The organism is Streptomyces sp. NPDC053541, from assembly GCF_044544705.1.
GTDB lineage: Bacteria > Actinomycetota > Actinomycetes > Streptomycetales > Streptomycetaceae > Streptomyces.
Window position 1 is genome coordinate 674,675 of sequence record NZ_JBITXM010000002.1, and the last position, 48,457, is coordinate 723,131.

Annotated in this window: 38 protein-coding genes and 1 rRNA gene; 21 read left to right on the forward strand and 18 right to left on the reverse strand. The window is 72.0% G+C overall.

Features of this window, described 5'->3' with window-relative positions; translation table 11 throughout:
- Nucleotides 1-184 precede the first annotated feature (184 nt).
- A complete protein-coding gene (locus tag ACIGW2_RS07120; protein WP_391656837.1) occupies nucleotides 185-3,256 on the forward strand; it encodes a trypsin-like peptidase domain-containing protein in 3,072 nt (1,023 codons plus the stop codon).
- 58 nt (nucleotides 3,257-3,314) lie between these two features.
- Nucleotides 3,315-4,280 carry a bifunctional riboflavin kinase/FAD synthetase gene (locus ACIGW2_RS07125; RefSeq protein ID WP_399841626.1) on the forward strand — a complete coding sequence of 322 codons (966 nt, stop codon included), beginning with the start codon at nucleotides 3,315-3,317 and terminating at the stop codon, nucleotides 4,278-4,280.
- 33 nt (nucleotides 4,281-4,313) lie between these two features.
- Here the strand turns inward: ACIGW2_RS07125 and ACIGW2_RS07130 are convergent, their stop codons facing one another.
- Nucleotides 4,314-5,531, reverse strand: coding sequence for a cytochrome P450 (locus tag ACIGW2_RS07130; RefSeq protein ID WP_391656839.1), 1,218 nt, complete (start codon nucleotides 5,529-5,531; stop codon nucleotides 4,314-4,316).
- 147 nt (nucleotides 5,532-5,678) lie between these two features.
- On the opposite strand from ACIGW2_RS07130, the gene ACIGW2_RS07135 reads away from it, so the two are divergent.
- Together ACIGW2_RS07135 and ACIGW2_RS07140 are read left to right on the forward strand one after the other, a co-directional pair.
- On the forward strand, nucleotides 5,679-6,854 hold the full coding sequence (locus ACIGW2_RS07135) for a type III polyketide synthase (protein ID WP_391656840.1): 1,176 nt from the start codon (nucleotides 5,679-5,681) through the stop codon (nucleotides 6,852-6,854).
- Between the two features lie 40 nt (nucleotides 6,855-6,894).
- Complete coding sequence (locus ACIGW2_RS07140) at nucleotides 6,895-7,992, forward strand: hypothetical protein (protein WP_399841629.1); 1,098 nt, start codon at nucleotides 6,895-6,897, stop codon at nucleotides 7,990-7,992.
- Between the two features lie 60 nt (nucleotides 7,993-8,052).
- Here the strand turns inward: ACIGW2_RS07140 and ACIGW2_RS07145 are convergent, their stop codons facing one another.
- The 8 genes from ACIGW2_RS07145 to eccE form a co-directional block, all read right to left on the reverse strand.
- Complete coding sequence (locus ACIGW2_RS07145) at nucleotides 8,053-9,039, reverse strand: ABC transporter ATP-binding protein (protein ID WP_399841631.1); 987 nt, start codon at nucleotides 9,037-9,039, stop codon at nucleotides 8,053-8,055.
- Entirely contained in the window at nucleotides 9,036-10,010 is a 975-nt protein-coding gene (locus tag ACIGW2_RS07150; protein WP_399841634.1) for an ABC transporter ATP-binding protein, read from the reverse strand. The genes ACIGW2_RS07145 and ACIGW2_RS07150 overlap by 4 nt, the downstream gene beginning before the upstream one ends.
- A complete protein-coding gene (locus ACIGW2_RS07155) occupies nucleotides 10,007-10,891 on the reverse strand; it encodes an ABC transporter permease (protein WP_399841636.1) in 885 nt (294 codons plus the stop codon). The genes ACIGW2_RS07150 and ACIGW2_RS07155 overlap by 4 nt, the downstream gene beginning before the upstream one ends.
- The gene (locus ACIGW2_RS07160) at nucleotides 10,888-11,961 is read right to left on the reverse strand and encodes an ABC transporter permease (protein ID WP_399841638.1); all 1,074 of its coding nucleotides are present in this window, start codon (nucleotides 11,959-11,961) and stop codon (nucleotides 10,888-10,890) included. The genes ACIGW2_RS07155 and ACIGW2_RS07160 overlap by 4 nt, the downstream gene beginning before the upstream one ends.
- A 3-nt stretch (nucleotides 11,962-11,964) precedes the next feature.
- Complete coding sequence (locus ACIGW2_RS07165) at nucleotides 11,965-13,809, reverse strand: ABC transporter substrate-binding protein (RefSeq protein ID WP_399841722.1); 1,845 nt, start codon at nucleotides 13,807-13,809, stop codon at nucleotides 11,965-11,967.
- A gap of 206 nt (nucleotides 13,810-14,015) precedes the next feature.
- Nucleotides 14,016-16,883 (reverse strand): SCO5717 family growth-regulating ATPase, encoded by a 2,868-nt coding sequence (locus ACIGW2_RS07170; RefSeq protein WP_399841640.1) that lies wholly within the window; start codon nucleotides 16,881-16,883, stop codon nucleotides 14,016-14,018.
- 226 nt (nucleotides 16,884-17,109) lie between these two features.
- On the reverse strand, nucleotides 17,110-17,802 hold the full coding sequence (locus ACIGW2_RS07175) for a hypothetical protein (protein WP_361586376.1): 693 nt from the start codon (nucleotides 17,800-17,802) through the stop codon (nucleotides 17,110-17,112).
- A gap of 482 nt (nucleotides 17,803-18,284) precedes the next feature.
- Nucleotides 18,285-19,610 carry a type VII secretion protein EccE gene (eccE, locus tag ACIGW2_RS07180; RefSeq protein WP_361586057.1) on the reverse strand — a complete coding sequence of 442 codons (1,326 nt, stop codon included), beginning with the start codon at nucleotides 19,608-19,610 and terminating at the stop codon, nucleotides 18,285-18,287.
- A gap of 191 nt (nucleotides 19,611-19,801) precedes the next feature.
- Here eccE and eccB point away from each other — a divergent pair, with 191 nt between their 5' ends.
- From eccB to ACIGW2_RS07215, 7 genes are all read left to right on the forward strand, one after another.
- Nucleotides 19,802-21,343, forward strand: a complete 1,542-nt coding sequence (gene eccB, locus ACIGW2_RS07185) for a type VII secretion protein EccB (RefSeq protein WP_399841642.1) — start codon at nucleotides 19,802-19,804, stop codon at nucleotides 21,341-21,343.
- 13 nt (nucleotides 21,344-21,356) lie between these two features.
- Nucleotides 21,357-22,619, forward strand: a complete 1,263-nt coding sequence (gene mycP / locus ACIGW2_RS07190) for a type VII secretion-associated serine protease mycosin (RefSeq protein WP_399841645.1) — start codon at nucleotides 21,357-21,359, stop codon at nucleotides 22,617-22,619.
- A gap of 167 nt (nucleotides 22,620-22,786) precedes the next feature.
- Nucleotides 22,787-23,197, forward strand: a complete 411-nt coding sequence (locus ACIGW2_RS07195; RefSeq protein WP_399841647.1) for a hypothetical protein — start codon at nucleotides 22,787-22,789, stop codon at nucleotides 23,195-23,197.
- Between the two features lie 18 nt (nucleotides 23,198-23,215).
- Entirely contained in the window at nucleotides 23,216-24,610 is a 1,395-nt protein-coding gene (locus tag ACIGW2_RS07200) for a hypothetical protein (RefSeq protein WP_399841650.1), read from the forward strand.
- 13 nt (nucleotides 24,611-24,623) lie between these two features.
- Nucleotides 24,624-25,853 (forward strand): S8 family serine peptidase, encoded by a 1,230-nt coding sequence (locus ACIGW2_RS07205; protein ID WP_391656851.1) that lies wholly within the window; start codon nucleotides 24,624-24,626, stop codon nucleotides 25,851-25,853.
- Between the two features lie 34 nt (nucleotides 25,854-25,887).
- The gene (locus ACIGW2_RS07210) at nucleotides 25,888-26,217 is read left to right on the forward strand and encodes a hypothetical protein (RefSeq protein WP_356072888.1); all 330 of its coding nucleotides are present in this window, start codon (nucleotides 25,888-25,890) and stop codon (nucleotides 26,215-26,217) included.
- Nucleotides 26,218-26,235: 18 nt separating this feature from the next.
- The gene (locus ACIGW2_RS07215) at nucleotides 26,236-26,544 is read left to right on the forward strand and encodes a WXG100 family type VII secretion target (RefSeq protein ID WP_356072885.1); all 309 of its coding nucleotides are present in this window, start codon (nucleotides 26,236-26,238) and stop codon (nucleotides 26,542-26,544) included.
- Between the two features lie 75 nt (nucleotides 26,545-26,619).
- On the opposite strand, the gene ACIGW2_RS07220 is transcribed toward ACIGW2_RS07215, so the two are convergent.
- From ACIGW2_RS07220 to eccCa, 7 genes are all read right to left on the reverse strand, one after another.
- Entirely contained in the window at nucleotides 26,620-26,853 is a 234-nt protein-coding gene (locus tag ACIGW2_RS07220) for a DUF397 domain-containing protein (RefSeq protein ID WP_356072882.1), read from the reverse strand.
- A 185-nt stretch (nucleotides 26,854-27,038) separates the two neighbouring features.
- A complete protein-coding gene (locus tag ACIGW2_RS07225) occupies nucleotides 27,039-27,551 on the reverse strand; it encodes a hypothetical protein (RefSeq protein WP_399841655.1) in 513 nt (170 codons plus the stop codon).
- A gap of 58 nt (nucleotides 27,552-27,609) precedes the next feature.
- Nucleotides 27,610-28,311, reverse strand: coding sequence for a hypothetical protein (locus ACIGW2_RS07230; protein WP_399841656.1), 702 nt, complete (start codon nucleotides 28,309-28,311; stop codon nucleotides 27,610-27,612).
- Nucleotides 28,308-28,916: a hypothetical protein gene (locus ACIGW2_RS07235; RefSeq protein WP_399841659.1), complete on the reverse strand. Its 609-nt coding sequence runs from the start codon at nucleotides 28,914-28,916 to the stop codon at nucleotides 28,308-28,310. The genes ACIGW2_RS07230 and ACIGW2_RS07235 overlap by 4 nt, the downstream gene beginning before the upstream one ends.
- Nucleotides 28,917-28,965: 49 nt before the next feature.
- Nucleotides 28,966-31,137, reverse strand: a complete 2,172-nt coding sequence (locus ACIGW2_RS07240; RefSeq protein ID WP_391656855.1) for a hypothetical protein — start codon at nucleotides 31,135-31,137, stop codon at nucleotides 28,966-28,968.
- A 9-nt stretch (nucleotides 31,138-31,146) separates the two neighbouring features.
- A complete protein-coding gene (locus ACIGW2_RS07245) occupies nucleotides 31,147-31,566 on the reverse strand; it encodes a hypothetical protein (RefSeq protein WP_391656856.1) in 420 nt (139 codons plus the stop codon).
- A gap of 72 nt (nucleotides 31,567-31,638) precedes the next feature.
- Complete coding sequence (gene eccCa / locus ACIGW2_RS07250) at nucleotides 31,639-35,589, reverse strand: type VII secretion protein EccCa (protein ID WP_399841662.1); 3,951 nt, start codon at nucleotides 35,587-35,589, stop codon at nucleotides 31,639-31,641.
- 182 nt (nucleotides 35,590-35,771) lie between these two features.
- Here eccCa and eccD point away from each other — a divergent pair, with 182 nt between their 5' ends.
- The 6 genes from eccD (at nucleotide 35,772) to ACIGW2_RS07280 (ending at nucleotide 42,869) form a co-directional block, all read left to right on the forward strand.
- Nucleotides 35,772-37,247, forward strand: coding sequence for a type VII secretion integral membrane protein EccD (gene eccD, locus ACIGW2_RS07255; protein ID WP_399841666.1), 1,476 nt, complete (start codon nucleotides 35,772-35,774; stop codon nucleotides 37,245-37,247).
- A 208-nt stretch (nucleotides 37,248-37,455) separates the two neighbouring features.
- Entirely contained in the window at nucleotides 37,456-37,743 is a 288-nt protein-coding gene (gene rpsO / locus ACIGW2_RS07260; RefSeq protein ID WP_356072860.1) for a 30S ribosomal protein S15, read from the forward strand.
- Nucleotides 37,744-38,014: 271 nt separating this feature from the next.
- On the forward strand, nucleotides 38,015-40,231 hold the full coding sequence (locus ACIGW2_RS07265; RefSeq protein ID WP_356072857.1) for a polyribonucleotide nucleotidyltransferase: 2,217 nt from the start codon (nucleotides 38,015-38,017) through the stop codon (nucleotides 40,229-40,231).
- Complete coding sequence (locus tag ACIGW2_RS07270) at nucleotides 40,228-41,607, forward strand: M16 family metallopeptidase (protein WP_391656859.1); 1,380 nt, start codon at nucleotides 40,228-40,230, stop codon at nucleotides 41,605-41,607. Before ACIGW2_RS07265 ends, ACIGW2_RS07270 begins: the two co-directional genes overlap by 4 nt.
- A gap of 51 nt (nucleotides 41,608-41,658) precedes the next feature.
- Complete coding sequence (dapB, locus tag ACIGW2_RS07275) at nucleotides 41,659-42,411, forward strand: 4-hydroxy-tetrahydrodipicolinate reductase (protein WP_356072852.1); 753 nt, start codon at nucleotides 41,659-41,661, stop codon at nucleotides 42,409-42,411.
- A 5-nt stretch (nucleotides 42,412-42,416) separates the two neighbouring features.
- The gene (locus ACIGW2_RS07280) at nucleotides 42,417-42,869 is read left to right on the forward strand and encodes a hypothetical protein (RefSeq protein WP_356072849.1); all 453 of its coding nucleotides are present in this window, start codon (nucleotides 42,417-42,419) and stop codon (nucleotides 42,867-42,869) included.
- Between the two features lie 290 nt (nucleotides 42,870-43,159).
- Here ACIGW2_RS07280 and ACIGW2_RS07285 read toward each other — a convergent pair whose 3' ends face one another.
- Nucleotides 43,160-43,708, reverse strand: coding sequence for a hypothetical protein (locus ACIGW2_RS07285; RefSeq protein WP_391656860.1), 549 nt, complete (start codon nucleotides 43,706-43,708; stop codon nucleotides 43,160-43,162).
- Nucleotides 43,709-43,760: 52 nt separating this feature from the next.
- Nucleotides 43,761-44,000, reverse strand: a complete 240-nt coding sequence (locus ACIGW2_RS07290) for a hypothetical protein (protein WP_361586019.1) — start codon at nucleotides 43,998-44,000, stop codon at nucleotides 43,761-43,763.
- Nucleotides 44,001-44,174: 174 nt separating this feature from the next.
- Between ACIGW2_RS07290 and thyX the strand changes: the two genes are divergently transcribed.
- The 4 genes from thyX to ACIGW2_RS07310 all read left to right on the forward strand — a co-directional run.
- Nucleotides 44,175-44,918 (forward strand): FAD-dependent thymidylate synthase, encoded by a 744-nt coding sequence (gene thyX / locus ACIGW2_RS07295; RefSeq protein WP_356072842.1) that lies wholly within the window; start codon nucleotides 44,175-44,177, stop codon nucleotides 44,916-44,918.
- Between the two features lie 217 nt (nucleotides 44,919-45,135).
- On the forward strand, nucleotides 45,136-46,035 hold the full coding sequence (gene dapA / locus ACIGW2_RS07300; protein WP_399841671.1) for a 4-hydroxy-tetrahydrodipicolinate synthase: 900 nt from the start codon (nucleotides 45,136-45,138) through the stop codon (nucleotides 46,033-46,035).
- 153 nt (nucleotides 46,036-46,188) lie between these two features.
- Nucleotides 46,189-47,874: a ribonuclease J gene (locus ACIGW2_RS07305; protein ID WP_356072836.1), complete on the forward strand. Its 1,686-nt coding sequence runs from the start codon at nucleotides 46,189-46,191 to the stop codon at nucleotides 47,872-47,874.
- Nucleotides 47,875-48,387: 513 nt separating this feature from the next.
- Nucleotides 48,388-48,457, forward strand: a 16S ribosomal RNA gene (locus ACIGW2_RS07310); the annotation flags it as partial.

A 48,457-nucleotide genomic window follows, 5' to 3' on the forward strand; every position in this document is an offset into this window, starting at 1 on the left:
CACGCGCGGGCCGGTATCGGGGTGCCCCGCCGTTAACGCGGGGGGGGGGGGGCCCCCGGGGGGCCCCCCCCACCGCCGTTTTTCACCCCATCGGGGAAGCGCTCGAAGCGAACCGGGGAGTGCGAGGGGGCGCGTTCCCCGGACGCGCTTCACCCGGGGATCACCGCCGCCCTACCGTCTCCCCATGGGGAGCGGGGACCTGGGGACACTGGTGCGGATCGAGGATCCGGCCGGGCGGCCCCTCGGCACCGGATTCCTCGCCGACCACCGCGGCACCCTGCTCACCGGCCACGAGGTCGTCGCCGGCCACCGCGCCCTCGTGCTGCGCGCCCCCACCGGACCGCCCAGGCCCGTCACCGACGCCGACGTCACCCCGCTGCCCGCGCACGGACTCGCCCTGGTGCGCTGCCCCGGCATCGCCGTCCGCCCGCTGCCGCTGGCCGCCCTGCCCGACCTGGAGCCCGGCCGGTACGTGCGGATCTGCGCGCACGGCTGGCGCGAGGCCCGGGTGCTCGGCGCCACCGCGGGACCCGCCCGGGAACTCGCCATCGGCACCGAGGGCGCCGAGGCCCTCCTCGACGGCGGCCCCGCCGCCGGCGGACCCGTCCTCGACCCCGCCACCGGCGCCGTCCTCGCCGTGCTCGGCACCGCCGCCCACGGTGACCGGCGCGCCGCCGGCCACGCCCTGCCCGTACCGCCCGAGGGGCCGCTCGCCGCCCTGCTCCGCCGCAACGCCACGACCGTCCCCTGCTACGGCCGCCACCTCAACCTCGGCGCCGTCCTCGAACTCACCGCCACCACCACAGGCGCCCCCGAGGACCTGCCCGAGCCCCGGGTCCGCGACGAACCCGGCACCCCCGTGCGCGCCGTCGTCGGCCTGCCCGGCACCGGCCGCAGCACCGCCCTCGCGGGCCTCGCCGCCGCCCGCGCCCGCGGCCCCGAGCCCGCGCCCACCGTCGGGCTGCGCGGCGCCGACCTGCACGCCGACGACCCCTCGCTCGCCGCCGCCGTCGGGCGCGCGCTGCGCCGGGCCGGCCGGGTCGCCGCCGCCTCCGGCACCCCCGGCGCACCGGACACCGTCACGCCCGAACAGGCCGCCGCGCTCGCCCGCGACGCCGGCCGGCCGCTGCTCGTGCTGCTCGACGGGCCCGAGGAGATGCCACCGCTGCTCGCCCACCGGCTCGGGCCCTGGACCGCCGCCACCGAGGAGTGGCTGGCCGCGCACGGGGCCCGGCTGGTCCTCGCCTGCCGCCCCGAGCACTGGGAGCAGGCCCGCGCCCACTGGACCGCCCCGCCCGACGTCGTCCTGCTCGGTGACCTCACCGAGGCCGAGGCCGTCGCGGCCCGCCGCCGGCACGGGGTGCCCGAGGACGCCGTCGCCGAGGCCGACGCCCGGCACCCGCTCACCCTGCGGCTGCTCGGCGAGGTCCGGGAGGCCGCCCGCGGCGACCTGCCCGGCCGGCCCGGAAGGGACCAGATCTTCGCCGCCCACCTGGACCTGATGTGCCTCAAGGTCGCCGTGCGGATCGCCGCCGCCGCACGCCCGGTGCTGCGCGGCACCGCCGTGCGCCGGCTCGCCGCCCGGGTCGGCGGCCGGGTCCACGAGGCCGCCCGCCGCTGCCTCGGCCCCGGCCAGGGCGAACTGGACCGGGAGTCCTTCGAAGAGCTGTTCCCCTGGGCCGGCGGCTGGGCCTCCGCCGTGCTCACCGAGGCCCTGCTGGTCCCCGCCGGCGGCGGCTACCGCTTCGCCCACGAGGAGCTCGCCGACTGGCTCCAGGGCACCCACCTCGACATCGACCGGGCCCTGGACGCCCTGGTCCACCGGCCGGCGCCGGTGCCCGTCCCGCGCCACCGGATCGGCCCCGTCCTGCAGTCCCTGCACCACCTCGACCGCGAGCACGGGCCCGAGGGGCTGATCCCCCGGCTCACCCCCCTCGTCGACGCCCTCGCCCGGCCCCCGGCCGACCCCGCCGCCGAACCCGCAGTCGACGCCGCGCACGGACCGGCGGTGGGGGAGGACGAGGAGGGACACTGGTGGGCCGCCCGGCTGCTGCGCGGGGCGCTCGACCAGCTCCCCGACCTCCGCCCGTACCTCCCCGTGCTCCGCGCGCTCGCCGACCTCATCGGCGAGCGCGGAGTGCTGCCCGGCTTCGGCGCCGGCTACTGGCGCGACCTGCCCGTCGCCGAGGACGAGCGGCTCGACCTGCTGCGCCGGCTCGTCGCCGCCGACCCCGCCCCCGAGGGCCGCTTCCTCGACCTCGCGGCCGCCCGGCTCGCCGCCGACCCGCGCGGGGTGCAACCGCTGCTGTGCCGCTGGTTCGGCGACGAGCGGCAGCTCTCCGGGGCGCCCGGCGCCACCGTCGGAGCCGCCGCCCAGGCGCTGCTGCACACCCGGCGCGGGCTCGCCGTCGACGACCTGTGCGAGGCCCTGGTCGCCACCGCCCACCCGCTCGCCGAGGGCCTGCTCGCCTCGCTCGCCGAGGACGAACCGGCCGCGCTGTGCCGGGCCGTCGACCGCTGGGCGCACGACGACGGACGCCCCGAACGGCGGGCGGCAGCCGCCGCGTACGGACAGCTCGCCGCCCGGCACGCCACCGACCCCGCCGACCGGAGCACCCTGCGCTACGCGGCCCTCGCGCTGCTCGCCCGGCCCGGCGACCGGGCCCTGCACGGCGCCGCCCTCGGACTGCTGCTGCGCGACCCGGAGACCCGCGAGCGCTTCCTGCCGCGCGCCCTCGCCGACCCCGGGGTCCCCGCCGACGCCCTGACCGCCGCCCTGCCCAGCCACCCCGAGCCCGTCCTCGACGCGCTGCGCGCCCGGCTCCTCGGCGGCGGGGCCGGCACCGGCGCCGCCGCCGTGCTCCGCGCCCTCGCCGCCGTCGACACGCCCCGGCTCGCCCGCCGGGCCGCCGCCCTCGTCGCCGCGTACGCCCGCGCCTGCCCCGAGGGCGCCCCGCTCGTCGCCGGCTTCGTCGACCGGCGCCTGGAGCGCGGCCCCGAGGTGCGCTGCGTCCTGCACCCGCTGGTCCTCGGACTGCTCGGGCTGCCCGCCCAGCGGGCCGCGCTCGCCCCGGTCCTCGCCGCGCCCGGCACCGGCGCCTCCCGCTTCCTGCGCGCCGAACTGAGGGCCGTACTCGACGAAAGGCTCGCCGAGCCGCCCCCGCAACCGCCCCCGGACGGACCGGAACACGGCGCCGCGAGACGAGGCGCACACCATGCCGATGCCGACGCAGCCGCACGCTCATGGCAGTCTTAGACCTGCGCCAACAGGCGTACACGCGGACATGGGTACAGGCGGACGAGGAGCGGTCACAGTGCAGCGCTGGCGTGGCTTGGAGGACATCCCCCAGGACTGGGGGCGCAGCGTCGTCACCATCGGCTCCTACGACGGAGTGCACCGCGGTCACCAGCTGATCATCGGCCGCGCCGTGGAGCGCGCCCGCGAACTGGGCGTCCCCTCGGTCGTGGTCACCTTCGACCCGCACCCCTCCGAGGTCGTGCGCCCCGGCAGCCACCCGCCGCTGCTCGCCCCGCACCACCGGCGCGCCGAGCTGATGGCCGAACTGGGCGTGGACGCGGTCCTCGTCCTGCCGTTCACGGCCGAGTTCTCGCAGCTGTCCCCGGCCGACTTCATCGTGAAGGTCCTCGTCGACAAGCTGCACGCGCGCTGCGTGATCGAGGGCCCGAACTTCCGCTTCGGCCACCGAGCCGCCGGGAACGTGCAGTTCCTCGCCGAGCTCGGCGAGACCTACGACTACGAGGTCGAGGTCATCGACCTGCGCGTGACCGGCTCGGCCGGGGGCGGCGAGCCGTTCTCCTCCACGCTCACCCGCCGGCTCGTCGCCGAGGGCGACATGGCCGGCGCGGCCGAGATCCTCGGCCGGCCGCACCGCGTCGAGGGCATCGTGGTGCGCGGGGCCCAGCGGGGCCGCGAGCTCGGCTTCCCGACCGCCAACGTCGAGACCCTGCCGCACACCGCGATCCCGGCCGACGGCGTCTACGCGGGCTGGCTGACCGCCGCCGGCGAGCGGATGCCGGCCGCGATCTCGGTGGGCACCAACCCGCAGTTCGACGGCACCGAGCGGACCGTGGAGGCGTACGCGATCGACCGCGAGGGCCTCGACCTGTACGGCCTGCACGTGACCGTCGACTTCCTCGCCTACGTGCGCGGCATGCTCAAGTTCGACACCCTCGACGACCTGCTCGCCGCCATGGCCGACGACGTCGAGAAGTGCCGCGAGCTCACCGCCGCCTACGACGCTGCCCACGACGGACGATGAGCCCGCGCGTCACCGGCGGCGCCACCGGCGCCCTCACCAGGTGACGTACAGCTCCCGGGGCCCGCGGATCAGGCCCCGGGACTGGAAGGGCACGTCCTCGGGACGGCCCACCAGGCGCAGGTCCGGGTAGCGGGCCAGCAGCGTCGACACGATCACCTCGGACTCCATCCGGGTCAGCATCGCGCCCATGCAGTGGTGCGGCCCGTGCCCGAAGGAGACGTGCCCCGTGCCCGTGCGGTCGAAGTCCACCGTGTGCGGGTCGGGGAACACGGCCGGATCCCGGTTCGCCGCCAGATAGGACGCGTACACCGCCTCGCCGGCCCGGATCAGCTCCCCGCCGACCTCGACGTCCTCCAGGGCGATCCGGGGCAGGCCCACGCCGTTGCGGTGCGGGATCCAGCGCAGCAGCTCGTCCACCGCCTGCGGGAGCAGCTCCGGCTCGGCCCGCAGCCGCTTCGTCAGGTCCGGCCGGGTGAGCAGCAGATAGACCATATTGGCGCTGTTGTTGCGGACCGCGTGCGCTCCGCTGATCAGGATCGCCATGGCCAGCGACACGGCCTCGTCCCGGTCCACCCGGCCCTCCGCCAGCGACTCGGCGAGCACCCCCGCCAGGTCGTCGGAGGGCTCGGCGGTCCGCCGCTCCAGGAGCCGCGTGACGTAGCCGTGGATCTGCGCCTTCGCGGCCCGGCTGCCCTCCGGGCCGGGGCCCGAGGAGAGGATGAGGTCCGGCCAGGAGGCCAGCTCGGCACGGTCCTCCTCGGGGATGCCGAGCAGGTCGCACACCACCGCCATCGGCAGCGGTCCGTGCAGGTGGGCCATCAGGTCGGCGGGCCGGCCGGACGCCTCCATGGCGTCCAGGAGCCGGTCGGCGGTGGCCTGCGCGAGGGGGCGCAGCCGTTTGGTGGACTGCCCGGTGAAAGCTTTCGTCACCGCTTTGCGCAGCTGCGTGTGGTACGGCGGGTCCGCGTAGTTCAGGGCCGCCTTGGAGGCCACCATGTGGCCGGTCATGCCGGTCACCTGCCGCTCCAGCAGGGCCGTGCGGCTGAACCGCGGGTCGGAGGTCACCAGGCGCACGTCGTCGTACCGGGTGACCAGCCACGCCTCGTGGTCGCCGCCGAACGGCAGCCGGATCCGGGAGACGGGCTCCTCGTGGAGCAGCTCGAGCAGCAGCGGGTCGAAGTCGAGGGCGGGGAGGTCCTCCACCGCCCAGGTGCGGACCGGCCGCGGCGCGGCCGTCGGTTCGGAGGTCATGAGGACGGTGTTCCCGGGCCCCGGCGACCGCGACACGCCGAACGCCCACAGCCCCCCGTACGGAGCACGCGGGCCCTCCCCGGCTGGTGACACAGCGTGGCCGGGGCGTCGCGCTCGCGGTTGCGGTCGGGGGAGCGCCGGGCGAGTGTGGGCCCAGTTCACGGCGAACGAGACGAAGGAGCGCGTGTCGTGGTGACTCTGTGCAAGCCCGCGGTGGCCGTACCCGAGTACGTGATCACGATGGAGGAGACCCTCGACCTCGCCCGCGCACGCCATGCCGACCACCCCCAACTCGCCCTGGCCCTCAGGCTGATCGGGAACACCGGGGTGACCCGCCGGCACATCGTGCAGCCGATCGAGGAGACCCTGAAACATCCCGGGTTCGAGGAGCGCAACGCGCTCTACGAGGCCGAGGCGAAGGCCCGCGTGCCCGCGGTCGTCAAGGAGGCCCTGACCCACGCGAAACTCACCCCCGCCGACATCGACATGATCATCTACGTCTCGTGCACGGGCTTCATGATGCCCTCGCTCACCGCGTGGATGATCAACACCATGGGCTTCCCCAGCCACACCCGGCAGGTGCCGATCGCCCAGCTCGGCTGCGCCGCCGGCGGAGCCGCGATCAACCGGGCGCACGACTTCTGCACCGCCTACCCGGACGCCAACGTCCTCATCGTCGCCTGCGAGTTCTGCTCGCTGTGCTACCAGCCCACCGACCTCGGCGTCGGCACCCTGCTCTCCAACGGCCTGTTCGGCGACGCCGTGGCCTCCGCCGTGGTGCGCGGGCGCGGCGGCACCGGCATCCGCCTGGAGCGCAACAACTCCCATCTGGTGCCCGACACCGAGGACTGGATCGCCTACAGCGTGCGCGCCACCGGCTTCCACTTCCTGCTCGACAAGCGGGTGCCCGGCACGATGGAGCCGCTCGCGCCCGCCCTGCGCCACCTCGCGGGCGAGCACGGCTGGGACGCCGGCGACCTCGACTTCTACATCATCCACGCGGGCGGCCCGCGGATCCTCGACGACCTCAGCCACTACCTCGAAGTCCCGCCGGAGGACTTCCGGTTCAGCCGGGCGACGCTCACCGAGTACGGCAACATCGCCAGCGCCGTCGTCCTCGACGCGGTGCGCCGGCTCTTCGACGAGGGCGGCCTCGCCGAGGGCGCCCGCGGCATCCTCGCCGGCTTCGGCCCCGGCATCACCGCCGAGATGTGCCTCGGCCGGTGGACCAACGGCGACGCCGCCCCCGAGCCGCGCCTCGACGCCCGCCGGATCGTGGGCTACTCGCCCCGGCACGCCGCCCCGGCCCGCTCCGTCGCCTGACCGGCCCCACCCCCACCACCCCCTGCATGAGGAGTACCGCATGTCCGTCACGCCGCCCTCCTTCGGCAGAGCGGCCCGCGGCCCCGCCGCGCTCGCCGTCCTGCTCGCCGCCGCCACCCTCACCGGCGTGCCCGCCGCCCACGCCTCGGCGCGGGTCCCGATGCACCAGTGCTGGGTGAACGGCACCGCCGCGCCGCCCGGCGACACGGTCAGCGGCACCGCCGGTGACGACGACATCTTCTGCGACAGCGACCTGGAGGGCGTGACCGTCTCCGGCGGCGCCGGCAACGACAAGATCGAGGTGCGCGGCCTGGTCATCGACTCGGCCGTGCTCGGCGGCGAGGGCGACGACGTCATCCGCACCAAGCACCTGGTGCCGCAGAAGACCTTCAGCATGGTCCGGGGCAACCGCGGCAACGACATCATCAAGGTCGCCACCGTGCACGGCGAGGGCGCCGAGCGCGGCGCGATCGTGCACGGCGACGACGGCGACGACAAGATCACCACCGGCTCGGTCTTCGGCGCTCCCGGCCAGTTCAACCGGGGCGGCGGCATCGTCACCGGCAACGACGGCAAGGACACCATCCGCACCGGGGTCGTCGACTTCTCCGGCCGGGTCCTCGGCGGCAGCGAGAACGACCGCATCGAGGCCGCCGGGCTCGGCCCCGAGTCGGGCGGCCTCATCCAGGCCGGGCCCGGCGACGACACCATCAGCGGCCACGACGGCGCGATCCTGATCGTCGGCGAGCACTGGGGCACCGTCGACGCGGGCGTCGGCAAGGACACCTGCACGGTGAAGTCGGTCTCCACCCGGACCTCGATCTCCTCCTGCGAGATCCTCCCGAAGGACGCCGGGAAGCCGGCCGGCAAGCCCGCGGAGAAGCCCGCCGCGCAGCCGGCGGCGAAGCCCGAGGCCAAGCCCGCCGCGCAGCCGGCGGCGAAGCCCGAGGCCAAGCCCGCCACGCAGCCGGCCGCGAAGCCCGAGGCCAAGCCGGCGGCCGAGCCTGACCGGCAGCCCGAGGCGAAGCCCGCCACGCAACCGGTCGCGAAGCCCGAGGCCAAGCCGGCGGCCGAGCCTGACCGGCAGCCCGTGGCCCAGCCCGCCGCGCAGCCGGCGCCCCGGCCGGCCGCCCCCTGACGGGCCGCCGTCGTACGGCCCCGAGCCCGCGCCCCCCACCGGGCGCGGGCTCGGGCGTGCTCAGTCCCGTACGGGTTCCGGCCGGGCGAGATGGCAGGCCGCCGCCGCGCCCGGGCCGCCGCCCAGGACCGCCGGGTCCGCCGTACGGCAGCGGTCGGCGACCTCCGCCGCCGCACCCGAGGCAAGGGCCTGGCAGCGCACGTGGAAACGGCAGCCGGACGGGATCCGCGCCGGGTCCGGCGGCTCCCCGGACAGCACCACCGGATGGCCGCCGGACTCCGGCAGCACCGACAACAGTGCCTGGGTGTACGGATGTCGGGGAGCCGTCAGCACCGACTCCACCGGGCCCGTCTCCACGATCCGGCCCAGATACATCACCGCCACCCGGTCCGCGATGTTCCACGCGAGCCCCAGGTCGTGCGTCACCACCAGGGCCGACAGGCCCAGTTCGTCACGCAGCCGCAGCAGCAGCGCCAGGATCTCGCCCCGCACCGAGGCGTCGAGCGAGGCCACCGGCTCGTCCGCGACGATCAGTTCGGGCTCCAGGACCAGCGCGCCCGCGATCACCACGCGCTGCCGCTGCCCGCCCGACAGCTCGTGCGGATAGCGCAGGAAGAAGCGCTCCGGCGGCCGCAGCCCGGCCCGCGCCAGCGCCTCGGCGACCGCCGCCCGCTCGTCCCCCGCGTACCCGTGGATCCGCAGGCCCTCGGCCACCGCGTCGTACACGGTGTGCCGGGGGTTCAGCGAACCGCTCGGGTCCTGGAGCACCAGCTGCACGCGCCGGCGGTACGCCTTGAGCGCCTTGCCCGAGTACGCGAGCGGGGAGCCCGCGAACCGCACCGCGCCCCCGGTCGGGCGCACCAGGCCGAGCAGCGAGCGGGCCAGCGTCGTCTTGCCGCAGCCGGACTCGCCGACCAGGGCCACGATCTCGCCCGCGCCGATGTCCAGGTCCACCCCGTCCACCGCCCGCGCCGGCGGCGCGCCCCGCCGCCCCGGGAACGCCACCCGCAGGTCCCGGGCGGCCAGGAGGGATTCCGTCGCGCTCATGCCGTGCTCCCCACGTGTACGCAGGCCGCCCGGCGCCCCGCGCCCGCCGGCCGCAGCTCCTGGTCCTCCGTCGCGCACCGCTCCACCGCCACCGGGCAGCGCGGCCGGAACGCGCAGCCGCCCGGCAGGTCCGCCGGGTCCGGCGGGTCGCCCGGCAGGCCGCGCGGGGCGCGCCGGAAGGCCGGGTCGCCGATCCGGGGGAACGCCGAGGACAGCGCCTGCCCGTAGGGGTGGGCGGCCGCCTCGTACACCGCCTTCGCGGGACCCTCCTCGACCACCCGGCCCGCGTACATCACCGCGAGGCGGTCGCAGGTGTCGGCGAGCACGGCGAGGTCGTGGCTGATCATCAGCAGCCCGATGCCCTGCTCGGCGACCAGCCGCTCGATCAGGCGCAGGATCTGCGCCTGGATCATCACGTCGAGCGCGGTCGTCGGCTCGTCCGCCACGATCAGCCGGGGGTCGCAGGCCAGCGCCATCGCGATCATCACGCGCTGCCGCTGCCCGCCGGACAGCTCGTGCGGATACGCCGCCGCCCGGGCGGCCGGCAGCCCGACCTGCTCCAGGAGCGCGCCGACCCGGGCGCGGGCCGCCGCCGGGGTGGCCCGGCCGTGCACGAGCAGCGGCTCCGCGATCTGGTCGCCGATCCGGCGCACCGCGTTCAGCGAGTGCATCGCGCCCTGGAAGACGATCGACGCGCCCGCCCAGCGCACCGCGCGCAGCCGCCCCCAGCTCATGGCGAGCACGTCCTCGCCCTCCAGCAGGATCCTCCCGCTGGTCCGGGCGGAGGCCGGGAGCAGCCGGAGCAGCGCGAGCGCCATCGTCGACTTGCCGCAGCCGGACTCGCCGGCGAGGCCCAGTTTCTGCCCGGCGGGCAGGGTGAGGTCGACCCCGCGCACGGCCGGGACGGCGGCCGGCCCCGTCCCGTACGTGACGCTGAGGTCCCGCACCTCAAGGAGTGGCTCCGTGCTCAACGCCCCACCCCCAGCTTCGGGTTGAGGACGGACTCGATGGCCCGCCCGCACAGCGTGAAGGCCAGCGCGACCAGCGCGATGGCGATGCCGGGTGGCGCCAGGTACCACCAGTGGCCCGAGGACACCGCGCCCGCCTCGCGGGCGTCCTGGAGCATCCCGCCCCAGGAGACCACGGTCGGGTCGCCGAGGCCCAGGAAGGCCAGGGTGGCCTCGGTGAGGATGGCCGTCGAGATGCCGAGGGTGGTCTGCGCGAGCACCAGCGGCATCACGTTCGGCAGCACGTGCCGGGTCATCACGTGCCCGTGCCCGCCGCCGAGCGCCCTCGCCCGCTCGATGTACGGGCGGGACTCGACGGCGATGGTCTGCGCCCGCACCAGCCGGGCCGTGGTCGGCCAGCTGGTCACGCCGATGGCCAGGACCACCGTCCACATCGACCGGGACATCACGGTGGCCAGGACGATCGCGAGGACCAGGGTCGGCATCACCAGGAACCAGTCGGTGACCCGCATGACGACGGTGGAGAACCAGCCGCCGTAGTGGCCCGCGACGATCCCCACCAGGGTGCCGATGGCCACCGACAGGGCGGCCGCGAGCAGCCCGACGAGCAGCGAGATCCGCGCGCCCCAGATCAGCAGGCCGAGCAGGGATCGCCCGAACTGGTCGGTGCCCAGCGGGAATTCGGCGCTGGGCGACTCCAGTGCGGTGCCCGGTGCGTCGGTCACGGACTGCACGTCCGCGCCGACGGTGAGGGGCGCGGTGAGCGCGACGAGGCCGATCAGGGCGAGGCCGGCGAGGCCCCAGAGTCCGGCGCGGTGGGTGCGGTAGCGGGTCCAGAAGCGGGCGGCGCTGCCGCGCCGGCGTTCCCAGGTCAGAGAGGTCATCGGCCCACCCGGGGGTCGAGCAGCGGATAGAGCAGGTCGGCGATCAGGTTCATCACGATCATCGCGCCGGCGAAGACCACGAACAGGCCCTGTACGAGGGGCAGATCGGGCACGCTGAGTGCCTGGTAGAACAGGCCGCCGAGGCCCGGCCAGGAGAACACCGTCTCCACCAGGATCGAACCGGCGGCCACGTGCCCGAGGTTGATGAAGACCATGGTCACGGTCGGCAGCAGGGCGTTCGGCACGGCGTGCCGGCGGCGCACCGCGTCGTCGCGCAGACCCTTGGCCCGCGCGGTGGTCAGATAGTCGTTGCCCATCTCGTCGAGCAGCGAGGAGCGCATCACGAGCAGGGTCTGGGCATAGCCCACGGCGACCAGGGTGAGCACCGGGAGCACCATGTGGTGGGCGACGTCGAGGACGTGCGCGAAGCCGGTCTCGCCGGAGCCGGACTCCATGCCGCCGGTGGGGAACAGGCCGGGGACCGGCCCCATGCCGACCGAGAAGACGATGATCAGCAGCAGCCCGAGCCAGAACGACGGCACGGACCACAGGGTCAGCGCGATCCCGGTGTTCAGCCGGTCGCCGATGCTGCCGTGCCGCCACGCGGAGCGGGTGCCCAGCCACAGGCCGAGCGCGGAGTAGAGCAGCACCGCCGTGCCGGTGAGCAGCAGCGTCGCCGGCAGCTTCTGCGCGATCAGCTCGCCGACCGGGGCGCGGAACTGGAAGGAGGTGCCCAGGTCGCCGGTGAGCGCCTTGGCGCAGTAGTCGGTGAACTGCTGCCACATCGGCTGGTCGAGCCCGAACTGGTGCCGCAGGGTCGCCAGTTGCTCGGCCGTGGTGGGCATGCCGTGGGTCATCGCCTTGACCGGGTCGCCCGGGATGATCCGGAACAGGAAGAAGCTGGTGACCAGGACGGCGAGCAGGGACACGGCCGCGCCGGCGAGCTTGGCCGCCGCGTGCCGCAGATAGGGCAGGAAGGCGCTGGTACGGGTGCGGGGGGCGCCGCCCTCCGTGGTCCGGGCCGGATCGGCCGGGACCACGGAGGGGGCGGGCGTGCTGGCGCTGGTCACGGGCTACTCGCGGTCGTCGGCGGTGGAGCGGCGGCGCAGTCCGAGCACGATCCCGGCGCCGAGGACGACCACGACGGCCGCGCCGATCCCGATGACCACGCCGGTGGAGGAGCTTTCGGAGCCGTCACCGGCGGTCTTCGCGGCGGGGGTGGCCGACCACCAGCTCCAGTAACCGTCCTGGCCCCACAGGTTGCCGGCGGCCTCGGGCATGGTGGTGATGGAGCCGATCCGGTCGGTGCGGTACGCCTCCAGGGCGTTCGGGTACGCGAGGACGTTCATGTACCCGGTGTCGTACAGCCGCGACTGCATCCGCTTGACCAGGTCCGCGCGCTTCGCGGCGTCGTACTCGACGGCCTGCTGCGCGTACAACGCGTCGAACTGCGGGTCGCAGATGAAGTTGTCGGTGGCGCCGGTGTCCTTCGGGGTCGCGGGCAGGGTGCCGCAGGTGTGGATGGACAGCACGTAGTCCGGGTCCGGGTTGACCGACCAGCCGTCGAAGGCGAGGTCGTAGTCGCCCTTCGCCCACGGGTCGGACACGCTGTCCAGGCACTCGACCTTCAGCCCGATGCCCAGCTTGCCCCACCACTCCTGGAGGTACTTCGCGGAGGCCTTGTCGTTGGGGTCGGTGGCGTGGCACAGGATGCGGAACTCCAGCGGCTTGCCGTCCTTGCCGAGCCGCTTGCCCTCGGCGTTCGTCCGGTATCCGGCCGCGTCCAGGACCTGGGCCGCCTTCGCCGGGTCGTACGCCCGCTTCTGGGTGTCGGAGGGCTTCCAGAAGTACGAGCCGAAGCGGGGCGGGATGTAGCCCTCGCCCTCGACGGCGTGGTTCTGGAAGACCTTGTCGACCAGCGTCGTGCGGTCCACGGCGAGGAACAGCGCCTTGCGCACCTCGGGGTCGAGCAGCGCCTTGTGGCCGTTGCCGAAGGTCTTCCCGTCCTTGGCGCGGGCGCCGGGGTTGGTGGCGAGCGCGTAGAAGCGCCGGCCCGGGGCGTCGTTGACCCTGATGTTCTTCTGGGTCTTCAGCGCGGCGGCCTGAGCGGGCGTCAGGTTCGGGACGAAGGACACCTCGCCCTTCTGCAGCGCGGCGACGGCCGCGTCGCCGTCCTTGTAGTACTTGAAGACCAGCTCGTCGAACTTCGGCGCCCCGCGCCAGAACTTCTTGTTCGGCTTGAGCTTGATGTACTGGTCGACCTTGAAGTCGGTGATGATGAAGGGCCCGTTGCCGACGATCGGGAACTGCCGGTCGTTGTTGAACTTGGAGAAGTCGGAGACCTTCTCCCACACGTGCTTGGGCACGATCGGCACGTCGAGCGCGGTCATCGTCGCCTGCGGCTGCTTCAGCTCGATGACCAGGGTCTGCGGGTCGGGCGCGGAGACCTTCTTGAAGTTGGCGGTGAAACTGCCGTTCGCGGTGGCCGCGTCGGGGTCGGTCATCATCTTGTTGAAGGTCCAGGCCGCGTCCTCCGCGGTGGCCTGCCGCCCGTCGGACCAGAACGAGTCCTTGCGGATCGTGTACGTCCAGGTGAGCTTGTCCGGCGAGGACTTCCACTCCGTCGCGAGGCCCGGGACCGGGTGCGCGTCCTTCACGTCGTAGTTGGTGAGGTACTCGTACGCGAGGCGGTGGATGCTGGTCGACACCAGCTTCTGGGCCAGGAACGGCGAGAGCGAGTCCACGCTCTGCGAGACGGCGACGGTGAGCGTGCTGCCGCCGGACTTCCCGTCCTCCGCCGCGGCGGTGCCCGGCACGGCCGTCAGCGCGGCGGCGGTGACGCCGGCGGCGAGCAGGAGACGGAGCGGGCGGCGGGCTCTCGGGACGGCTGCCGGACGGGGTGGAACCTTCGTGACCATGACCATGGGGCGTGACCTCGCGTCGGGATGCGTGCGTCGGGGGAAGTGCCGTGGATCTTGGGCTGACGATGGATGAAGCGAAGGTGTATCAGCGGTGGTCTGCCGTCGTCAACGATGTCTCAAACACCGTGTGGGCTGCGGGAATGCGAGGAGGCCCCGTACCGGAACACCGGTACGGGGCCTCATTGGTCTACTCCTGTGACGCCCTACTGCTGAGGGGCTGGCGGCGCCTGCGGAGGCTGCTGCGGGGCCTGCTGCGGCCACGCGGGCGGCGGGACCTGGCCGGGAATCGGGCCGGGAGCCTGGCCCGGGACCTGACCCGGCGCCTGGCCGGGAACCTGCGCCTGCGGGTCGGCGTGCGGCGGGAGCGGCTGCCCCGGCTGCTGCCAGCCCTGCGGCATCGGCGGCTGACCCGGCTGCGCCCCGTACATCTGTCCGGGGGCGGCGGGTCCGCCGTACGGCTGACCGGGCTGACCGGGCTGCCCCGGCACCGGCGGCTGCTGGGGCGGGTACGCGTACGGCTGGCCGGGGGCCGGCTGGCCGGGCTGCGGCTGCTGCGGCGGGTAGGGCTGGCCGGGCTGGCCCGGGTACGGCTGGGGCTGGCCCGGCATCGGCGGCGCCATGTGCGGCGGCATCGCGCCCTGCGCGTCCGCCGTCCACAGCCCCTGCGCCTGCTGCGCCCGCACGAAGTCCTCGGCCACCATCGCCGACAGGTGGAAGTACGCCTCGCGGGTCTTCGGCCGCATCATGTCGAGGTCGACCTCGGCACCGGCCGCCAGGTGCTCGTCGAAGGGCACCACGACCACCCCGCGGCAACGGGTCTGGAAGTGCTGCACGATGTCCTCGACCTTGATCATCTTGCCGGTCTCGCGCACCCCCGAGATCACCGTGATCGAGCGCTGCACCAGCTCCGCGTACCCGTGCGCCGACAGCCAGTCCAGCGTGGTGGACGCGCTGGAGGCGCCGTCCACGGACGGGGTGGAGATGATGATCAGCTGGTCGGCGAGGTCGAGCACCCCGCGCATCGCGCTGTAGAGCAGACCGGTGCCCGAGTCGGTGAGGATGATCGGGTACTGCTTGCCCAGGACGTCGATCGCCCGCCGGTAGTCCTCGTCGTTGAAGGTCGTCGAGACCGCCGGGTCCACGTCGTTGGCGAGGATCTCCAGACCGGACGGCGCCTGCGAGGTGAACCGGCGGATGTCCATGTACGAGTTGAGGTACGGGATCGCCTGCACCAGGTCGCGGATGGTCGCCCCGGTCTCGCGCCGCACCCGGCGCCCGAGCGTGCCCGCGTCCGGGTTGGCGTCGATCGCCAGGATCTTGTCCTGCCGCTCGATGGCCAGCGTCGCGCCCAGCGCGGTCGTCGTCGTGGTCTTGCCGACACCGCCCTTGAGCGAGATGACCGCGATCCGGTAGCAGGACAGGACGGGCGTACGGATCAGCTCCAGCTTCCGCTGCCGCTCCGCCTCCTCCTTCTTGCCGCCCAGCTTGAAGCGCGACGAGGCGCCCGGGTTCCGCGACGACTTGGGCTTCTGCTTGTTGTTGCGCAGCAGCCGGTCGGAGGACAGCTCGACCGCCGCCGTGTACCCGAGCGGCGCGCCCGGCACCGAACGCTCCCGCTGGTCGTGCGTCACGGCCGACGGCCACGCGGCCCCGGTACGGGGGTCGATCGCCGGCGACTCGGGCCCGGGCCCGGCGGCGGGAGCCACCGGGGGCTGGGGCTGACCGGGCTGTGGCGCTCCATAGGGGCCCGGCTGCGGGAAGCCGTAGCCCTGCGGTGCCTGGGGCGGCTGCGGCTGGCCCGGGTGGGGGAATCCGTAGCCCTGGGGTGCCTGGGGCTGGGCTGCCGGGGGCTGGGGGGCCTGGGGCGCGTGCGGCGGCTGGGCCTGCGGAGGCACGGGCGGCTGCGGGAAGCCGTAGCCCTGCGGTGCCTGCGGTGCCTGGGGCGGCTGCGGTGCCTGCGGCTGGCCGGGGTGCGGGAAGCCGTAACCGGCCTGCGGCGGTACGGGGGCGGGCCAGGCGTCCGTCGCGGGCGGCAGCGGAGCGGCCGGGGCCTGCGGCTGCGGCGCCGGCTGCTCGGCCGGGGTGCCCTGCGCGGGCCACTGCGGCGCGGGCGCCGGCGTCGCCGGCTGGAACGACGGCGGAAGCGGCGGCAGTCCGCTCCCCGGCGCGGGCACGTCCGGGGCCACGGGCGGCAGCGCGCCGGGCGCGGCGTCCTGGGGCGCGGCGGCGGGCGCCTCGGTCGTGGGCTCGGTGGCGGGTGCCTCGGCCGGGGGCTCCGGCTCGGGCGCGGTGGCGCTCTCGGGGGTGGCCGCGGCTTCGGGCTCGGCGGCGGTGCCGGAAGCGCTGTCGGTGCCGGAAGTGCTGTCGGTGTCGGGTGCGCTGTCGGTGTCGGGAGTGGCGTCGGCCTCCGGCGCCTCCAGGGCGCCCTCCACCGGGGCGGCGGGCTCGGGCACGGCCGCCGGCTCCTCGGCCGGGGTGCCGTCGGCCTCGGCCTCGGCCGCCGGCTCGGCCTGGATCTCGGTCGTGCTCGCGGGCTCGGTCTCGGGCCGGACCGCCGGGGTCTCCGGCACGGCGGGGGTCTCGGAGGCGGCAGGGGTTTCGGGGGCCGACGGGGCCTGCGCGGCCTCCTGCGCGGCCGCGACCTCCGCCATCTCGCGCTTGAGCGCGGCGGGGGAGAAGCGCATGGTCGCGCCGCTCTCCACGTCGCCGCCGCCGAAGGGCGTGGCGGGTGCCGGGGGCGCGGCAGGGGCCGGGGCCTGGGGCTCCGGCACAGCGGGTGCGGCGGGCGGGGGCGGCGGAGTCCAGCCCGACTCGTACCCACCGGGTGCCGGGACCCCGGGAGCCGGCACCCCGGGAGTCGGGATTCCGGGCACCGCGACGGGCGCCCCGGTCGGCGGCGGAGGCGTCGGCGCCCCGCTGCCGCCCGTACCGCCCGACGCGTTCTGCGTGTACCAGGCCGGCGGGGTGTAGTCGATGGTGAACTCACCCGTCATCTCGGCGGGATCTGCGTCGGACTGATCGTCGACGGGTGGGTTCCAACCCCCGTTGATCTCGTCCCGATCGCGGTTCACTTTGCCTCCTGGTGTGGTCGCGCACCCTTGTGCAGTCGTGGGCGGGCACATCCCACCCTAAACGCCAACCGTGTCCGCGGGGCAGGGCCGACGGCCCGCCCCTCCCGGGCACGCGGACGTGCGGGGACCCCCAAGTGACCCGCGCGTACCGGAGAGTGAGACCCCCGGCCCGTCAAACCCGGATGAAAACGGACAGGTTGGGTGATGATCGGCCGGCCGGACCGGCTCAGTCCATCCGGCGGGCGGCGCCCAACAATCCGGTCTCGGCGTCCGTGGCCTGCGTCATCACGAACTGGCGGTCACCCGGCGTGCACCACAGCGTCACCCCGTCGGCAAGCGTCGACAACGCCTCCCACTCCGCGCGCTGGAGCCCCATGATCCGGCCGATCTGCGCGGCCTCGTCGGGGGAGACCCGCTGCACACCGACGAGCGAGGACTTCTCCAGGAGCCGCGGGGCCACCGGGCTCAGATAGGGGAGCAGGGTGACCACCGACTGCCAGGGCGCCGAGACGACCCGGCCGCGCGGCGGCCGCATGCCGCAGTCGCGGACCACGACCACCGGGCTGCCCGCGGACGCGCCCTGCGGCGGCACCCGGCCCACGTCGTGCAGGGTGATGCAGGGCTGGCCGCCGCCGGCCGCCTGCGCGAGCGCGGTCCACGCGGGCGCGCGGCCCGTCTCCACCGCGACCCGGGCGCCGGTCGCGGCCGCGCGCAGGGCGAGCACCTGGGCCGTCCACAGACCGCCGATGAGCGTGACGTCGTACGCGCTGGGCCGGTTGATGCCGAGCACGGCCGGCCGGTTCTCGGCGTCCACGCCGATCACCACGCCGTCGTCGCCCAACGGGAGGGCGAAGGCGTCCAGTTGGGCGAGCGGCGCGGAATGGCGGTCGCGCCGCGGCCCGATGAGCCCGAAGCCGATCCGGGGCCGGCCGCCCCGTCCCGTACTCCGGGAGGCGCGGCCGTCGTCCGAAGCCGCCCGGCGTCGCCGCGGGCCGGCCGCTCCCGGGACCCCGCCGGTGACGCCACCGACCGCAGGCCCGCCGACGGGGCCTCCGGCACCCGGTCCGCCTGCCGGCCCGCCGACCGGAGCTCCGGCCACCGCGCCGACGACACCGCCGGCACCCCCGTACACGGGCTGGCTGCCCTGCCCGGCCTGCCCGGCTGGACCCGCGGGTCCGGGCTGGCCGGCCTGACCGGGGGGAGGCATGTGCCCCGCCGGAACGCCGGACTGGCTCATCGGCCCCGGCTGACCCCCATGCCCCGGCTGACCCCCGTAACCCGGGTGCCCCGGCTGTCCCGCAGGACTCCCCGGCGTCCCCGGCATCCCGGTCGCCCCGGGCATCTGCGCACGCCCCGGGTTCCCCGGCGTCCCCGCCATCCCCGGCATTCCCGGAGTCGTCATCAGCGCGCACCCCCCAGCGGCAGCGTCGCCAGCATGCCCGGCACCTGTTCGCGGTCGAGCCGCACCAGGCCCGTCTTCACGCCGCGTGCCACCCGCTCCAATTCGTGGCGGGCCGCGAGGAGTTCCTCGTCGCTGCGCCCGGTGATCCGTACGTGTCCGGTGACCGTCACCTCCTGGCGGTCACCCCCGCTCAGCGTCAGGCTGAAGGTCGTCGCGAGCGCCGGGAGCGAGGTCAGCAGCGCCACCAGCTGTGGCATGGACGCCCCGGCCCCGCCCGCGGTGCCGAGCTGCGGCCAGCGCCCCACCCAGTAGGTGGTGTGGCGGCGGTCGTCGACCCGCCAGGTGCGCGCGGTCTCCTGGGTGCGCCGGCCCTGCGTCTGCCCGCGCCCGGCCTGCGCTATGGCCATCGGGCTGGCGCAGGTCGAGGTGGCGATGGCGGAGGTCAGCTCCTGCTCGGTCAGCACCGTGGCCTTGAAGCCCGCGCCGGCCAGCCGGCTCGCGAGCTGGTCCGCGGCCCGTACGACACACTTCTGCGCGCCCGCGAGGCCGCCGCCGCGCGCCTCGACCGCCTCCGGGCACAGCTCCGGGTCCAGCTTCAGCGCGACCCAGGTGATCCGGAGCGCCGGCGAACCGGTCTGCGCCTGCAGCGGCCCGTAGTTGCGCGCCGCCATCGACTGCGCGGGCAGGTGCGGCGCGGGCGCCGGCTGGGTGTGCTGCACGATCTGCGCCGACTCCAGGCGGATGCCGTCCACGGACAGCACGTCCCCGATCAGCCCCACCGGCAGCGGGTGCGCGCCCCGGTCCGGGCGCAGCGCGGAGCTCTCCGACTCGACCCGTACCACCGCGGTGAGGAAGGTCCCGTCGCCGATCATCCCGATCGGACGCCGGTCGCGGTCGCTGTACGCGTACGTGCGCAGCGCCGGGTCGCACTCCACCAGCGGGGCGAGCCCCGGCTCGGTGCCCTCGGGCACGGTGAAGGCGGCGGCCCGGCGGGTGCGGGCGCGCAGCGCGAGGAAGGTCGCCAGCCACTCCGGCAGCGAGCGCTTGTGCCGGCGCAGCAGCGCGAGCAGCACGAGCAGGGCCGCCACCACGCCCGCGGGCACCAGCATCAGCTTGTCGACGACCGCGGCCACGACCAGGACCGCGGCCGCCACCTCGATCAGTACGAGCTGTTGCAATCGGAACGCCCCGAAGTGTCCGGGGCGTGCCTGGAGCCTCGGTGACACCGAGGACACGGCGGGCGAATCGGGCGCCGCACCCGGGGCGGTGGAGGGCGCGGCAGTGGAGCCGGCCGCAGCGGACCGTCTCCTCGTCGCGGAAGCCATGATGGAGAATCCCCCTCAATTCGTCCCGATCACCCTGGCCCGCCAGGCCTTTGGCGGCCGGATCACCCTACCCGCCCCACACGCTCCGGCGGACAGCAGGCATAGTAGGGGGCCGGTCCGGCAGCCGGGGCCCGGGCGCCATGCTCCCCGGACTCCCGAGCGAAGACTGCGCCTGACGAAAATGGGGACTCATGGCATCACGGCGGGACGAGCTCAACGCGTACACCTTTGCGAAGAAGCGCACGGTCGCGGCATTCCTCCAACCCTCTCCCTCGGGTACGGAGGAGGGCGCGCCCCGGCCGCTGCGCGCGGTGCTGCCCGGAGTCATCGTCGGCGCGCTCGTGATCGCCGGATTCGGCGCCTGGGGCATGTTCCGGCCGACCGCGCCCAAGGGCTGGGACAAGCCCGGCACCAACGTGATCATCGGCAAGCAGTCCACGACCCGCTACGTCGTCCTCACCACCGGCAAGGGCAAGGACAAGAAGATCCTGCTCCACCCGGTGCTCAACCTCGCCTCGGCCCGGCTCCTGCTCAACCCGGACGACTACCACGTCGTCCAGGTCGACGACGCCGAGCTCGACAAGGGCAACCCGCCGCGCGGCCCCATCCTCGGCATCCCGTACGCCCCGGACCGGCTCCCCGCCGAGGGCGACGCCGGCACCGCCAAGCGCTGGGCCGTCTGCGAGCAGCCGGGCGGCGGCAACGGCGGCAGCGTCCAGAAGGCCACCTTCCTCTTCGCCAAGCGCGACCTCGGCCGCACCGACAACGCCAACAAGCTGAAGCCCGGTCAGGTCCTGTACGTGAAGGGCCAGAAGGACAGCGCGCAGTTCCTGGTGGACCACACCGGCACCAAGTACCGCGTGGTGGAGACCTCCAAGAACCTCACGTCCGCGCTCTTCGGCAGCCGGCAGCCGCAGCAGGTCACCGACGACTGGCTGGCCACCCTGAAGGACGGCAGCCCCGTCGACTTCCCGCCGATCCCCGGCACGGTCGGCGCGGACGCGCACGTGCGCGGCGGCCTCACCCCCGAGCAGGACAAGGTCGGCATGGTGCTGATCGCCCAGACCGGCTCCGGCCCGCAGCACTACGTCGTCCTGGAGGGCAAGGTCCAGCCGGTGTCCGAGTTCACCGCCTGGCTGCTCATCCAGTCCCCGAGCACCGACTCGCTCGACATGTCCGGCAAGGCCACGCCCGTCGACCTCCAGTCGCTCACGCCCGACAGCACCCCCTTCGCCGGCCAACTCCGCTGGCCCGAGCGCAAGTCCACCCAGATCAACTCGGTGGGCGGCGCCGGCTCGCGGGACACCGTCTGCTCCGTCCTGGAGAGCGTCGACTCCAAGGGCCGGACGACCCTGTCCACCTGGGCCGGCCCCAAGTACCCCGCCGACATCACGGCCGGCGGCACCAGCACGTACGTCACGCCCGGCACCGGACTCCTCTACACCCAGATCCAGGGCAAGCAGTCCACGCCCGACGGATCCCTCTTCCTCGTCACCGACACCGGCCTGCGCTACGCCGTCCAGGCCAACGGCGACAGCGACAGCGGCCGCTCCGAGATCGGCACGGGCAACCAGCAGCAGACCACGGACGGCCGCCCGGAGCCGTCGGACGCGCAGAAGCGGCTCGGCTACGAGAAGGTCACGCCGGTGCTCGTACCGATGGAGTGGTCGGAGTTCCTGTCGAAGGGCCCGCGCCTGGACACCAACAGCGCGCGCCAGCCGCAGGGTTCGTGAGGGGGCGACACCGTTGACGCGATCCCACACGCGAGCAGGAGTCCTCCTGGCGGCGACGGCCCTGACGGGCGGACTGACGGCTGCCCCGGCGGCAGCCGCGCCCTCGCCGTCGCCGGTGGCGCTGTCCGTGGACGGCAGCGGCGAGTGCACCTTCCCGATGAAGAAGCAGATCGAGGGCATCCCGTGGTCGCTCCAGCGGGTGCTGCTGGACGAGCTGTGGCAGGACACCAAGGGCAAGGGCGTCCGCGTCGCCGTCATCGACACCGGCGTCGACGACGTCAACCCGCAGCTGAAGCCCGCGGTGGACGCGAAGGCGGGCAAGGACTACCTGAAGCCCGACAAGCAGAACCCGGGCGCCGGCAACGACCAGCGCGGCAAGACGGACGGCACCGTCGACGAGGTCGGCCATGGCACGAAGGTCGCCGGCATCATCGCGGCCCGCCCGCGCAAGGGCACGGGCTTCGTGGGCCTGGCGCCGGAGGCGACGATCATCCCGATCCGCCAGAACGACGAGAAGAACAGCGGCAAGTCGGACACGATGGCCCTCGCCATCGACCACGCGGTCGCCAAGGGCGCCCAGGTCATCAACATCTCGCAGGACACCACCCAGCCGCTGTCCCCCGACTCGAAACTGGGCCAGGCGGTGGCGCGCGCCATCGACGCCAACGTGGTGGTCGTCGCCTCCGCGGGCAACGACGGCATGGACGGCAAACTCAAGAACACCTATCCCGCGGCCTTCCCCGGCGTCATCGCCGTCGCCTCCTCCGACCGCAACAACGAGCGCGCCCCCTTCTCCCAGTCCGGCACCTTCGTCGGCGTCGCCGCCCCGGGCGTCGACATCGTCTCGACGGTCCCGGGCGGCGGCCAGTGCGTCGACAACGGCACCAGCTTCTCGGCCCCGTACGTCGCGGGCGTGGCGGCCCTGCTGCGCGCCAAGTACCCCAAGTGGACCGTGGCCCAGATCGCCACCCGGATCGAACAGACGGCGATCCGCTCGATCAACGGCCATGACAACCACGTCGGTTGGGGCGTCGTCGACCCGGTCCGCGCCCTCGCCGACGGCCCGGAACCCCCGAAGACCGGCGGCCCCACCCCGGACCCGGGCCCACCGCGGCCCCCGGCCCCGGAACCGGCCCACATGTCCATGTCGGAGACCCCCCAGGAACGCTCGGAGCGCCTGGCGACGTACGCCCTGGGCATCGCGGGCGTGCTGGTGGCGGTGGTTTCGGGGACGGCGGTGGTCCTGAGGGACAGCCGGAGGAGGCGGAGGATCTGACGGGGCCTCAGCTGATGCGTGAATGAGTAGGAATACCTAGGTAGCTTTGCAGTTGGAACTGTCGTACCTAGTGGCTAGAGTGGTCGAGTTCGAACGTGTGACGAGGGGGAAGCGACGTGGCAGGGCCGGACGGGGACGGCGGCAAGCAGGGGCTCGATGTCGGTGAAGTGACGCTCCTGACCTTCCAGACGCGCATGCAGAAGCTGGTCGACGAGCTGAAGGGTTCGCCGGCCGAGCACACCAAGATCGGCGAGCAGAAGGTCACGGCCGCGTCGTACGGCACGGGCTTCAGCGCGGCGACGCAGCTGCACGCACAGTACGAGAAGGTGCGCACGCGGCTCGAGGAGCTGACGAAGATCTTCGGCGAGACGATCGAGGCGATGGGGATTCGCGCACAGATCGCCGACAAGGGCTACGACAGCGTGAACGAGGAACAGCGGCAGCGCTTCCAGCAGATCCAGAAGAGCACGCAGGCCGACTACGAGAAGCACACCGAGGCGGGCGTCGAGGACCCGGCCAAGCCGCAGGAGCCGGCCAAGCCGACCACCAACACCACCGATTCCGGCGGCTTCAGCTAAGCGGGGGAGGACAACACGATGTCTGGAGAGTTCGAGGGGAAGTCCCTGGACGCTCTGTACGCGATGATCGCGTCGGCCAAGCCCGAGGAGATTTCCGGCGCGGGTACGGCGCTTGCCGCCGCGGTGCCGAAGATTCTCGACATCGCCACCGACTTGAGGCACTACATCTCCCACGTGCGCTGGGAGGGCGAGGGCGGCGACGCCTTCCGCCTCTGGGGCGAGGGCATGGTCCGCGAGACGCTCGTTCTCGGTGACTTCACCAAGGTCGTCTCCGAGGAGATGAAGCGCGCGGGCAACGCGCTGACCGAGGCCAAGGCTGCCCTGCCGAAGCCTGCCGGGATGTGCTACGCGGACCCGGAGAAGGAGAAGGCCCGGATCGAGGCGGAGACCGGCCCGAAGCTCCAGGAAGCCATCCAGCAGATGGAGCGTCTGTCGTCGTACTACGACACGACGAGCGCACGTCTCTCAGCGGAGCGGCAGCCGGAGTTCAAGCCGATGGACAGCCGCTGGGACGGTGGGTACACCGAGTACGGTTCCGGCGGCAGCACCGGTTCCGGTACGTACGCGAGCACCGGTTCTGGCGCGGGCACCACCCAGACCGGCCACACGACGCTCCCGCGGGCCGACGTGTCGAGCCCGACGGACACGCACCGGCAGATCCTCGATCCGGTGAATCCGCCGTCGGTCCCGCCCTCACTCCCTCCGGTGGTTCCGCCGGAGTCCGAGGTGGACACCAACCTCGACTCCGTGACGCTGACGCCGCCGCCGGAGACCGTGAACCGGCCGCCCGTGCAGCCTCCGGTGACCACCACCGGCACGCCGCCGCTGACCGCGAACCCGGTGCCCCTCCCGCCGCTGCCGCCCGTGGCGCCGCCGCTGGGTCAGCAGGGCGGCTACCAGCCGCCCAAGGTGCCGGTCACCGGTCTGCCGACCACGGCGGGCCGCACCGGAATCCCCGGGCCGAGTCCGCTCGGCCCGCTGGGCCGTGCCGACGGCATCACCGGTGGTCGCCAGGTGCCCGGTCGCCCGCTGATGAACCAGCAGATGGGCCGCATGCCCATGGGCACCGTCATCGGCGAGGAGCGCGCCGGCACGCAGTACGGACGTGGTGCGAACGGCATCCACGGCCCGGGTGCCGGTGGCATGCACGGCGGCCCCGTCGGCGGCCAGGGCGGCTCGGGTCGCCGTCTGGCGAGCCAGCCGGGCGGAACCGTGGGCACGCCCTCGGCGTCCGGTGTGAGTGGACGCTCGGCCTTCACGCCCGGTGGTACGGGGCTCGTGCGTCCGACCGCTTCGACACAGCCGGAGGGGGAGGAGCGGCAGCAGCAGGGCCACCGCCCCGACTATCTGTCCGAGGACGAGGAGACGTGGACCTCGGGCCAGCGCCGGATCGTCCCGCCCGTCATCGACTAGGAGCACTTCCCTGATGTCCCCCCTCACCCGGGTCGCCGGGCGCCGAGCAGCCGCCCTGCTCGGCGCCATGTCGGCCGTCGTCGCCACCTGGACCGTCGCGGCGCCGGCCGCGACGGCGGACGACATGCGGTCGCGCCAGTGGTACCTGGACGCGATGAAGGCCGACGAGCTGTGGAAGGTGGCCACCGGCAAGGGCATCACCGTGGCAGTGCTTGACACCGGCGTCGACTCGACGGTGCCGGAGATGCGAGGACGGGTGCTGCCCGGGCGCAACTTCGACACGGGCGGGCTGGGTCGGGTGGACGACAAGGACAGGGACCGTCACGGCACCAACATGGCGCTTGCGATCGCTGGGACCGGCGCCGAGGGCGGTGTGAAGGGCATCGCTCCGGAAGCGATGATCCTTCCGGTCAAGACCGGTGACTACGCCTTCACCGGATGGAAGACCTTTCACCAAGGCATCCGTTACGCGGTGGACAACGGCGCCCGGGTGATCAACATCTCGTCCGGTGGCGTGGCGGACGCGTCCGAAGCCCGCGAGTGGCAGAGCACCGTCGACTACGCGGTTCGGAAGGGTGCTTTGATTTTCGCCGCCTCCGGGAATGACGGCAGGGAACGGCGCAACGTCTACCCCGCGTCGGTTCCCGGAGTGGTTGCCGTTGGTGCCGTGGACACCAAGGGCAAGGTCGCCAAGTTCTCCGACTACGGTTCCTACGTCGACCTCGTGGCTCCCGGCATCGACATGCCGGGACGCTGCCCCGACAACAAGAACAAGTTCTGCGGTTTCTGGGGCACCAGCCATTCCGCCGCCATCGCCTCCGGCACCGCCGCCCTCATCTGGTCCGCCCACCCCGACTGGACCGCGAACCAGGTACTCCGGGTCATGATGGAGACGGCCGGCCACAACGGCCCCGTCCCCTCCAAGTACATCGGCTACGGAACCATCCGCCCCGCCCAGGTCCTCCTCGAAGGCAAGGGCAACCCGGGCGACCCCGACGTGAACCCGCTGCTCGCCGCGCAGGGCGCGGGCGCCGCGAAGACAACACCACCCCAGACCTCCCCCTCTCCTGAGAACACGGGGGCAAGCGGCAACGGCCAGGCCAAGGACAACACCCGGGCCGCCGAGTCCGACAAGGGCGGGTTCCCGCTCTGGGCCATCGCCGCGAGTGCCGTCGCAGTCGTCGCCCTGATCGGCTTCGGCGTAGTGGCGGGAGTACGCAGGAGAGCGTCGACAGACGCATGAACAACTGCAGCATCGACAACAAGAGGAGCATCACATGAGCACTCCCGCTGGTGGGTTCGGACTCGCAGACGATCCGATCACTCAGGCGAAGAACAAGATCGTCGAGACGGGTGAGGCGGTCTCGAAGCAGGCGCGCGAGCTCGCCAACATCCTCGAGACCTGCGCCGCCGGCTGGACCGGTGTCGGTGCGGTGGGCTTCAAGACCGCCCAGAACAACCTCAACGAGGACCACGACGTCATCCGGCGTCTGCTGAACGTCCTCCTCAACGCCGTGAGCGAGACCAAGAACCTCAGCAACGCGAACGACGACGACGTGCGTGCCACCTTCGCCGCCGTCAACCACTCGTCGCTCAACAACATCTGACGAACAGGGGGAACCAGCATGTCTGTCGACAACGGCGGGACCAAGGTCCGGTACGAGAGCGTCCAGGAGATGGCGAACCGCATCCGCGCGGTCTCGAAGAACATCGTCCAGGACCTCGAGAAGATGGACCGGGCGCTCAAGGTCGTCACCGACACCTGGGACGGTGACGCGCACCGCGAGTACGAGATCCTTCAGGGCAAGTACAAGCACCGCGCCACCGACATGAAGGACCGCCTCGAGAAGATCGCCCAGATCGTCGAGCAGGGCAAGGACAGCTACCGCGCCACCGACGTGAAGGCCTCGCGCCTCTTCACCGAGTCGTACTGATCGACGCTCCTCGCACACGAGGAAGGGCCCGCTCCTACGAAGGAGCGGGCCCTTCCTCGTACGGCGGTGACCCCGCTAGCGGAGGTCGAACTCCCCGTCGCGCGCGCCGAGCACGAACGCGTCCCACTCCGCCTTCGTGTAGCGCAGCACCGTGTCGTGATCGAGCGACGACCGCATCGCGACCCCGCCTCCCGGCAGGTGGGCGATCTCCACCCGCTCCTCGTCCGGACTCGTCCCGGGGGCGCCCTGCCACTCGACGTCGCTGATGTCGAGCGCGTACAGCTCGTCCTTCTCCTGCTGAGTGCCCATCTGGCTCTGCCCCTTCACGTGCCGTTCGGACACGACGTCGGCATCGCGTCCTTGCAGGTCAATCATGGGTGCTGACGGGTCCGCGTGTCAGCCGGATCGGACGGAATCCCTCCGCCTCCACGCCTCCGGCCTTCGCGCCTTCGCGCCTCCGCGCCTCGGCCCGGCGGCCACCGGGCCGAGGCCGATCAAAGACCGAACACCCTTCCCCGCCAGGTCCAACCGGCATCCACCACCGCCTGACGCAGCGGATCCTTCAGCTGACGGGTGTCGAAGACGGAGTCCTCGACGAGCCGGCGCCGGCCGTCCTCCCCCCGCTCGATGGTCCACTGCCTGGACACCGTGGTGACCTGCCCCCGGCCGTATGCCGCGGAGACCGCGAGCGTCGGTGTGTCCCCCACCCAGCGGATCTCCACCTCCTCGTCGAGAGCCCGTACCTCGTGCTTCTCGGCGACCAGACGCATCCTGACCTTGAGGGTCCGCTCCAGCCGGTACGACAGGAAGTACTCCCGCCAGGCGGGCTCCAGCACCCGCCACTCCGCCACCAGGTCGGCCTTCTCCGCGGGGCGGGCGTTGCGCACCACATAGGGCCGGTCGGCGCCGTTGACCGCGATCAGTGCGGCACGGACCTCCGCGACGGAACGGGGCGTCACGGCCGGGCTCGGGCGCTTGGTCCCGGTCAGTCTGTCGAACAGACCCATGGCCGGCCTCCTGAACGTGAGTGCGGATCGGAAAGATCCTGGCGCCGAGTCGATGGCCTCACGACGCGCCCGTCCCCGCGACCGGCTTCACGACGGGATCCTTCTTCAGGGGCTTGTTCTCGCAGCCCAATACCTCCGTGGCCCGGCGCGTCATCCGGTACACGAAGTCCATTTGCTGATCCTGGGTGCCGTGGTCGTGGACCTCGCCCAGGTTCACGGTGAACGAGGTGGTGGCGTGCAGATGGACCCGCTTCGACCGTTCGGCCAGCTCGCCGGACAGGCGGCACGGGACATAGAGGTCCGTCGAGACGTCATGGGACACCCCGATCACGTCAGCCGATCCCGTGAGGTCGTAGGAGCGCGCCCCCTCCACTGCGGCGTCCTTCTTCGCATCGGCAGGCGAGGACCAGCGGAACTCGATGGTCGCCTGACCGAAACCCCGGTCGCCGTTCGGGTAGTACGAACACTGCACGAGTCCGTCTCTGACCAGCGTTTCCGGCTCTCCGCGGAGATTGATCCGCATCCCCTCGACGAAGTCGGGAGTCCGGTGGTTGAACCCGAAGGTGAAGGACCTCGCCCGTAGAACCTTGAGCAGCAGCTTCTCCTCCGGGGAGCCCGGAGCGATGGTGCACAGGTAGTCGTCCGGAGGCCCCGCCTGCGGCTCCTCACCGGAGCCGCAGGCGGTTGCCGCGAGCAGGAGCAGGCTGAGGACGGCCGGGAACCGTCGCGTCTGCGAGCCGCGTCCTGGACCGAGTCTCACGACGCGGCACCGCGGGTCGACGGCTTGACCACGGGAGCCTTGTCCAGTGGCTTGTTCTCGCAGCCGAGGGCGTCCGTCACCCCTCGGGTCATCAAGTAGAGGGCGGACAGCTGACGTTCCTCCAGAGCCTTGGTCACCTCTTTGCCTCGATTGACGGTGAGCGAGGCGTCCGCCCGAAGCACGGCCTTCTTCGAGTTCTCGCCGAGTTCGCCCGGCATTCGGCACGTCACGTACAGCGTCGTGCCGAGGTGGCCCGGCTCCCCTGTCGCGCCGTTCACGTCATAGAGCGTCGCACCGCCCTTGGCGGTCTTCTCCTGTGGCTCCTCGGCAGGAGACCACGCGTAGGAGAGGACGACACTCTTCTGTTCGTCGTCTGCCGGCACGAATGTGCACAGGTAGGAAGGCGACGTGGAGTCCTTTCCTCCCCATTCCTTGAGGTCCTTCGTGAAACGGGCGAGGAAACGCTCGTCCGTCTGCATCGCCTCGGTGGCGAAGTCATCCGTTTCCAGGACCTCACGCAGCGCCTTGCCCGCCTCGGAGTCGGCGGCCGGCCCGCAGAGCCCCTCGACCTGAGAGTCGGATCCGTCCGAGGTGCAGGCGGCCATGACCATCGCCGCAGCGACGAGCAGGGTCGCCGCCCCGAGGCGTCGACTTCTACTGGCCGGGCTGCAGGTGGGACTTGGCGGCGTTTCGCCCGGAGTCGTATGCGACGTTGGCACTGTTCTTGGCTTCCTTCCACGGGCCTTCTTCGTAGATCCCGTTCTGCTTTCCCCAAGCGTCGAACAGACGGTTGGTTCCTTCCATGCCGAGCGCGTAGTTGCTGCTGGAGTCCTTCTTGCCCTGTGCCTCGGCCTCGTCGGTGACGTCCTTGACCCACTCGTACTTGAGCGAGTCGATCAGGGAACCCCCGGCCGTTCCGACGATGGGGATCTCTCCAATCAGACCGTTGACGGCCGCGGCCGTGTGCTCCGAGGTTCCCTCGGCCCATTCGACCTTGTCGTCACCCTTGTCCTTGTAGACATCGGCGCCGATGCCGTTGAGCGCGCCCATGGCCGCCCCGATGTCGTTTGCCCGGTCGTTCCACTCCGAGCTCCCGCCGTGGACCCTGTCCCCGTTGAAGGCGGGAGCCTCGGCGAGCTGGGCGGCCGAGTACGAGCGCTCCGCCTCGTAGAGGAGGGCGTACGCCGCACCGTCGTCGGCGATTCCGCGCATGACACGGACGAGGCTGCCCTGTCCCACCGCGATGTGCGCGTTGTCGCCCGATCCGGTGATGTCGGGGTTGCCCTTGATGGCGCCGTACTCCGCCTCCTGGCCTCCCAGCGTCAGGTGGGTGTCGGCCACATAGTCCGCGAGGGCGCGGGCCATGGGCTGCTGGATGTTCTTCAGGTCCTCCGGGAACTCGTCGCCGCCCATCTCGGAGTCGAGGTACTGGATCGCGTGGTGCATGACCCGCGCCTGCCCCTCCGTGTGCGCGCCCACCGGCCCCAGCTTCTCGCCCGGCTCGTGCCCCGTCGCCGCCGCCTGGATCGCGTTGCCGAGGCCCGTGGCCTGGAAGGGGTCCTCCATCTTCATGGGCGGGCCGTAGGCGTTGTTCATCATCGGGTCCACCCACTTCCGCTCGGTGAGCAGGAACTTCAGGTGGTCGTTCTCGTTCCCCGGCGCCTTCGGGTCCAGGAAGTACTCCGCGTCCGCCGGGTCCTTGCTCATGATGTTGAGCAGGCTGTCCAGCGGGTCGTGGGCGATGTTGGGGCGCTCGGCGTCGTAGAAGTGCACCCAGTTCTCGGGGTGCTTCTTCTCGATCGCGATCATGTCGTGGCCGAGCTCGTTGAGGAACTCCTTGCCGTAGGCGTCGGGGTTGCCCTGACCCATGAGGGTGAGCAGGACCTGGTATCCCTTCGCCGGGACGATGCCGCTGGTGGTGACGTCCTCGTCGCCGAGCTTCTTCAGTCCGTCGACGAACGGGCGGTACGCGTAGCTCTTCGGGTCGCTCGTGCCCGAGGCGATCGTGTCGGCCAGGCCGGCGTTGATCGAGTTGTAGAGCTTCTTCTCGGCGTCCGAGAGCCCCCGCTCGTTCGCGGCCAGGTTCATCTTGTCCGCGATCGCCAGGGTGTCCTTCGCCCCCAGGCCGTCCAGGTAGGCCTCGCTGAAGTGCTTGTCCTTGGAGTTCTTCTCCAGGAGGTCGCGGAAGTGCTCCAGCTCCGCCTTCGACGCCTTGCCCTCGCGGACCTTCTCCGAGAGCTTGAGGGCCTCGACCGCCTCCACGTCGTTGACCGGCTTGGAGTTGAAGCCGAACGGAGCGGTGCCGTCGGCGCCGGAGGCGTTGAGCAGGGCGACCTTGACGTCCGCGTCGTAGTCCGTGACCGCCTTGACCGCATCGCTGATCTTGCGCGTCCACGACATCTCGACCTCGTGCAGGTCCGGGTCGTGGCGGATGCTGTAGGCCTCCTCCGCGCTGACCTTGCTGAAGTCGTAGCTGGCGTTCCCGGACTCGTTGACCTTCATGCCGGCGGCGATCGCCTCGTCCACCGCCGACTTCACCCGGTTCTTGAGTTCGGTGAAGGTGCCGTGGGCGTCACGCAGCAGGGACTCCACGGCCCGTGCTTCCTTCTGCGCCGAGTCGAGCTCCTTGCGGGTGATGCTGAAGTTCAGGGCGCCGACCTGCTGGGCCTGCCCGGTCCACAGGGTGTCGTCCGTGGCGACCTTCTGGACCTGCTTCTCGTAGAGGTCCTCCGCCTCCTTGAACTTGTCGGCCATCTTCTTCCAGCCGTCGGCGGCCGTGATCAGCTTGCCGAGGTCGGTCTGCATGATCTCTTGGTACGTCGGCATTCCGGCCCCCTACTGGGTAACATCCGTGATCTTGGAATTCGCCGCGTTGAAGCGGTACCGCGTGTCCAGGTCGTTGAGCATGAAAGCGTTCGCCGTGCCCTTCAGCGAATCCCGCTCCGACCCCAGCCGGCCCTGCAGCCGGGTCACCTGCGTGTCCCAGTGTTCGTGGGCCTTCTTGAGGCCGGCCGCGGTGTCCCATCCCTTGAACTCGGCGATGGCGCCGTTGGTGCCTTCGTCGGCCGCGTCCGCACCCTCCCGCACCTTCGGCTGGACGTGGTTCTCGATGTCGTTGCCGGCCTGTCGCTTCCTCGCCGGCGTCGTCCCCAGGTCGGGCTTGCCGCTGCCGCCGCCTCCCTGGTCCGCGGGCAGCTGGTTGAGCCGCATGGCCGCGGCGCTCTTCTGCTGCGCCCATTCGTCATCGAACGACATGCGTCCCCCTCGTGTGCGTTGTCCTGATCGTCATGTTCCCGAGGTGCTCCCACACCCCGTCCCGGCGAACCCCTACCGCTCCGCCAGCCGCCCCGTCTGCACCAGCGACGCCTGGCCCCGGCGGCCCACGAAGTAGCCGCGGCCCGGGGGCATCGGGCGGGGGCGGGCGGTGCCGATGAGGTCGCCCTCCGAGGGGTCGCCCGAGAGGACGACGCCCTGGGCGCCCAGCTCCTTGATGCGCTGCATGAAGGACTCGTACATCGAGCGCGAGGCGCCCGCGCTGTTGCGGGCGATGATGAAGCGGACGCCCGTGTCGCGGGCGAAGGGCAGGTACTCCGCCAGCGGAGCCAGCGGGTTGCCCGCGCTCGTGGCCACCAGGTCGTAGTCGTCGACGATGATGAAGACCTGCGGCCCCGACCACCAGCTGCGGTCCCGCAGCTGCTGCGGCGTCACGTCCTGCGGCGGCTGGCGGCGGGCGAAGACGCCCGACAGGGCCTCCATGTGCATCTGCATGGAGCTCGCCATCGGCGCGTACTCCAGGAGGTGCTCCTCCGGCAGCGCGCCGAGCAGCGAGCGCCGGTAGTCGCCGACGACCAGCTTCGCCTGGTCGGGGGAGTAGCGCTCGCCGATCTGCTTCGCGATCAGCCGCAGCAGGTTCGTCTTGCCCGACTCGCTCTCGCCGAAGATGAGGAAGAACGGGTCGGTGTCGAAGTTGACGAACACCGGCTCCAGCCGCGTCTCGTCGATGCCGATCGCGATGCCGTGCTGCGGGAACTCGAAGCCCTTCGGCAGCTGCTCCGCCGGCAGCTTGTGCGGCAGCAGCCGCACGGCCGGCGCGCCCGGGCCCTGCCAGGCCGTGCGGACCGCCTCGACGAAGGCCGCCGTGCCCGAGGACAGGTCGCTCGCCGAGCTCGATCCGTCGATCCGCGGCAGCGCGCCCATGAAGTGCAGCTTCTCCGGCACCTGGCCGCGGCCCGGCACACCGGTCGGCACGTTCGCCGCGACCTTGCGGTCGAACTCGGAGTCCATGACGTCACCGAGGCGCAGTTCGAGCCGGCCCAGCATCTGGTCCTTGAGCGCCGCCCGCACCTCCATGTAGCGGGCCGCGGTGATCACCACGTGGATGCCGTAGCCCAGACCGCGCGAGGCCAGGTCGGAGATGACCGACTCCAGGCCCTCGTACTCGGTGCGGAAACCGCCCCAGCCGTCGATGACCAGGAAGACGTCGCCCCACGGCTCGTTCGGCAGCTCGCCGGCCGCGCGCTTGCGCCGGTACGTCGCCATCGAGTCGATGTTGTGCGAACGGAACAGCTCCTCGCGCCGGTTGAGCACGCCCAGCACCTCGGCCACCGTGCGCCGCACCCGCTCCGGGTCAAGACGCGAGGCCACCCCGCCGACGTGCGGCAGCTCGGCCAGCGAGGACATGCCGCCACCACCGAAGTCCAGGCAGTAGAACTGCACCTCGGCCGGCGTGTGGGTGAGCGCGAACGACGAGATCAGCGAGCGCATCAGGGTCGACTTGCCGGACTGCGGACCGCCCACCACCATCATGTGGCCCGCCGCGCCGGAGAAGTCCCGGTACAGCACCTCACGGCGCTGCTCGAACGGCTTGTCGATGAGGCCGAGCGGCACGGTGAGCCCGCCCGGACGGGTGTACTCGGTCGCCGTCAGACCCCGGTCCGCGGTCTGCGCGAGCCCCGGCAGCAGCTGGTCCAGCGAAGGCGCCTGGTCCAGCGGCGGCAGCCACACCTGGTGGGCTGGCACGCCCTGCCCCTCAAGGCGCCGCACGATCACGTCGAGCACCGTGTCCGCGAGCGCGTCGTCCTCCTCGGAGCGCTGCGCCGTCAGGTACGCCGGGTCCGGCGCCGCGTACACCACGGGCACCGGCGTGGCCGTGAACAGCGCGGGCCGCCGCTCGATCGGCATGTTCCCCGCCTCCAGGCGCGGCCCGCCCGTGCGGTACGTGCCGGAGACGTACGCCGCCTTGAAGCGGGTCATCTCGTCCGTGCCGAACTTCAGATAGCCCGAACCCGGCACCGACGGCAGGTGGTACGCGTCCGGCACGCCGATCGCCGTGCGCGACTCGGCCGCCGAGAAGGTCCGCAGACCGATCCGGTACGAGAGGTACGTGTCGAGGCCGCGCAGCTTGCCCTCCTCCAGGCGCTGCGAGGCCAGCAGCAGGTGCACACCCAGCGAACGGCCGATGCGGCCGATCTGGATGAACATGTCGATGAAGTCCGGCTTGGCGGTGAGGAGTTCGGAGAACTCGTCGATGACCAGGACCAGCGAGGCCAGCGGCTCCAGCGGAGCACCCGCCGCCCGCGCCTTCTCGTAGTCGTGGATGTTGGCGTAGTTGCCCGCCGACCGCAGCAGCTCCTGCCGCCGCTGCAGCTCGCCGCGGATCGCGTCACCCATGCGGTCGACCAGCGTCAGGTCGTCCGCCAGGTTGGTGATGACCGCCGCCACGTGCGGCATCTGCGACATGCCCGCGAAGGTCGCGCCGCCCTTGAAGTCCGCGAGGACGAAGTTCAGCGTCTCCGAGGAGTGCGTCACCGCGAGCCCCAGCACCAGCGTGCGCAGCAGCTCCGACTTGCCGGAACCGGTCGCGCCCACGCACAGACCGTGCGGGCCCATGCCCTCCTGCGCGGCCTCCTTCAGGTCCAGCATGACCGGCGAGCCGTCCTCGCCGACGCCGATCGGCACCCGCAGCCGCTCGGCGACCGACCGCGGCCGCCAGGTGCGCGCCACGTCCACCGAGGCCGCGTCGCCGAGGTTCAGCAGATCCGTGAAGTCCAGGTTGGCGAGCAGCGGTTCGTCGTCGTCCCCGCCGCCCATCCGCAGCGGCGCCAGCTGCCGGGCCAGCGCCTCCGCGGCCTGCAGCGACATGACGTCCGGCACGCCCTCGTAGGCGAAACCGCCGCCCGACTCCAGGCGCAGCCGCCCGGGCCGGACCACCACGGACAGACCGCCGCGCGGCTCGTCGAGCTCGCCCGACACCACCTCGACGATCGTCACGCCCTGCAGGCCCTCGGCCGCCGCGAACAGCGAGTCCGGCGGCACCATCCCGCCGTCCAGGATCACCACGACGTGCGGCTGGTCGAGCACCGGCTGGCTGTCCCGGCTGAACCGCGGCCGGCCGTCGAGCCGCGAGCGCAGCAGCTGCTCCAGCTCGCCCAGGTCGTCGCCGAACAGGCGCTTCGTGCCCGCCCCGTCGACCGTGCCCGGCACCTGCGTGTGCGGCAGCCACTTCGTCCAGTCCCAGCGCTCCTGCGCGCCGCGCGCCGCCACCACGGCCACCATCAGGTCGTCGGGGGAGTGCAGGGTGACCAGCTGCGCCACCAGTCCGCGCGCCGCGGACTGCACCGACTCCGGGTCACCGGACACCGTCACGTGGTAGAAGGCGCGCATCGAGACCGCCATCGGCAGCCCGTCCAACGTGCCGTGCACCGCCAGGAACTGCTGCATCGCGCCCGCGCACAGCGGCTCCAGCTCGTCCACCGGCGCGGTGTCCGGCGCTACCAGCGGGGTCGCCAGCTGCTGCGCGCCCAGCCCGATCCGCGCCTGCGCGAAGTCGTGGTCGCCGACCCGCCGTTCCCAGACCCGCGAGCCCTCCGCGACCACCGACCACAACTGCTCGGGCGCCGGGTGCAGATAGAGCTGTGCGTCCCGCTGCTTGCGCGCGGTGCGCCGCACCGTACGCCGGGTCTGCGCGAGGTATTTGAGGTAGTCGCGCCGCACATCGGCCATTTGCCCCTGCGTACCGCGACGGAATCTGACGAACTGGGCGATGGCCATGCCGACCGTCGACGCCAGCATCAGGGTGCCCATGATGCGCATGATCGGCGACGGCGTCATGAAGAAGAACACCACGGACGAACCCATGCCGAGCATCGGCAGGAGCTGCATCAGCGCGGACTCCTGCTGTCCCCGCGGCAGTTCCGGCGGCGACTCCAGGACCAGTTCCTCGCCGGGTACTTCCGGAGGAAGGGACCTCGGCGGGCGTTTGACGACGATCTGGCTCACCGGCGCATCAATCCCTCGTTACGGGCGGGCTCGGGGAGGATTCACCGCACCAGCGCCCCCGTCGACTGTGTTTCGATGCGGACTCCCCCGTGAGTGCAGGATCCTACTTGCAGCCACCGCCAGCGGTCCCCGGTAGGGTGTCCGCGCAGTGTGCGCAACCGCGAATCAGGGGGTCCAGACACGTGAGTACGACCGCAGCGACCGGCTTCTGCCGCGTCACCGTCGTGGCGCCGGACAGCCGCATCGACGTCGCACTCCCCGAGGACATCGCCGTCGCCGACGTCTACCCGGAGATCCTGCGTCTCACCGGACAGACCCAGCCGGCCGGCGCCCCCACCGGCTACCACCTGGTGCGCCGCGACGGCACCGTCCTCGACGGCGCCCGCACGCTCGCCGCCCAGCAGGTCCTCGACGGCGAGGTGCTCAGCCTGCGCCCCTTCGCGCAGTCCCTGCCGCCGGCCGTCTTCGACGACGTCTCCGACGCCGTCGCCTCCGCCGTCACCCGCGACCGGCACCTGTGGAGCGACGACCTGCTGCGCGGCGCCGGACTCGTCGGCGGCGTGCTCCTCCTCGTCCTCATGGGCTTCGTGCTCTGGTACGCCGACCCGGTCCGGCACGACATGCACAGCCTGCCCGGCGTCATCGCGGGCGCGGCCGGTGTGCTCCTCACCGCCTTCGCCGGCGTCCGCGCCCGGGTCTACCAGGACCGGGCCACCGCCGTCGGCCTCGGCCTCGGCGCGCTGCCCCTGCTGCTGATCGCCGGCTCCGGCATCCTCGCCCCCGAGGCCGGCCAGGGGCCGGGCCGGCTCCAGTTCCTGCTGGGCTGCGTCACCGTCCTGGTCGCCTCCGTCGCCCTGGTCGCGCTCACCCCGAGCGGCGACGCCCCGTTCGTCGCCGCCACCTTCCTGGCCACCGTCGGCACCCTCGCCACCTTCGTCGCGATCCTCACCGAGGCCGGCGCCACCCAGACCGCCGCCGTGTGCGTGCCCGTCGCCATCGGCCTGGTCGCCTTCCTGCCCGGCCTGTCCGCCCGCTTCGCCCGGCTGCCCATCGGCTACGCCTCGCCGCGCAGCGCCGCCGACGACGAGTTCCTCGCCGACCCCCACCAGCAGGCCGCCCCCGACGCCCAGCCCGTCGACGGCGAGCGGATCGCGCTCCAGGCCCGCCGCGGCCACGAGATGCTGCTCGGCCTGGTCGGCGGCTGCGCCGCCGTCGTCGTCGGCTCCTCGGCCGTCCTCGGCTTCGCCGGCAACTCCTGGGGCCAGCTGCTCGCCCTCGCCGCCGGCCTCGCGATGCTGCTGCGCGCCCGCCTCTTCCGCTACACCTCGCAGGTCGCCTGCGTCCTGGTCGCCGGCCTCGCCGCGATCGCCCTGCTCGTCCTCGGCCTCTCCCTGAACCCGCCGGTCGACCTGGTGAAGGACCTGCTGATGTACGGGGACCGCGGCGGCCTCGACATCCGTACGATCTGGCTCACCGCGGCCGTCGCCGCCGGCGCCGCCCTGATCACCGCGATCGGCCTGATCATCCCGCGCAAGGGCCTCTCGCCCTTCTGGGGCCGGCTGCTCGACCTCACCGAGGGCTTCGTGCTGCTCTCCCTGGTCCCGCTCTGCCTCGCCGTCCTCGACGTCTTCATGCGGGCCCGCTCGCTCACCAGCTGAGCCCCGGCGCCGCGGCCCCGCGGCATCCCGGCCCCGGGGCCCCTTCGGTGAGCTGGTACGCTGTGTGACGGCCGTTTGTGTACGCGTTCCCGGAAGCCCCAGGGCTCGGGGAGCAGCGCTCATCGGACCTTCGCTCCCGAGTCACGGAAGCTTCCCCTGAGACCAAGACCAGGGGCACTCGTGGGCGCACGAACCAGAGGAGATCCGCGTGGCTCTCGACGCCGCCATCAAGAAGCAGATCATGGCCGACTTCGGCACCAAGGAGGGCGACACCGGCTCCCCCGAGGTCCAGGTCGCGCTGCTGTCCCGCCGCATCTCGGACCTGACCGAGCACCTCAAGACCCACAAGCACGACCACCACTCCCGTCGTGGTCTGCTCATCCTGGTCGGTCAGCGCCGCCGTCTGCTGCAGTACCTGGCCAAGAAGGACATCCAGCGCTTCCGTACGCTGGTCGACCGCCTCGGCATCCGCCGCGGTGCGGCCGGCGCCAAGTAAGACGCCGTGAAGGGAGCGGTTCCCACTTTCAGGGGGCCGCTCCCTTTGCTGTACGTGCGCGATGTGGGCCCCGGCACTTAGGCTGGTCACACAACGCCACATCCCCGCGCGAGAAGCAGCCGGCACGCCGCCGGTCCTCGGTAGTGGCCCCCGGGCATGGTCCCCGGGAGCTTCGATCGAAGACCGGCCCGCCACGACACCGCTTCTCCCGCACCGTCCGCGTGCCACACGGGCCCGCGGACGCAAAGACGAAACGTAGGAGAAACCGCTAGTGGAGAACGAGACCCACTACGCCGAGGCCGTCATCGACAACGGCGCCTTCGGCACCCGCACCATCCGCTTCGAGACGGGCCGCCTGGCCCGCCAGGCCGCCGGCTCCGCCGTCGCCTACCTCGACGACGACACGATGGTGCTGTCCGCGACCACCGCGTCGAAGAAGCCCAAGGACCAGCTCGACTTCTTCCCCCTCACGGTGGACGTCGAGGAGCGGATGTACGCCGCCGGCAAGATCCCCGGCTCCTTCTTCCGCCGCGAGGGCCGCCCCTCCGAGGACGCGATCCTCACCTGCCGCCTGATCGACCGCCCGCTGCGCCCCTCCTTCAAGAAGGGCCTGCGCAACGAGATCCAGATCGTCGAGACGATCATGGCGCTCAACCCCGATCACCTCTACGACGTGATCGCCATCAACGCCGCCTCCTGCTCCACGCAGCTGGCCGGCCTGCCCTTCTCCGGCCCGATCGGCGGCACCCGCGTCGCCCTGATCAAGGGCCAGTGGGTCGCGTTCCCGACGCACACCGAGCTCGAGGACGCCGTCTTCGACATGGTCGTCGCCGGTCGCGTCCTGGAGGACGGCGACGTCGCGATCATGATGGTCGAGGCCGAGGCCACCGAGAAGACCATCGAGCTCGTCAAGGGCGGCGCCGAGGCGCCGACCGAGGAGGTCGTGGCCGCCGGTCTCGAGGCCGCCAAGCCCTTCATCAAGGTCCTCTGCAAGGCCCAGTCGGACCTCGCCGCCAAGGCCGCCAAGCCCGAGGGCGAGTTCCCGATCTTCCTCGACTACGAGGACGACGTCTACGCCGCCCTCTCCGACGCCGTCCGCGGCGAGCTCGCCCAGGCGCTCACCATCGCCGGCAAGCAGGAGCGCGAGGCCGAGCTGGACCGTGTGAAGGCCGTCGCCGCCGAGAAGCTCCTCCCGGCCTTCGAGGGCCGCGAGAAGGAGATCTCCGCCGCCTACCGCAGCCTCACCAAGGCCCTGGTCCGCGAGCGCGTCATCAAGGACAAGGTCCGCATCGACGGCCGCGGCGTCACGGACATCCGTACGCTCGCCGCCGAGGTCGAGGCCATCCCGCGCGTGCACGGCTCCGCCCTGTTCGAGCGTGGCGAGACCCAGATCCTGGGCGTCACCACCCTCAACATGCTCCGCATGGAGCAGCAGCTGGACACCCTCTCCCCGGTGACCCGCAAGCGCTACATGCACAACTACAACTTCCCGCCGTACTCCACCGGCGAGACCGGCCGCGTCGGCTCCCCGAAGCGCCGCGAGATCGGCCACGGCGCCCTCGCCGAGCGCGCCCTCGTGCCGGTCCTGCCGACCCGCGAGGAGTTCCCCTACGCGATCCGCCAGGTGTCCGAGGCCCTCGGCTCCAACGGCTCGACGTCCATGGGCTCCGTCTGCGCCTCCACCATGTCGCTGCTCAACGCCGGTGTGCCGCTCAAGGCCCCGGTCGCCGGCATCGCCATGGGCCTGATCTCCCAGGAGATCGACGGCGAGACGCACTACGTCACCCTCACCGACATCCTCGGTGCGGAGGACGCCTTCGGCGACATGGACTTCAAGGTCGCCGGCACCAAGGAGTTCGTCACCGCCCTCCAGCTCGACACCAAGCTGGACGGCATCCCGGCCTCCGTCCTGGCCGCGGCCCTCAAGCAGGCCCGCGACGCCCGCCTCCACATCCTCGACGTGATGATGGAAGCGATCGACACCCCGGACGAGATGTCCCCCAACGCCCCGCGGATCATCACCGTGAAGATCCCCGTGGACAAGATCGGCGAGGTCATCGGCCCCAAGGGCAAGATGATCAACCAGATCCAGGAGGACACCGGCGCCGAGATCACGATCGAGGACGACGGCACCATCTACATCGGTGCCGCCGACGGCCCGGCCGCCGAGGCCGCCCGCGCCACGATCAACGGCATCGCCAACCCGACCATGCCGGAGGTCGGCGAGCGCTACCTGGGCACGGTCGTCAAGACCACCACCTTCGGTGCCTTCGTCTCCCTGCTCCCGGGCAAGGACGGCCTGCTGCACATCTCGCAGATCCGCAAGCTCGCCGGCGGCAAGCGCGTGGAGAACGTCGAGGACGTGCTCCCGGTCGGCTCCAAGGTCCAGGTCGAGATCGCCGAGATCGACCAGCGCGGCAAGCTCTCCCTCATCCCCGTGATCGAGGGCGAGGAGAACGACACCGAGAAGGACGCCTCCGACCAGTGACGTCCCGCAGTTCCGCGACGACGGCCCGCCCCTCCACCAAGGGGCGGGCCGTCGCCCGTACCCAAACGCTTCTGCCCGGCAAGGACGGCATCGGCACCGTCCGCCGCACCACCCTCCCCGGCGGTCTCCGCGTCGTCACCGAGACCCTGCCCTCCGTGCGCTCCGCCACCTTCGGCATCTGGGCGCACGTCGGCTCCCGCGACGAGACCCCCACGCTCAACGGCGCCACCCACTACCTGGAGCACCTCCTCTTCAAGGGCACCAAGCAGCGCTCCGCCCTCGACATCTCCGCCGCCATCGACGCGGTCGGCGGCGAGATGAACGCCTTCACGGCGAAGGAGTACACCTGCTACTACGCCCGGGTCCTCGACACCGACCTGCCGCTGGCGATCGACGTCGTCTGCGACATGCTCACGGGCTCGCTCATCCTCGACTCCGACGTGGACGCCGAGCGCGGCGTCATCCTCGAGGAGATCGCGATGACCGAGGACGACCCCGGCGACATGGTCCACGACCTGTTCGCGCAGACCATGTTCGGCGACACCCCGCTGGGCCGCCCGGTCCTCGGCACCGTCGACACCATCAACGCGCTCACCCGCGACCAGATCGCCCGCTTCTACAAGAAGCACTACGACCCCACCCACCTGGTGGTCGCGGCCGCGGGCAACGTCGACCACGCCACCGTCGTACGGCAGGTCCGCCGCGCCTTCGAACGCGCCGGCGCCCTCGGCCGCGAGCAGGCCACCCCGATCGCCCCGCGCGACGGCCGCCGCACCCTGCGCACCGCCGGCCGGGTCGAGCTGCTCGGCCGCAAGACGGAGCAGGCCCACGTGGTCCTCGGCATGCCGGGCCTGGCCCGCACCGACGAGCGCCGCTGGGCCCTCGGCGTGCTGAACACCGCCCTCGGCGGCGGCATGTCCTCCCGCCTCTTCCAGGAGGTACGGGAGAAGCGCGGCCTGGCCTACAGCGTCTACTCGTACACCTCGGGCTTCGCCGACTGCGGCCTGTTCGGCGTGTACGCGGGCTGCCGGCCCAGCCAGGTCCACGACGTGCTGCGGATCTGCCGGGACGAGCTCGACAAGGTCGCCGCCGACGGCCTCACCGACGAAGAGATCGCCCGTGCGGTCGGCCAGCTGTCCGGCTCCACCGTCCTCGGCCTGGAGGACACCGGGGCGCTGATGAACCGCATCGGCAAGAGCGAGCTGTGCTGGGGCTCCCAGATGTCGGTCGACGACATGCTGGCCGCGATCGCCGCCGTCACCCCCGACGAGGTGCGCGAGGTGGCCCGCGACGTGCTGAACCAGCGGCCCTCGCTCTCGGTGATAGGCCCGCTGAAGGACAAGCAGGCGAACCGCCTCCACGAAGCGGTCTCCTGACCGCACGAGTCACTCATCGAGTCACTCACGAGTCACTGAGGGAAGAGAGCAATGAGCAAGCTGCGCGTGGCGGTCCTCGGAGCCCAGGGCCGCATCGGCTCCGAGGCGGTCAGGGCCGTCGAGGCCGCCGAGGACATGGAACTGGTCGCGGCCCTCGGCCGCGGCGACAAGCTGGAGACGCTCGTCGAGGCGGACGCCCAGGTCGCTGTCGAGCTGACCACCCCCGCCTCGGTCATGGGCAACCTCGACTTCTGCGTGCGCCACGGCATCCACGCGGTCGTCGGCACCACCGGCTGGACCGAGGAGCGCCTCGCACAGCTGAAGGGCTGGCTCGACCAGTCCCCGCAGACCGGTGTCCTCATCGCCCCGAACTTCTCCATCGGGGCCGTCCTCACCATGAGGTTCGCGCAGATCGCCGCGCCCTACTTCGAGTCGGTCGAGGTCGTCGAGCTGCACCACCCGAACAAGGTGGACGCCCCCTCCGGCACCGCCACGCGCACCGCCCAGCTGATCGCCGCGGCCCGCGCCGAGGCCGGCCTGGGCGCCCAGCCGGACGCCACCACCACCGCCCTGGACGGGGCGCGCGGCGCGGACGTGGACGGCGTCCCGGTGCACGCCGTACGCCTGCGGGGCCTGCTGGCCCACCAGGAGGTGCTGCTCGGCGGCGAGGGCGAGACCCTCACGATCCGGCACGACTCCCTGCACCACTCCAGCTTCATGCCGGGCATCCTGCTGGCCGCCCGCCGCGTGACCACCGTCCCGGGCCTCACCTTCGGCCTGGAACACTTCCTGGACCTGGGCTGACGGCCATGGGCGGAAAGATCACGTACGTCTTCCTCTCCACCGTCCTGGTGCTGGTCTTCGGGGTGGTGGCGATGGAGGGCGTCCTGCTGCTCCTCACCGGGGAGCCGGCCGCCATGGGCATGGGCGCCATAGCCTTCGTGCTGCCGGTGGTCGGCGCCTGGTTCCTGTGGCAGAACACCCGCTTCGCCCGCCGGGCCAACCGGCTGGCGGCGGAGCTGGAGGCCGAGGGCGGGCTGCCCGTCGACGAGCTGAAGCGCACCCAGGGCGGCCGCATCGACCGCGACTCGGCCGACGAGGTCTTCGCCCGGCGCAAGGCCGAGACGGAGGACGCCCCGGACGACTGGCGCTCCTGGTTCCGCCTGGCGGTCGCCTACCACGACGCCCGCGACACCCCGCGGGCCCGCAAGGCGATGCAGCGCGCGATCACCCTGCACGAGTCGGCCCGGGCGCGCGCCTAGGCCCTGTCCGGAAAGTTTCGCCTGGCTCGCGGTGTCTGGCACGCACGCCCCCGTGGCCCTGCGGGCACGGGAGGTGCCCCCGTGCCGCGTTGTCGTCGGTCGCCATGGCACGCCATGTCTCCGCCCCCTCGGCCTGGCGGCCGGGGAGGTGCCCCCACCTCCGCCGTGCGATCGCACGCACCAGACACCGCGAGCCCTGCCCTGCGGGCAGACGACGCCACTTTCCGGACAGGGCCTAGCCGCGCCGGACCCGCGAGCACGCGTACGCCGGCGCCCCTGGGGACGTGTCCCTAGTGGGCGCCGGCGTACTCCGCGTTCCAGGCCTCGACGGTGTCCGCGGCGCGGTCGAAGGCCTCGACGCGGGAGAGGAAGTCGGCGTTGTGGTCGGTCAGCAGCGCGATCTGCTCGCCGCTTCGCCGTACGAGGACCAGGGCCTGGCCCTGGACGGTGCGGGGCAGCCCCAGCCAGCGCACCGGCTGCTGGACCGTGCGCACCCCGCCGGCCTGGCTCCAGGGCAGGGTGGTCGTGGTGAGGAAGCGGACGTGCCGCAGACCGGCCCGGCTGACCCAGACGCCCATCCGGAGCATCCGCAGCGCCACGGCGATGATCAGCGCGGCGAAGCCGAAGGTGAACAGGGCCCCGCCGGCCGCCCCGGCGACCGCGATGATCACGGCGGCGAGCAGCACGAACGAGGCCAGCAGCAGCGCGAGGGCGGCGAGCCCCACCCGCCACGGCCCGGGCCGGTACGGCCGTCGCCACTGGTCGTGGTCGGCGAACGGCAGCGCGATGTCCTCGTCCGCGTCAAACGCGCGGTCGGCCGTCAGGAAGGGCAGGGGCACGACAGGTCCTCACTCACAAGCACGTTCGGTGGCTGTGCCCGGTGAGGCTACCTCAGCGGTCCTCGGATGCCTCGGACTGATGCTGCCGGGCGCCCGCGTCCCCGCCGCCGAGGGCGGGCATGCCGAAGACCAGGGAGCCGACGAGTCCGGCGACGACGGTGAGACCGAGGAGGGCGCGGCCGACGTACTGGGAGGCGGTGAGACGTTCCTTCGGCGGGGGAGTGACGTTACTGCGGAACTGCTCGGTCTCCGCGACGAACGCGAACGGGACGGCCTCTCGCCGGGACGGCATGGTCCACTCTCCTGGAGTGCGGTGCGGTGGGTGTCGGTCGTCTCTACAGACGAGCGGGAGGGCGCTTTGGTGCCGGTTTTTCATCAAAGCGGCGGAATCTCATCCTCGAGTCGTAGGGGGACGAGTCCTGGATAAAGTGGGCGACTGCAATCAGCCTGCTCGGAAGGATCACCGGTGCCCGACACCCCCGCAGACAGCGACCTGAAGATCGACATCCGCAGTGATGTCACCGTTGACCTGGTCAGGAGCGCGGCGACCGACTCCGACGTCCTCTGGGCGGCCCGGGTCTCCACGGCCGGCGAGCAGTCGCTCGAGGAGCTCCAGAAGGACCCCGAGCGCTCCAAGGGCCTGATCAACTTCCTGATGCGGGACCGTCACGGCAGCCCCTTCGAGCACAACTCGATGACCTTCTTCATCAGCGCCCCGATCTTCGTCTTCCGTGAGTTCATGCGGCACCGGGTGGGCTGGTCGTACAACGAGGAGTCGGGCCGCTACAGGGAGCTCCAGCCGGTCTTCTACGTGCCGGACGCGGACCGCAAGCTCATCCAGCAGGGTCGCCCGGGCAAGTACGAGTTCGTCGAGGGCACCCCGGAGCAGCACGAGCTGACCGGCCGCGTGATGGCGGACTCGTACCGCCGGGCGTACGCCACGTACCAGGAGATGCTGGCGGCGGGCGTGGCCCGCGAGGTCGCCCGTTCGGTCCTCCCGGTGGGCCTGTACTCCTCGATGTACGCCACCTGCAACGCGCGCTCGCTGATGCACTTCCTCGGTCTGCGCACCCAGCACGAGCTGGCCACCGTCCCGTCCTTCCCGCAGCGGGAGATCGAGATGGTGGGCCAGAAGATGGAGGAGCACTGGGCCCGGCTGATGCCGCTGACCCACGCCGCCTTCAACAAGAACGGCCGGGTGGCGCCGTAGCCCGGACGCGGGGCGCGCGACGGGGGCGCACAACAGGGGCGCACATAAGTACGAACAACCCTGGCGAAGTGTCCGTATTGCGGCGTTTCGTGAAGTTCATCTAGGCTGATCAAACGGACCCGGCACTGCTTGAACCCCCGAGCAGGCAGTGCCGGGCTCCCCTTATCGCGTCCCCCGAGGGGACCCCCGGCGCTGAGCAGCGAGTAGCGTGTTACCCATGGCTCCGATCTCCACTCCGCAGACCCCCTTCGGGCGGGTCCTCACCGCCATGGTCACGCCGTTCACGGCGGATGGCGCACTCGACCTCGACGGCGCCCAGCGACTCGCCACCCACCTGGTCGACGCCGGCAACGACGGCCTCGTCGTCAACGGCACCACCGGCGAGTCCCCCACCACCACCGACGCGGAGAAATCGCAGCTCGTACGGGCGGTACTGGAGGCGGTCGGCGACCGCGCCCACGTCGTCGCCGGCATCGGAACCAACGACACCCACCACACCCTGGAGCTCGCCCGCGCCGCCGAGCGCGACGGCGCGCACGGCCTGCTCGCCGTCACGCCGTACTACAACAAGCCCCCGCAGGAGGGCCTCTACCGGCACTTCTCGGCCATCGCCGACGCCACCGAGCTCCCGGTGATGCTGTACGACATCCCCGGCCGCAGCGGCGTCCCGATCGACACCGAGACCCTCGTCCGGCTCGCCGAGCACCCCCGGATCGTCGCCAACAAGGACGCCAAGGGCGACCTCGGCCGCGCCAGCTGGGCCATCGCCCGCAGCGGCCTCGCCTGGTACTCCGGCGACGACATGCTCAACCTCCCGCTGCTCTCCGTGGGCGCCTGCGGCTTCGTCTCCGTGGTCGGCCACGTCGTCGCCCCCGAGCTGCGCGCCATGCTCGACGCCTACACGTCCGGCGACGTCCGCAAGGCCACCGAGATCCACCAGCGGCTGCTGCCGGTCTTCACCGGCATGTTCCGCACCCAGGGCGTCATGACCACCAAGGCCGCCCTCGCCCTCCAGGGCCACCCGGCCGGCCCGCTGCGGCTGCCGCTCGTCGAGCTCTCCGCCGAGGAGGTCGCCCGGCTCAAGGTCGATCTGACCGCCGGCGGGGTACAGCTCTGACACCAGACTTCACAACCGAAGATCCGTAACTGAACACGCGTAAATGAACAGTCGTAACCGAACACCCGTAACCGAAGACACACAGCAAGTGCACGAATGTCATGCGCGCCACGTGCCGAGCCGGTACGTGGCGCGTGTGGTGAGGAGAGACTTTTGAGCCATCCGCATCCTGAACTCGGCGCCCCGCCGAAGCTGCCCAAGGGCGGCCTGCGCGTCACCCCGCTCGGTGGCCTGGGCGAGATCGGCCGGAACATGACGGTCTTCGAGTACGACGGCCGCCTGCTGATCGTCGACTGCGGCGTCCTCTTCCCCGAGGAGGAGCAGCCGGGCGTCGACCTGATCCTGCCGGACTTCACCACCATCCAGGACCGCCTCGACGACGTCGTCGGCATCGTCCTGACCCACGGCCACGAAGACCACATCGGTGCCGTGCCCTACCTGCTCCGCCTGAAGCAGGACATCCCGCTCATCGGCTCCAAGCTGACGCTCGCCCTCATCGAGGCCAAGCTCCAGGAGCACCGCATCCGCCCCTACACCCTTGAGGTGGCCGAGGGGCACCGCGAGCGGTTCGGCCCCTTCGACTGCGAGTTCATCGCCGTCAACCACTCCATCCCGGACGCCCTGGCCGTCGCCATCCGCACCCCCGCGGGCATGGCCGTCCACACCGGCGACTTCAAGATGGACCAGCTCCCGCTGGACAACCGCCTCACCGACCTGCACGCCTTCGCGCGGCTGAGCGAGGAGGGCATCGACCTCCTGCTCACCGACTCGACGAACGCCGAGGTCCCGGGCTTCACCGCACACGAGCGCGACATCTCCAACGTCCTGCGCAACGTGTTCGCCAACGCCCAGAAGCGCATCATCGTGGCCAGCTTCGCCAGCCACGTGCACCGCATCCAGCAGATCCTGGACGCCGCCCACGAGTACGGCCGCCGGGTCGCCTTCGTCGGCCGCTCCATGGTCCGCAACATGGGCATCGCCCGCGACCTCGGCTACCTCCGGGTCCCGGCCGGCCTCGTCGTGGACGTGAAGACCCTCGACGACCTGCCGGACGACGAGATCGTGCTGGTCTGCACGGGCTCCCAGGGCGAGCCGATGGCCGCACTCTCCCGGATGGCCAACCGCGACCACCAGATCCGGATCGTCCCCGGCGACACCGTGATCCTGGCGTCCTCCCTGATCCCCGGCAACGAGAACGCGGTCTACCGCGTGATCAACGGCCTGACCCGCTGGGGCGCCAACGTCGTCCACAAGGGCAACGCCAAGGTCCACGTCTCGGGCCACGCCTCGGCCGGCGAGCTGCTGTACTTCTACAACATCTGCAAGCCGAAGAACCTCATGCCGGTCCACGGCGAATGGCGCCACCTGCGCGCCAACGCCGAGCTCGGCGCGATGACGGGCATCCCGAAGGACCACATCGTCATCGCCGAGGACGGCGTCGTCGTCGACCTGGTCGACGGCCGCGCCCGCATCACCGGCAAGGTCCAGGCCGGCTACGTGTACGTGGACGGCCTCTCGGTCGGCGACGTCACCGAGAGCTCCCTCAAGGACCGCCGCATCCTCGGCGAGGAGGGCATCATCTCGGTCTTCGTGGTCGTGGACACCTCCACCGGCAAGATCGTCGGCGGCCCGAACGTCCACGCCCGCGGCTCCGGCATCGAGGACTCCGCCTTCGACGCGGTGCTCCCGAAGATCGACCAGGCCCTGAACAAGTCCGCCCAGGACGGCGTGGTCGAGCCCCACCAGCTCCAGCAGCTGATCCGCCGCACGGTCGGCAAGTGGGTCTCCGACACCTACCGCCGGCGCCCGATGATCCTCCCGGTGGTCGTGGAGGTCTGACGGTCCGTCGCGTACGACCCGGAGGGGGGCGCCTCGATTTGCATCGGGGCGCCCCCCTCCAGTACGTTTACGGCTCCGCCAGAGGGGAAGCCCCCGGCACCGCCGTGTGCCAGGAGCCCGAACCGGGAGGCGGGAAATCCGACTCAGAACTTCTGATAAAGTCGGAACGCGCCGGAAGGCCTCGAAAGCGAAAGCAATCGGGACCGGAAAGCACCGAGGAAATCGGATCGGAAAGATCTGATAGAGTCGGAAACGCAAGAACGAAGGAAGCGCCCGGAGGAAAGCCCGCGAGGGTGAGTACGAAGGAAGCGTCCGCACCTTGAGAACTCAACAGCGTGCCAAAAATCAACGCCAGATTAGTTGATACCCCGTCCATCTTCGGATGGTCGAGGTTCCTTTGAAAAAAAGTCCACCCCTTTGGGGTGGCGCACAGCGAGGACGCTGTGAACAGTCGGCCTTATTCCGGCCGAGCTGTTCCGCTCTCGTGTGTGTTGACCCGATTACGGGTAAACATTCACGGAGAGTTTGATCCTGGCTCAGGACGAACGCTGGCGGCGTGCTTAACACATGCAAGTCGAACGAT

Bases quoted from the DNA above. Each gene is read 5' to 3' on its own strand.
- ACIGW2_RS07215 (WP_356072885.1), top strand. From the start codon at position 26,236: ATGTCTGTCGACAACGGCGGGACCAAGGTCCGGTACGAGAGCGTCCAG.
- ACIGW2_RS07130 (WP_391656839.1), bottom strand. From the start codon at position 5,531: ATGACCTCCGAACCGACGGCCGCGCCGCGGCCGGTCCGCACCTGGGCG.
- eccB (WP_399841642.1), top strand. From the start codon at position 19,802: ATGGCATCACGGCGGGACGAGCTCAACGCGTACACCTTTGCGAAGAAG.
- ACIGW2_RS07225 (WP_399841655.1), bottom strand. From the start codon at position 27,551: ATGGGTCTGTTCGACAGACTGACCGGGACCAAGCGCCCGAGCCCGGCC.
- ACIGW2_RS07290 (WP_361586019.1), bottom strand. From the start codon at position 44,000: ATGCCGTCCCGGCGAGAGGCCGTCCCGTTCGCGTTCGTCGCGGAGACC.
- ACIGW2_RS07120 (WP_391656837.1), top strand. From the start codon at position 185: ATGGGGAGCGGGGACCTGGGGACACTGGTGCGGATCGAGGATCCGGCC.
- dapA (WP_399841671.1), top strand. From the start codon at position 45,136: ATGGCTCCGATCTCCACTCCGCAGACCCCCTTCGGGCGGGTCCTCACC.
- ACIGW2_RS07240 (WP_391656855.1), bottom strand. From the start codon at position 31,137: ATGCCGACGTACCAAGAGATCATGCAGACCGACCTCGGCAAGCTGATC.
- ACIGW2_RS07165 (WP_399841722.1), bottom strand. From the start codon at position 13,809: ATGGTCACGAAGGTTCCACCCCGTCCGGCAGCCGTCCCGAGAGCCCGC.
- ACIGW2_RS07280 (WP_356072849.1), top strand. From the start codon at position 42,417: ATGGGCGGAAAGATCACGTACGTCTTCCTCTCCACCGTCCTGGTGCTG.
- ACIGW2_RS07220 (WP_356072882.1), bottom strand. From the start codon at position 26,853: ATGGGCACTCAGCAGGAGAAGGACGAGCTGTACGCGCTCGACATCAGC.
- ACIGW2_RS07140 (WP_399841629.1), top strand. From the start codon at position 6,895: ATGTCCGTCACGCCGCCCTCCTTCGGCAGAGCGGCCCGCGGCCCCGCC.
- ACIGW2_RS07205 (WP_391656851.1), top strand. From the start codon at position 24,624: ATGTCCCCCCTCACCCGGGTCGCCGGGCGCCGAGCAGCCGCCCTGCTC.
- ACIGW2_RS07200 (WP_399841650.1), top strand. From the start codon at position 23,216: ATGTCTGGAGAGTTCGAGGGGAAGTCCCTGGACGCTCTGTACGCGATG.
- eccE (WP_361586057.1), bottom strand. From the start codon at position 19,610: ATGGCTTCCGCGACGAGGAGACGGTCCGCTGCGGCCGGCTCCACTGCC.
- ACIGW2_RS07145 (WP_399841631.1), bottom strand. From the start codon at position 9,039: ATGAGCGCGACGGAATCCCTCCTGGCCGCCCGGGACCTGCGGGTGGCG.
- dapB (WP_356072852.1), top strand. From the start codon at position 41,659: ATGAGCAAGCTGCGCGTGGCGGTCCTCGGAGCCCAGGGCCGCATCGGC.
- ACIGW2_RS07155 (WP_399841636.1), bottom strand. From the start codon at position 10,891: ATGACCTCTCTGACCTGGGAACGCCGGCGCGGCAGCGCCGCCCGCTTC.
- ACIGW2_RS07245 (WP_391656856.1), bottom strand. From the start codon at position 31,566: ATGTCGTTCGATGACGAATGGGCGCAGCAGAAGAGCGCCGCGGCCATG.
- ACIGW2_RS07235 (WP_399841659.1), bottom strand. From the start codon at position 28,916: ATGGCCGCCTGCACCTCGGACGGATCCGACTCTCAGGTCGAGGGGCTC.
- ACIGW2_RS07210 (WP_356072888.1), top strand. From the start codon at position 25,888: ATGAGCACTCCCGCTGGTGGGTTCGGACTCGCAGACGATCCGATCACT.